The organism is Actinomadura sp. 1N219 (assembly GCF_044326405.1).
Lineage (GTDB): Bacteria > Actinomycetota > Actinomycetes > Streptosporangiales > Streptosporangiaceae > Spirillospora.
Genome location: NZ_JBIRAY010000008.1, coordinates 282,957 through 337,295 on the forward strand (window position 1 = coordinate 282,957; position 54,339 = coordinate 337,295).

At 71.9% G+C, this 54,339-nt stretch carries 56 protein-coding genes, 4 tRNA genes and 1 pseudogene (2 of these 61 running past the window's edge); 30 read left to right on the forward strand and 31 right to left on the reverse strand.

Annotation, left to right across the window (positions count from 1 at the left end):
- From ACH35V_RS24950 to ACH35V_RS24995, 10 genes are all read left to right on the forward strand, one after another.
- Positions 1 to 142, forward strand: the 3' portion of a protein-coding gene (locus ACH35V_RS24950) for a hypothetical protein (protein ID WP_395975432.1). It extends 707 nt beyond the left edge of the window; only the last 142 of its 849 coding nucleotides appear in the window; its start codon lies beyond the left edge, outside the window; the stop codon is at positions 140 to 142.
- Between the two features lie 214 nt (positions 143 to 356).
- The gene (locus tag ACH35V_RS24955) at positions 357 to 500 is read left to right on the forward strand and encodes a hypothetical protein (RefSeq protein ID WP_395975434.1); all 144 of its coding nucleotides are present in this window, start codon (positions 357 to 359) and stop codon (positions 498 to 500) included.
- 182 nt (positions 501 to 682) lie between these two features.
- Positions 683 to 769, forward strand: a tRNA-Ser gene (locus ACH35V_RS24960).
- 1 nt (position 770) lies between these two features.
- Positions 771 to 843: transfer RNA gene (locus ACH35V_RS24965), tRNA-Met, on the forward strand.
- 11 nt (positions 844 to 854) lie between these two features.
- Positions 855 to 928, forward strand: a tRNA-Arg gene (locus ACH35V_RS24970).
- A 2-nt stretch (positions 929 to 930) separates the two neighbouring features.
- A tRNA-His gene (locus ACH35V_RS24975) sits at positions 931 to 1,002 on the forward strand.
- A gap of 74 nt (positions 1,003 to 1,076) precedes the next feature.
- On the forward strand, positions 1,077 to 2,912 hold the full coding sequence (locus tag ACH35V_RS24980; protein WP_395975436.1) for a glycoside hydrolase family 3 protein: 1,836 nt from the start codon (positions 1,077 to 1,079) through the stop codon (positions 2,910 to 2,912).
- A gap of 124 nt (positions 2,913 to 3,036) precedes the next feature.
- Positions 3,037 to 4,278 carry an ROK family protein gene (locus ACH35V_RS24985; RefSeq protein WP_395975438.1) on the forward strand — a complete coding sequence of 414 codons (1,242 nt, stop codon included), beginning with the start codon at positions 3,037 to 3,039 and terminating at the stop codon, positions 4,276 to 4,278.
- A gap of 213 nt (positions 4,279 to 4,491) precedes the next feature.
- Complete coding sequence (locus ACH35V_RS24990; RefSeq protein WP_395975440.1) at positions 4,492 to 4,794, forward strand: hypothetical protein; 303 nt, start codon at positions 4,492 to 4,494, stop codon at positions 4,792 to 4,794.
- Positions 4,791 to 5,078, forward strand: coding sequence for a hypothetical protein (locus ACH35V_RS24995; protein WP_395975441.1), 288 nt, complete (start codon positions 4,791 to 4,793; stop codon positions 5,076 to 5,078). The genes ACH35V_RS24990 and ACH35V_RS24995 overlap by 4 nt, the downstream gene beginning before the upstream one ends.
- 15 nt (positions 5,079 to 5,093) lie before the next feature.
- Here the strand turns inward: ACH35V_RS24995 and ACH35V_RS25000 are convergent, their stop codons facing one another.
- The 14 genes from ACH35V_RS25000 to pdhA all read right to left on the reverse strand — a co-directional run bounded on the left by ACH35V_RS25000 (position 5,094) and on the right by pdhA (position 23,609).
- Positions 5,094 to 6,203, reverse strand: a complete 1,110-nt coding sequence (locus tag ACH35V_RS25000) for an AAA family ATPase (protein ID WP_395975443.1) — start codon at positions 6,201 to 6,203, stop codon at positions 5,094 to 5,096.
- The gene (gene pnuC, locus ACH35V_RS25005; protein WP_395975445.1) at positions 6,200 to 6,865 is read right to left on the reverse strand and encodes a nicotinamide riboside transporter PnuC; all 666 of its coding nucleotides are present in this window, start codon (positions 6,863 to 6,865) and stop codon (positions 6,200 to 6,202) included. Before pnuC ends, ACH35V_RS25000 begins: the two co-directional genes overlap by 4 nt.
- An 83-nt stretch (positions 6,866 to 6,948) precedes the next feature.
- The gene (locus tag ACH35V_RS25010; protein WP_395975447.1) at positions 6,949 to 7,782 is read right to left on the reverse strand and encodes an anti-sigma factor domain-containing protein; all 834 of its coding nucleotides are present in this window, start codon (positions 7,780 to 7,782) and stop codon (positions 6,949 to 6,951) included.
- Complete coding sequence (gene sigK / locus ACH35V_RS25015) at positions 7,779 to 8,366, reverse strand: ECF RNA polymerase sigma factor SigK (RefSeq protein ID WP_395975449.1); 588 nt, start codon at positions 8,364 to 8,366, stop codon at positions 7,779 to 7,781. The genes ACH35V_RS25010 and sigK overlap by 4 nt, the downstream gene beginning before the upstream one ends.
- A 65-nt stretch (positions 8,367 to 8,431) precedes the next feature.
- Positions 8,432 to 9,913: a High-affinity nickel-transporter gene (locus tag ACH35V_RS25020; RefSeq protein WP_395975451.1), complete on the reverse strand. Its 1,482-nt coding sequence runs from the start codon at positions 9,911 to 9,913 to the stop codon at positions 8,432 to 8,434.
- Complete coding sequence (locus ACH35V_RS25025; RefSeq protein WP_395975453.1) at positions 9,910 to 11,178, reverse strand: tetratricopeptide repeat protein; 1,269 nt, start codon at positions 11,176 to 11,178, stop codon at positions 9,910 to 9,912. Before ACH35V_RS25025 ends, ACH35V_RS25020 begins: the two co-directional genes overlap by 4 nt.
- Complete coding sequence (locus ACH35V_RS25030) at positions 11,178 to 12,734, reverse strand: DUF4331 domain-containing protein (protein WP_395975455.1); 1,557 nt, start codon at positions 12,732 to 12,734, stop codon at positions 11,178 to 11,180. The genes ACH35V_RS25025 and ACH35V_RS25030 overlap by 1 nt, the downstream gene beginning before the upstream one ends.
- Positions 12,735 to 12,974: 240 nt before the next feature.
- Complete coding sequence (locus tag ACH35V_RS25035) at positions 12,975 to 14,060, reverse strand: NAD(P)/FAD-dependent oxidoreductase (RefSeq protein ID WP_395975457.1); 1,086 nt, start codon at positions 14,058 to 14,060, stop codon at positions 12,975 to 12,977.
- Positions 14,057 to 15,268 carry a pyridoxal-phosphate dependent enzyme gene (locus tag ACH35V_RS25040; RefSeq protein ID WP_395975459.1) on the reverse strand — a complete coding sequence of 404 codons (1,212 nt, stop codon included), beginning with the start codon at positions 15,266 to 15,268 and terminating at the stop codon, positions 14,057 to 14,059. Before ACH35V_RS25040 ends, ACH35V_RS25035 begins: the two co-directional genes overlap by 4 nt.
- A complete protein-coding gene (locus ACH35V_RS25045; protein ID WP_395975461.1) occupies positions 15,256 to 18,603 on the reverse strand; it encodes an AMP-binding protein in 3,348 nt (1,115 codons plus the stop codon). The genes ACH35V_RS25040 and ACH35V_RS25045 overlap by 13 nt, the downstream gene beginning before the upstream one ends.
- Positions 18,604 to 18,616: 13 nt before the next feature.
- Positions 18,617 to 19,723, reverse strand: a complete 1,107-nt coding sequence (locus ACH35V_RS25050) for an SDR family oxidoreductase (protein ID WP_395975463.1) — start codon at positions 19,721 to 19,723, stop codon at positions 18,617 to 18,619.
- Between the two features lie 505 nt (positions 19,724 to 20,228).
- Positions 20,229 to 21,482 (reverse strand): dihydrolipoamide acetyltransferase family protein, encoded by a 1,254-nt coding sequence (locus tag ACH35V_RS25055; RefSeq protein WP_395975465.1) that lies wholly within the window; start codon positions 21,480 to 21,482, stop codon positions 20,229 to 20,231.
- The gene (locus ACH35V_RS25060) at positions 21,479 to 22,495 is read right to left on the reverse strand and encodes an alpha-ketoacid dehydrogenase subunit beta (protein WP_395975467.1); all 1,017 of its coding nucleotides are present in this window, start codon (positions 22,493 to 22,495) and stop codon (positions 21,479 to 21,481) included. Before ACH35V_RS25060 ends, ACH35V_RS25055 begins: the two co-directional genes overlap by 4 nt.
- A 10-nt stretch (positions 22,496 to 22,505) precedes the next feature.
- Positions 22,506 to 23,609, reverse strand: a complete 1,104-nt coding sequence (gene pdhA / locus ACH35V_RS25065) for a pyruvate dehydrogenase (acetyl-transferring) E1 component subunit alpha (protein WP_395975469.1) — start codon at positions 23,607 to 23,609, stop codon at positions 22,506 to 22,508.
- A gap of 131 nt (positions 23,610 to 23,740) precedes the next feature.
- On the opposite strand from pdhA, the gene ACH35V_RS25070 reads away from it, so the two are divergent.
- Positions 23,741 to 24,373, forward strand: a complete 633-nt coding sequence (locus ACH35V_RS25070) for a GntR family transcriptional regulator (protein WP_395975471.1) — start codon at positions 23,741 to 23,743, stop codon at positions 24,371 to 24,373.
- A gap of 95 nt (positions 24,374 to 24,468) precedes the next feature.
- Here the strand turns inward: ACH35V_RS25070 and ACH35V_RS25075 are convergent, their stop codons facing one another.
- Positions 24,469 to 25,164 (reverse strand): GntR family transcriptional regulator, encoded by a 696-nt coding sequence (locus ACH35V_RS25075; RefSeq protein ID WP_395975473.1) that lies wholly within the window; start codon positions 25,162 to 25,164, stop codon positions 24,469 to 24,471.
- Positions 25,165 to 25,403: 239 nt separating this feature from the next.
- On the opposite strand from ACH35V_RS25075, the gene ACH35V_RS25080 reads away from it, so the two are divergent.
- The 3 genes from ACH35V_RS25080 to ACH35V_RS25090 all read left to right on the forward strand — a co-directional run bounded on the left by ACH35V_RS25080 (position 25,404) and on the right by ACH35V_RS25090 (position 29,138).
- Positions 25,404 to 26,630 (forward strand): NRAMP family divalent metal transporter, encoded by a 1,227-nt coding sequence (locus ACH35V_RS25080; RefSeq protein WP_395975475.1) that lies wholly within the window; start codon positions 25,404 to 25,406, stop codon positions 26,628 to 26,630.
- Positions 26,631 to 26,903: 273 nt separating this feature from the next.
- A complete protein-coding gene (locus tag ACH35V_RS25085; protein ID WP_395975477.1) occupies positions 26,904 to 27,695 on the forward strand; it encodes a putative hydro-lyase in 792 nt (263 codons plus the stop codon).
- A 21-nt stretch (positions 27,696 to 27,716) separates the two neighbouring features.
- Entirely contained in the window at positions 27,717 to 29,138 is a 1,422-nt protein-coding gene (locus tag ACH35V_RS25090; RefSeq protein ID WP_395975479.1) for a cellulose binding domain-containing protein, read from the forward strand.
- Between the two features lie 18 nt (positions 29,139 to 29,156).
- Here the strand turns inward: ACH35V_RS25090 and ACH35V_RS25095 are convergent, their stop codons facing one another.
- The 3 genes from ACH35V_RS25095 to ACH35V_RS25105 form a co-directional block, all read right to left on the reverse strand.
- Positions 29,157 to 29,639, reverse strand: coding sequence for a nuclear transport factor 2 family protein (locus ACH35V_RS25095; protein WP_395975481.1), 483 nt, complete (start codon positions 29,637 to 29,639; stop codon positions 29,157 to 29,159).
- A gap of 97 nt (positions 29,640 to 29,736) precedes the next feature.
- Positions 29,737 to 30,351, reverse strand: a complete 615-nt coding sequence (locus tag ACH35V_RS25100) for a hypothetical protein (protein ID WP_395975483.1) — start codon at positions 30,349 to 30,351, stop codon at positions 29,737 to 29,739.
- Between the two features lies 1 nt (position 30,352).
- A complete protein-coding gene (locus ACH35V_RS25105) occupies positions 30,353 to 30,991 on the reverse strand; it encodes a hypothetical protein (RefSeq protein ID WP_395975485.1) in 639 nt (212 codons plus the stop codon).
- Between the two features lie 253 nt (positions 30,992 to 31,244).
- Between ACH35V_RS25105 and ACH35V_RS25110 the strand changes: the two genes are divergently transcribed.
- Entirely contained in the window at positions 31,245 to 31,664 is a 420-nt protein-coding gene (locus ACH35V_RS25110) for an SSI family serine proteinase inhibitor (RefSeq protein ID WP_395975487.1), read from the forward strand.
- Positions 31,665 to 31,816: 152 nt separating this feature from the next.
- Positions 31,817 to 32,119, forward strand: coding sequence for a hypothetical protein (locus tag ACH35V_RS25115; protein WP_395975489.1), 303 nt, complete (start codon positions 31,817 to 31,819; stop codon positions 32,117 to 32,119).
- Here ACH35V_RS25115 and ACH35V_RS25120 read toward each other — a convergent pair.
- The 6 genes from ACH35V_RS25120 to ACH35V_RS25145 are packed head-to-tail and all read right to left on the reverse strand — an operon-like array spanning position 32,106 to position 38,299.
- Positions 32,106 to 32,594 carry a nucleoside deaminase gene (locus ACH35V_RS25120; RefSeq protein WP_395975491.1) on the reverse strand — a complete coding sequence of 163 codons (489 nt, stop codon included), beginning with the start codon at positions 32,592 to 32,594 and terminating at the stop codon, positions 32,106 to 32,108. The genes ACH35V_RS25115 and ACH35V_RS25120 overlap by 14 nt on opposite strands.
- Before the next feature lie 12 nt (positions 32,595 to 32,606).
- Positions 32,607 to 33,617: a LacI family DNA-binding transcriptional regulator gene (locus ACH35V_RS25125; RefSeq protein WP_131969104.1), complete on the reverse strand. Its 1,011-nt coding sequence runs from the start codon at positions 33,615 to 33,617 to the stop codon at positions 32,607 to 32,609.
- 53 nt (positions 33,618 to 33,670) lie between these two features.
- Positions 33,671 to 35,119, reverse strand: a complete 1,449-nt coding sequence (locus ACH35V_RS25130; RefSeq protein ID WP_395975493.1) for a GH1 family beta-glucosidase — start codon at positions 35,117 to 35,119, stop codon at positions 33,671 to 33,673.
- Positions 35,116 to 36,006: a carbohydrate ABC transporter permease gene (locus ACH35V_RS25135; RefSeq protein WP_395975495.1), complete on the reverse strand. Its 891-nt coding sequence runs from the start codon at positions 36,004 to 36,006 to the stop codon at positions 35,116 to 35,118. The genes ACH35V_RS25130 and ACH35V_RS25135 overlap by 4 nt, the downstream gene beginning before the upstream one ends.
- Entirely contained in the window at positions 36,003 to 36,989 is a 987-nt protein-coding gene (locus tag ACH35V_RS25140) for a carbohydrate ABC transporter permease (protein ID WP_395975497.1), read from the reverse strand. The genes ACH35V_RS25135 and ACH35V_RS25140 overlap by 4 nt, the downstream gene beginning before the upstream one ends.
- 2 nt (positions 36,990 to 36,991) lie before the next feature.
- On the reverse strand, positions 36,992 to 38,299 hold the full coding sequence (locus ACH35V_RS25145) for an ABC transporter substrate-binding protein (RefSeq protein ID WP_395975499.1): 1,308 nt from the start codon (positions 38,297 to 38,299) through the stop codon (positions 36,992 to 36,994).
- A 145-nt stretch (positions 38,300 to 38,444) separates the two neighbouring features.
- Here ACH35V_RS25145 and ACH35V_RS25150 point away from each other — a divergent pair, with 145 nt between their 5' ends.
- The 9 genes and pseudogenes from ACH35V_RS25150 to ACH35V_RS25190 form a co-directional block, all read left to right on the forward strand.
- Positions 38,445 to 39,161 (forward strand): DNA polymerase beta superfamily protein, encoded by a 717-nt coding sequence (locus ACH35V_RS25150; RefSeq protein WP_395975501.1) that lies wholly within the window; start codon positions 38,445 to 38,447, stop codon positions 39,159 to 39,161.
- On the forward strand, positions 39,158 to 39,928 hold the full coding sequence (locus tag ACH35V_RS25155) for a DNA polymerase beta superfamily protein (protein ID WP_395975503.1): 771 nt from the start codon (positions 39,158 to 39,160) through the stop codon (positions 39,926 to 39,928). The genes ACH35V_RS25150 and ACH35V_RS25155 overlap by 4 nt, the downstream gene beginning before the upstream one ends.
- Before the next feature lie 113 nt (positions 39,929 to 40,041).
- Entirely contained in the window at positions 40,042 to 40,731 is a 690-nt protein-coding gene (gene ribA, locus ACH35V_RS25160; protein WP_395975505.1) for a GTP cyclohydrolase II, read from the forward strand.
- An 8-nt stretch (positions 40,732 to 40,739) separates the two neighbouring features.
- Positions 40,740 to 41,567, forward strand: coding sequence for a CDP-alcohol phosphatidyltransferase family protein (locus ACH35V_RS25165; RefSeq protein WP_395975507.1), 828 nt, complete (start codon positions 40,740 to 40,742; stop codon positions 41,565 to 41,567).
- Positions 41,524 to 42,495, forward strand: coding sequence for a zinc-binding alcohol dehydrogenase (locus tag ACH35V_RS25170; protein ID WP_395975509.1), 972 nt, complete (start codon positions 41,524 to 41,526; stop codon positions 42,493 to 42,495). Before ACH35V_RS25165 ends, ACH35V_RS25170 begins: the two co-directional genes overlap by 44 nt.
- Before the next feature lie 56 nt (positions 42,496 to 42,551).
- Positions 42,552 to 42,950, forward strand: a complete 399-nt coding sequence (locus ACH35V_RS25175; RefSeq protein ID WP_395975511.1) for a 6-pyruvoyl trahydropterin synthase family protein — start codon at positions 42,552 to 42,554, stop codon at positions 42,948 to 42,950.
- Positions 42,947 to 44,056, forward strand: a complete 1,110-nt coding sequence (locus tag ACH35V_RS25180) for a glycosyltransferase family 4 protein (protein ID WP_395975513.1) — start codon at positions 42,947 to 42,949, stop codon at positions 44,054 to 44,056. The genes ACH35V_RS25175 and ACH35V_RS25180 overlap by 4 nt, the downstream gene beginning before the upstream one ends.
- Complete coding sequence (locus tag ACH35V_RS25185) at positions 44,053 to 44,847, forward strand: SAM-dependent methyltransferase (RefSeq protein WP_395975515.1); 795 nt, start codon at positions 44,053 to 44,055, stop codon at positions 44,845 to 44,847. The genes ACH35V_RS25180 and ACH35V_RS25185 overlap by 4 nt, the downstream gene beginning before the upstream one ends.
- Positions 44,775 to 45,602: pseudogene (locus ACH35V_RS25190) on the forward strand (lysylphosphatidylglycerol synthase transmembrane domain-containing protein); the annotation flags it as partial. The gene ACH35V_RS25185 and the pseudogene ACH35V_RS25190, both read left to right, overlap by 73 nt.
- A gap of 3 nt (positions 45,603 to 45,605) precedes the next feature.
- Here the strand turns inward: ACH35V_RS25190 and ACH35V_RS25195 are convergent.
- The 5 genes from ACH35V_RS25195 to ACH35V_RS25215 all read right to left on the reverse strand — a co-directional run bounded on the left by ACH35V_RS25195 (position 45,606) and on the right by ACH35V_RS25215 (position 49,285).
- On the reverse strand, positions 45,606 to 46,280 hold the full coding sequence (locus ACH35V_RS25195; protein ID WP_395975517.1) for a creatininase family protein: 675 nt from the start codon (positions 46,278 to 46,280) through the stop codon (positions 45,606 to 45,608).
- Positions 46,180 to 47,088, reverse strand: coding sequence for a phosphatase PAP2 family protein (locus tag ACH35V_RS25200; protein WP_395975519.1), 909 nt, complete (start codon positions 47,086 to 47,088; stop codon positions 46,180 to 46,182). Before ACH35V_RS25200 ends, ACH35V_RS25195 begins: the two co-directional genes overlap by 101 nt.
- A gap of 284 nt (positions 47,089 to 47,372) precedes the next feature.
- Complete coding sequence (locus ACH35V_RS25205) at positions 47,373 to 48,326, reverse strand: zinc-binding dehydrogenase (protein ID WP_395975521.1); 954 nt, start codon at positions 48,324 to 48,326, stop codon at positions 47,373 to 47,375.
- Between the two features lie 39 nt (positions 48,327 to 48,365).
- Positions 48,366 to 48,902 carry an HAD family hydrolase gene (locus ACH35V_RS25210; protein ID WP_395975523.1) on the reverse strand — a complete coding sequence of 179 codons (537 nt, stop codon included), beginning with the start codon at positions 48,900 to 48,902 and terminating at the stop codon, positions 48,366 to 48,368.
- On the reverse strand, positions 48,899 to 49,285 hold the full coding sequence (locus ACH35V_RS25215) for an ATP-binding protein (protein WP_395975525.1): 387 nt from the start codon (positions 49,283 to 49,285) through the stop codon (positions 48,899 to 48,901). The genes ACH35V_RS25210 and ACH35V_RS25215 overlap by 4 nt, the downstream gene beginning before the upstream one ends.
- Positions 49,286 to 49,357: 72 nt before the next feature.
- Between ACH35V_RS25215 and ACH35V_RS25220 the strand changes: the two genes are divergently transcribed.
- From ACH35V_RS25220 to ACH35V_RS25235, 4 genes are all read left to right on the forward strand, one after another.
- Entirely contained in the window at positions 49,358 to 50,248 is an 891-nt protein-coding gene (locus ACH35V_RS25220; RefSeq protein ID WP_395975527.1) for a helix-turn-helix domain-containing protein, read from the forward strand.
- On the forward strand, positions 50,245 to 50,445 hold the full coding sequence (locus ACH35V_RS25225) for a DUF397 domain-containing protein (protein ID WP_395975529.1): 201 nt from the start codon (positions 50,245 to 50,247) through the stop codon (positions 50,443 to 50,445). Before ACH35V_RS25220 ends, ACH35V_RS25225 begins: the two co-directional genes overlap by 4 nt.
- Before the next feature lie 27 nt (positions 50,446 to 50,472).
- Positions 50,473 to 50,661: a DUF397 domain-containing protein gene (locus tag ACH35V_RS25230; protein ID WP_395975531.1), complete on the forward strand. Its 189-nt coding sequence runs from the start codon at positions 50,473 to 50,475 to the stop codon at positions 50,659 to 50,661.
- Positions 50,662 to 50,728: 67 nt separating this feature from the next.
- On the forward strand, positions 50,729 to 51,325 hold the full coding sequence (locus ACH35V_RS25235) for a hypothetical protein (RefSeq protein WP_395975533.1): 597 nt from the start codon (positions 50,729 to 50,731) through the stop codon (positions 51,323 to 51,325).
- 8 nt (positions 51,326 to 51,333) lie between these two features.
- Here the strand turns inward: ACH35V_RS25235 and ACH35V_RS25240 are convergent, their stop codons facing one another.
- Positions 51,334 to 52,233 carry a J domain-containing protein gene (locus ACH35V_RS25240; protein ID WP_395975535.1) on the reverse strand — a complete coding sequence of 300 codons (900 nt, stop codon included), beginning with the start codon at positions 52,231 to 52,233 and terminating at the stop codon, positions 51,334 to 51,336.
- 4 nt (positions 52,234 to 52,237) lie between these two features.
- The gene (locus tag ACH35V_RS25245; RefSeq protein ID WP_395975537.1) at positions 52,238 to 52,966 is read right to left on the reverse strand and encodes a hypothetical protein; all 729 of its coding nucleotides are present in this window, start codon (positions 52,964 to 52,966) and stop codon (positions 52,238 to 52,240) included.
- A 175-nt stretch (positions 52,967 to 53,141) separates the two neighbouring features.
- Here ACH35V_RS25245 and ACH35V_RS25250 point away from each other — a divergent pair, with 175 nt between their 5' ends.
- Positions 53,142 to 54,339, forward strand: the 5' portion of a protein-coding gene (locus ACH35V_RS25250) for a tetratricopeptide repeat protein (RefSeq protein ID WP_395975539.1). It continues 458 nt past the right edge of the window; the window shows 1,198 of its 1,656 coding nt (coding positions 1-1,198); it begins with the start codon at positions 53,142 to 53,144; the stop codon falls past the right edge of the window.

Genomic DNA, 54,339 nt, shown 5'->3' on the forward strand with positions numbered 1-54,339 from the left:
CGGCCTGCCGGGCATCGAGGACCTGATCAGCGACGGCACCCCCTGCTACGCCCTACCGGCCCGCCATTCAGACTGGCACGGCACCAGCGCCCGCCGCCTATCAACCCGCCTAGCCGCCTACGCGATAAGACTCCGCGCCTGACACCCACCCCCCACCCCGAATCAGAGCCTCAACACTTCCTTAACGCGGGCATAAGGACGGGGCCAGGTGGGGGTTGGGGTGCGAGGTTCGTGGCGTGGCACTGCGAATGGGTAGGAGCAGCGGTTCGTTCGCTCCCGGGTCGGCGGGGGAGCGGACGGGCCCCGCGGTGGTCGCCCGGGCCTTCCAGGCGTTGCCGTCCGCGCATCGTGAGATCTTGGCCGAGACTGTCTTCAGGGACCGGTCGGTCAACGAGGCCGCGGCCTCGCTGGGGGTGCCGGTGGACGTGGTCAAGCTCCGCGTCTACCACGCGCTCCGCGCACTGAACTCCGCATTGGACGCGCCCGGAGTCAGCCGATAAATGGCTTGCCGGGACGGGAACCGTCCCGGCATCATGGGCGTCGTAGGGGAACGAGACCGGAAGGGGAGGGGCCATGCGTCGCCGAATGCATAGCAGTCTTTTCGGTCTCGGGAGTCGTTCGAGGACGTGAATCGTACGTTCTGACGCCGCCCGTGTATCGCGGGCGGTTTTTTTCTTTTCCCGGAGGGTTGGCCGAGCGGGAAGGCAGCGGTTTGCTACGCCGTCGTCAGGGTCATCCCCCTGCGCGAGTTCGAATCTCGCACCCTCCGCACCGGGTGGGGACGCTGGTGTGTCCAGCGGTTTCATAAGCCGCGGCAGGCAGGTTCGATTCCTGCACCCGGTACGCGATATCGAGTCTCCGTGGCGCAGTTGGAGAGCGCGCCGGGTTGCGGACCCGGAGGTCGCAGGTTCGAGTCCTGCCGGAGATGCGGCTTCCGTGGTGTAGTGGTCTGCACGCCAGGTTGTGGTCCTGGAGGTGTCGGTTCGATCCCGATCGGGGGCCCTGTGGGGATTTGGCGATGAGAAATTGCCGAGACGGTGTGGTTGCATTGGAGTAATGCTGGAAAAGCTTTCCGCATGCTCAACTCCTCCATGAAGTCGCGCCTGCTTGTGTCCGGCATGGTGTGCGCGCTCGTCGCCTGCGGCGGTCCCGTCGGGGCGGAGCCTGCGCCCGCGCCCTATCTCGACCCGCGGTCGTCCGTCGAGGACCGGGTGGACGACCTCCTGGGCCGGATGAGCCTGGACGACAAGCTCGGCCAGATGACGCAGCCCGAACGCAGATTCGTCACGCCGGAGGAGATCACCCGGTACGGGATCGGGTCGGTGCTGTCGAGCGGCGGGTCGGCGCCCAGCCCGAACACGGCGGCGAAATGGGCGGACATGTACGACGGGCTGCAGCGGGCCGCGCTCGCCGGGCGGCTGCGCGTCCCGATCATGTACGGGGTGGACGCGGTGCACGGCCACAACACGGTCGTGGGCGCGACGATCTTCCCGCACAACATCGGGCTCGGGGCGTCCCGCGACCCGGGTCTCGTCCGCGAGATCGGCGCCGCGACCGCGGCGGAAATGGCGGGGACGGGCGTCGACTGGAACTTCGCGCCTTGTGTTTGCGTCGTTCGCAACGATCGGTGGGGGCGGACGTACGAGTCGTTCGGCGAGGTGCCCGAGTTGCCGTCGATGATGACGACGATGGTCGAAGGGCTGCAGGGGGAAGAACTGGGCGGGCCCGCGTCGGTGCTGGCGACGGCCAAGCATTTCGTGGGGGACGGGGGAACGGCGGGCGGCGACGACCGGGGTGATGCCCGGATCTCGGAGAAGGAACTGCGAGCTGTCCATCTGCCGCCATTCCAGGCGGCGGTGGAGCGGGGCGTCGGGTCGGTGATGATCTCGTACAGCTCGTGGAACGGTGTGAAGATGCACCGGAACCGGTATCTGATCAATGATGTGCTGAAGGGCGAGCTGGGTTTCACCGGGTTCGTCGTATCTGATTACAAGGGCATCGATGAGATCGACGGCCGGGCCGGATTCACCCGGGAAGAGGTCGCCGCCGCGATCAATGCCGGGATCGACATGGTGATGGTGCCGACGGAATGGCGCCGGTTCATCGAGTACCTGCGGGAGATGGTCAAGGGCGGAAACGTTCCGATGTCCCGTATCGATGACGCGAACCGCCGGATCCTCACGAAGAAATTCGAGCTGGGGCTCTTCGAGCGTCCCCTGGCGGACCGGTCGTACCTGAAGACGGTCGGCGGCGCGGCGCATCGCGAGCTGGCGCGGCGGGCCGTGGCCGGGTCGCAGGTGCTGCTGAAGAACGACGGTGACGTGCTCCCGCTGGACGACGACGACAAGATCTTCGTTGCCGGCGGCAGCGCGGACGACGTCGGCATGCAGTCCGGCGGGTGGACGATCACCTGGCAGGGCGGGCCGGGGCCGATCACGCCGGGCACGACGATCCTGGACGGCATCCGCAAGGCCGCGGACCCGTCCGCCACCGTCGCCTACAGCAAGGACGGCTCGGGCATCGACCGGTCCTACGACGCCGCGATCGCCGTGGTGGGGGAGAAGCCGTACGCCGAGTACCACGGTGACAGGACGGGCGATCTCGGCCTTGGCGGCGAGGACCTCAAGACCATCGACCGGCTGCGCGCCGCGGGCGTCCCGGTGATCGTGGTGCTGGTGTCGGGCCGTCCGATGGACATCGCCGCACAGCTCCCCGGGTGGGACGCGCTCGTCGCGGCATGGCTCCCCGGCACGGAGGGCGCGGGCGTGGCCGACGTCCTGTACGGGGAGGCCGAGCCCACCGGACGGCTTCCGGTCACGTGGATGCGTGACAGCGCCCAGCAGCCCGTCAACCGGGGCGACGGCAAGAAGCCTTTGTTTCCGTTCGGCTTCGGTCTCGGTTACGACGACTGATACGTCCGAAATGTGCCTCTGACCTCGGTATTCTTGGATGCGTCCGGATACGGCCGCGCCATTTTGTACGTATCTGCCCCAAGTGAATGCCGTTCGTCCGCCCATCGCCGCCAAGGGGTGCCCCGTGACGCGACCCTCCCTGCACGGGGGCGACCCCTCGGTGCTCCGCCGCCTCAACTCCGCCGCGACCCTGCGGGCGCTGCGGGACGGCGGCGAGTCCACGCTGACGGAGCTGGCCCGACGGGTCGGGCTGTCCAGGCCCACCACCGAAGGCGTGCTGGCCGAGCTGATCGGCCGGGGGCTCGCCGCCGAGAGCGCACCGCGTCCGGGCTCGGGGCTCGGACGTCCCGCCCGCCGCTACCGCTTCCGCGCCGACGCCGGGCACGCGCTCGGCATCGACATCGACGCGCACCGGGTGGGGCTGATCGTCGCCGACCTCGCCGGCGACGTCGTCGGCGGGCACCGCGCCGGGCTCGACGTGCAGGGGCCGCCTGGCGAGCGGCTCGCGGCGGTCCGGGCGGCGGTGAAGAAGTGCCTCGCGGTCGCGGCCGTCGACCGCCGGTCGGTGCTGGCCGTCGCCGCCGGGACGCCGGGCGTCGTCGCGCCGGACGGGACCGTCACGTCCTGCACGGCCGTGCCCGGCTGGGAGGGCCTGCGCCTGGCCCGCGAGCTGGGCCGATCGTTCTCCTGCCCCGTCCTCGTCGAGAACGACGCCAACCTCGCCGCGGTGGCCGAACGGTGGCGCGGCGCCGCCCGCGACGCCGACGACGTCGTCTGCGTCCACGCGGGCCTGCACACCGGCATGGGCGCGCTCATCGGCGGACGCCTGCACCGCGGCCGGTGGGGCGCGGCCGGCGAGGTCGGCATGCTGCCGGAGCTGGGCCTGCGCGACACCACCGCCGCACTCATCACCGGGACGGACGCCGGCCCGGCGGCGGCCGCCGCGGCGCTGGCCGCCTTCGCGTCGGCGGACGTCGATCCGCCGGGCTCCGCCTCGCGGGGCGCGGGGGTCGATCACGCCGACCGAGTCCTGGACGCCGCCGGATGGGGCGCGGCGGAGGCGAAGGAGGTCGTGGAGCGGCTCGCGGCCCGGATGGCGCGCGGCGTCGCGGCGATGGCGCTCGCCCTCGACCCCGAGATGATCGTGGTCGGCGGGCCGCTGGTCAGGGCCGGCGACCTGCTGGTCTCCGAGCTGCGCCGGCGGATCGCGCCGCTGTGCCTGAGCCCCGTCCGGATCGAGGCGTCAGAGCTGGCGGACGAGGCGGTGGGCCTCGGCGCGGTCCGGCTCGCCCTCGACCGGATCGACGAGGACCTCTTCCGCCTCGACCCCCGCCCGCCCGTCCCGTCCACCCCGTCCGACGTCTGACGGCGGCGGCGATGGTTAATGGCTGCTTTTCGGGGTTTGGCCCATCCACGAATACTAAACCTGCGCCTATTCGTACTAAGCGCTTTTGTATCTCTTAACGCTCAAAGGGGGTAATGCTCGCGCTTATCGAAATGATCCGCCGTCCTGTCGGTGGGGCGCTGTAGTGTCTCCGTGTACGGGTGAGCGGGGACCGACGAGAGACACGGGAGCGACATGAGCGCACAGCCGGTAGAGCCCCTCCTGCCAGGTCAGGTCCAGCGGGTCCCGCGGACGATCAAGGGCATCAGCGACTGGCTGACGGAGGAGAAGCGCGTCAGGTTCCTCGAGCAGGTCATGGCCGCCAAGGAGGAGGACGACTACAACCAGGTCATGGACAACTGGTGGGCCGAGGCGCACCTCGACCAGGACCCCTACCGCGAGGAGCGCCGGCGCTGGGCGATGACCGCGGACAGGAGCGAACTGGTTTCGTTGGACGAGCTCAAGCGCCGGTGGTTCCCGGAAGAAAACGGGACGTGACGGCAGGCAGGCTCGGTTGGACGGTCTTCTGCGTAAGGGAGGCGTCCGACGTCATCGAGTCCATGCCGGCCTCGCTGAAGAACGACATGATCAAGTTCTTCTGCGACTTCGCGTTCGCGGGGGGAACGGCGATCAGTGCGGGGGACCCTCCGCCGGGCGATTCCCTGGACGATTCCGGTGTCGCCTACACCATGGCGGTCGAGGGCGCCTCGGTGTTCTTCGACTACGTGGTGCTCGCCGACATCCAGGAGTTCCGCATCACGAGAATGGTGTGGCTGGGATAAGAGAGCGGCCAAGGGCTAGGGGGTCAGCGGGGTGCTGAAGGTCCAGCTCTTGGCCAGCAGGTCCTCGGTCGCCGCGACGGCCGCGGCCAGACGATTCTCGTGCGGGCCCGTGACGGTGATGTGCGGCAGGGCCCGTTCTTCCAGTTCTTCCTCGAAGCGTCCCGACATCCATGACCTGATCGACGCGCCGTCGCGCCAGCCGTCCTGCTCGAACGGGACGCCCTCCGGGTCGGTCAGGATCCACAGCTGGTGCGGGGTGCGCTCATGGACGGCCTCCACCTCGGGCGCCGGCGAGCCGAGATAGCGCTCGTGCCAGATCGCGGTGGCGAACGCGTCGGTGTCGCAGACCAGCAGCGGTGAACCCGACCGGGCGGCGGCGTCCTCCAGGGCGGCGTGGTGCTCGGCGATCCGGGTGAAGTCGGCGGACTCCCAGGCCAGGTCGTCCAGCCACAGCGAAGGGTCGCCCGCGGCGCGGCGCGCGGCGGCCAGCTTCTCCTCGGTGAAGGTGCGGCCGTACTCCGGCACCCATCGCGTCGCCGCCCACGCCCCGCCCCGGTCCGCGTAGTGCGCGGCGAGGGCGCGGGCCAGCGTCGTCGTCCCGGTCGACTCCGCGCCGACGACCACGACGCGCCGCGCCAGATGACCCCGGACGGCCGGTGCGAGAAACTCCCAGTTCCCCACGGGATCGTCGCGGACGGCGGTGCTGCTCACCGGGAAGCGCTCGCGTGACGGATCGACCGGGACGTGGACGGCGGAGAAACGCCTCGCCAGCTCGGGCCCGTACGCCTCCGAGCTGAACACCGCGTCCACCGGCGGCACGGACACGCCGAGCCCCGACGCCGTCGCCACGCCCGCCCGGAACGCCGCGACATGCGCCGACCAGATCTCGTCCGACCCGTAGTCGATCTCGACGTCGTCCACGACCGGGATGATCTCCACGTGCGGCTGCGGGTGCGTCTCGCGCAGCCAGGCCGTCCGCAGCGGGAGCGGGATGCTCTCGACGCTGGACGCGGCGACGACCACGCTCACCCGGTCGCACGCCGCCGCCGCGACGTCGATCAGATGGTGGTGGCCTGCGTGCGGCGGGTAGAACTTGCCGATCACGAGCCCGTGCGCGTGCGTCACGCGGCGACCGGGGCCGGGCCGGGGCCGGGGCCGGGGACGGCGCGGGCACGGAAGTCGCGGCGCCAGGCGAGCAGCCCGAAGACGCACAGCGTCAGGAAGATGACGTACAGCGCGCTCGTCAGCTTCAGATCCTTGTAGAAGTACAGCGGGATGTAGACGAGGTCCGCGGTGATCCAGAGCCACCACGACTCCAGCAGCTTCCGCGACTGCCCGTAGATCGCCATGAGCGAGATCGCGGTGGTGAGGGCGTCCCAGAACGGCACGGTCGAGTCCGTCCAGGCGGACAGGGCCCAGGTCAGGACGGCGGTGCCGGTCGCGCCCGCCGTGATGAGCGCCGCCCATTCGGTTCCCCGGGTGCACCGGACGGGGAGCCGGTCGCGGCCGTCCCCGCCGTACAGCCACACCCACCACCCGTACGCCTGGAGCGCGATGTAGACGACCTGCAGCCCCGAGTCGGCGTAGAGGCCGCCGTCCAGGAAGACGAGGCCGAGCAGGATCACGTTCGCGATTCCGATCGGCCAGTTCAGGATGTTCTGCCGGACGACGAGGAACACGTTGACCGCGCCGGTCGCGAAGCCGAGCAGCTCCGCCCACGTCGTGGGGACGGAACCGAGGTGGAAGGCGGGTTCGAGCAGCGGGCCCAGCGGGACGTTCACCGACATGCCCGCCATCGTCACATATCGTCAGAGCGACGACAAGGGGTTGGACGCCACTGATCAGCGCCACCACGGGTCACAACGGGGGGTCAGGTCGTGCTGAGCAGGACGAGCGGGTCCGTGGTCGGGCGTGTGGAGCCGCCCGCCGGCTCGACCGTGACGCCCACCTTGTCCGACGGACGCCACGCCCCCGCCACGACCGGCCGGGTCCGGTCGCCGGGGAGCAGGCCCGCCGAGCGGGCGCCGTCCGCGTCGATCAGCCACAGCTGGTACGCCCGCGAGGACGGCAGCGCCCGCAACCCCGAGGACGCGACGACGACCCGGCCGCGGGAGGCGGACGCGACGATCGTCACCGTCCCGCCGCCCCTGGCCCGGCCGGTCGCCGAACGCGCGTCCGGCGCGGACAGGACGGACGCCACATCCCGGGAGGCGTCCTCGGCCTGCTCCACGCGCTGCCGTTCCCGGACCACCCCGGCGACGGACACGGCCGTCACCAGGCACGCGGCGGCCGCGAGCCCGGCGACGACGGCACGCCGCCGCCGCTTCGGCCGCTTCGGCCGTATCGGCTCGACGCGCGCCTGCGCATGGGACGGTGTGCCGGGCGGCTGGGGCGGCGTGGCCTGTATCTGGGTGGGTGCGTCCGGTGGCAGGCCCGGCAGGCCCGGCAGGCCCGGCAGGCTCGGCGTGATGGGCGGGAGCTGGCGGACGTGCCGGATGTCCGCCAGCACCCGGGCGCGCAGGTGCGGCGGCGGCGCCTCGGCGACCGCCGTGCCGAGCCGCGCCGTCGTCGCCCGGAACTCGCGGAGCTCGGCCGCGCAGGGCTCGCACGCGGCGAGATGCGACTCGAACAGGCGCCGCTCCTCGGCGTCGTCGATCGCGTCCAGCGCGTACGCGCCGGCGAGGGCGTGCACGTCGTCCGTCATCGCTCCACCCCCAGGCAGTCGCGCAGGCGGATGATGCCGTCGCGCATCCGGGTCCGCACCGTGTTCAGCGGCGCCCCGATCTGTTCGGCGACTTCACGATACGTATGCCCGCCGTAGTAGGCGAGCGTCACCGTCTCGCGTTGCAGCCGCGTCAGCGTCCCGAGGCAGCGGCGCACCCGCTCGTGCTCCATCCGCGTCTCGACCCGCTCGCCCACCGGATCGTGGGCGGCGCCCGGCCCGTACCGCGCGGCCCGCGCCTCCCGCTCGCCGGCGGACTGCTCGCGCCGCACCCGGTCCACGGCCCGGCGGTGCGCGATCGTCATGATCCAGGCCATCGCGGAGCCGCGCCCGGGGTCGTAGCGGGTCGCGGACCGCCACACCTCGATCATCACCTCCTGCGTCACCTCCTCGGCCATCGCCGGATCGCGGACGATCCGCCGCGCGAGGCCGTGCACGGGCGCCGACACCACGTCGTACAGCAGCTCGAACGCGCGCTCGTCGCCGCGCGCCGTCCGGCCGAGGAGCGCGTCGGCGTCATGACCGGGCACCGTGCCGTTCTCCGGAGGTCTCGTCCCTGTCGGCATGCCGCGCTCCTCTCGCTGGACCGTCCCTCCGGTACTTCGCGGTCGGAGCCGTCCTGGATCGGCGTTCACAGGACGAGACTGCGCAGCGTGAGCCCGACACCGAGGACGACGACCGTCGCGGACGTCCCGATAGGCATCATTCCGGAGGGGAGCCGCGCCCGCTTGGCCAGAATGCGCCGCCGTCCGGTCAGCATTCGGCGCGCGAGGACGCGGCCCGAGCCGGCGACGAGAAGGCCGACCGTCACGAGCGCGGCGGCCAGGCCGAGCCCGTACGCGAGGACGAGGACGATCCCGAACCACATCCGTCCGATCGCCGCGCCGCCGACCAGCACCACCACCGCGGACGGGCTCGGGACCATGCCGCCCGCCAGCCCCAGCAGCACCACCCCGCCGCGCCGCGAGCCACGATGATCATGCCCGTGCTCGTCCGAATTCCCATGCCCGTGGCCATGCCCGTGGCCGTGCCCATGTCCGTGGCCGTGGGCGTGGTGGTGGCGGTTTTGCAGGGCGCGGCGGAGCAGTAGGGCTCCGGCTGCCGTGACGAGGACGCCGCCGGCCGCGCCGAGCCAGGGGAACAGCGCGTCGGGTGCGAGGAGCGTCCCCGTCGTCACGAGCAGGCCGAGGACGAGCACGCCCGCGGTATGCGTCGCGGTGACGGTCAGGCCGAGGGTGAGGATGTCCCGGGTCCGGTTCCGGCTCTCGCCGATCGCGTGCGCCGCCATGATCGTCTTGCCGTGCCCGGGGGCCAGCGCGTGCAGCGCGCCGAGCGCCAGCGCGACCAGGAACGCGAGGACGGCGAAGCCGGGCGTGAGGTCGTGCCGCGCGACCAGGGACGTGAACCGCTGCGTGAGCCCGTCCGCGCCGCGCGGCAGCAGCCGCTCGGCCCCGCCGCCCGACCCGACCCCGGACGCGGGCCCGGACCCCGCCCCGGACGCCGGCCCGGACGCCGGCCCGGACGCCGCGAGCGGCGGGCCGCCCGGGCGCACCGTGAGGGTCGCCGAACGCTGGTCGAGCGGCGAGGCGAGCATGTCCTCCGGGTAGGCGGTGAGCCGCCCGCTGCGGGACGAGCGCGGCACATCGGACGCGGACAGCGTCATCCGGTCGCCCCGCGCCGTGATCTCCCGCCAGCCGACCCGCCCGTCCGCCGCCGCGCCGTCCCGGAACGAGATCGTTCCGGGTCCGGTGGGCGCGGTGATCCGGCATTCGGTGCGGAGCGTCGGCAGCCCCGCCTGGCCGGGCGGGGCGGTCGCGGACGCCGCTGCGACGGTCGCGGTCACGGCCCGCCCGTCCACCGTGATGCGGAACGACATGGCCGCGCGCCCGCAGACGCCGTCCGCCCACGCGCCGAGTTCGGCGGCGGACGGACGGCCGTCCCCGTCGGCGTCCACGTCCGGCAGGGCCTGCGCGGCGGGGATCTCCGCGAGGTCCTCGACGTGGTCGATCCGCAGTTCGTGCGGCGCCGCGACGAGCCCGTCGTAGTGGTTCACGCTGAAGTTGCCCAGCGGGTGCGCGGCGACCAGCCCCGCCGCGAGCGCGTAGGCGATCATGATGCGTCCTCCAGGTCACGTCCCCCGCCCGGACGCTCGCCGAGCACCTTCTCGATCGCGCGCAGGTGGGCGCGGAACTGCGGGCGGCGATATCCCGTCGCCACAGCCTGGCGGGCGTAGGGGAGCGCCTCCTCGTCCCGTCCGTTGACGTGCAAGGCCCAGGCCAGCGCGTCGGCCGCGTGGACGCCGCACTGCCGCGCCTTGCCTGAACGCGGGCCCGGGCAGCGCCGGTCGTATTCGGCGCGCGCCGCGCGCAGCGCGGCCTTCGGATCGCCGTGGTCGGACTCGAACAGCGCCGTCTCCAGATCCGCGTCGACGCCGTTGGCCTTGGCGATCCGGGACCATGCGGCCGCGACCGCGTACTGCCGTCTCGCCTCGTCCGGACGTCCCGCCGACTCCAGCAGCTCCCCGTATTCGGCGAGGTACTCCGGCAGCGGCAGCCGCCGGACGATCTCCGCCCGGTCGGCGAGCGCCCCCTTCACGTCGCCCCGCGCCGCACGGGCGCGGGCCTGCCCGTCCAGGGCGGGCAGGTGTCCGGGCGACACCCGCAGCGCTTCCGCGTATTCGCGCCCGGCCCGGTCGAGGTCGCCGTCGTTCCAGGCGAGCTCGCCGAGCTGTGTCGCGATGAAGGCGCGGTCGCCCGGCTCGGTGGCGGAGGCGAGGGCCAGGTCCAGCACCCGCCGCGCCTCCCGGACCTCCCCGCGCAGCTCCCGCACGTACGCGAGCCGCGTGAAGATCGGAATGCCGGGGCGTTTGAGGTCCGCGTTCTCCGCCGCCTCGAGCGCGTCGTCGTAGCGGCCGAGCTCGACCAGCGCGTCCACCCGGACGGCCGCCGCACGCTCCCCGTACGGGTTCGCCTTCAGCGCGCCGTCGGCGTACCGCAGCGCGGCGTGGAAGTCGTGCCGGGCCGCCGCCAGCGCGCCCTGCCCGGCCAGCGCCGTGTCGTTGCCCGGGGACTCCCGCAGCGAGCGCCGCAGGACGCCCTCGGCCTTCGGGTAGTACGTGGTGTCGCCGGTCACCCGGGCCTTCTCCACGTACGCGAACCCGAGCGCCGCCCACCGGGCCGCGTCGCGCGGCTGCCGGCGGAGGTGCTGCTGCAGCCCCTCGATGCTCGCGGGCGTGAACCCCGAGGCCGGGGCCCCGGCCACCGAGGACCCGGTCGTGGCCGACGTGCCGGATGAGCGGACGGGGGCGACCGCTGCTCCGAACGTCAGTACCGCGACCAGGCCGGCGGCCGAGACCCCGGCGATAAGCGGACGGCGCATCAGACCTCGAGCCGCCCGGTGACGGGACGCCTGCGCCGCCACCACAGCAGCCCGCCCGTCAGCATGAACGCCGCACCGCCGGCCAGCGCCGCCGCGGGCAGCGCACCGGTCAGCGCGGACCCGTCGTCCTCGTCCGCGATGCCCTCGGAGGCGCCCGCGTTGAGGAAGCTCATCGGCTTCCCGTCCGCGCCCTTGCGGGCGGCCCCGCCGGATGCCTTGGCGGGGGTGCGGCCGCGGGCGTCGGTCCCGGACCTGGGCTGCGCCACGTACGGGAACGCCTTCTCGAACGGGAGGTCGTTGGCGTTGACGGCGTCGCCCAGGTCGTTCTTGCTGCCGAGCAGCTCGCCCTCGGCGACCTGGAGGATGATGTCGGTGACGTCGTCGGTGAGCCGCCGCCCGTTCGGGAAGCCCTGGTTGTCGCCGTTCAGCACGGCGAGCCGGTCCGGCTTCGGAGTCGGCTTGATCGAGGTGTTGAGCCGCAGCAGCTCGGCCGGCCGCACGTTCTTCGGCTGGTTCAGCCCCGGCACGCCGGTCAGGAACGCCTGGACGAGGTCCTTGCGCGGCGTCGCCGGCGCCGGGATCTTGTAGAGCTGCTCGATCAGCTTCGGCACCTCGGGCTCGAGGACGAACTGCGCGAACTGCGCGTCCGCCCACGGGTTGGACGCGTTGAACGTGTCCTTCTTCCCGCGCGGGATGACGACCTCGTTCACCAGCGACGCGCCGAGCCGGGAGACCTGCGTGTAGTCGCCCGAGGCGGTCTGCCGCTGCACGGTCGAGTACACGCCGATCACCGGATCCTGGGCCGTGACCAGGTCCTTCGTCGGCACCTGGACGGCCAGGGTGTTCACGTTGTAGCCGCTGACGGTGTCGTCGCCGACCTCGGAGAGGTCCCCCCCGAACAGCAGGTTGAAGATCTGCAGGTCGATGAAGAAGGAGTCGTCGGCCTGGCCGGCGAACGCGGTGGACCCGCTGCCGAGCTGCTTGATCGCCTGCTGGCGCAGCACCGGGTAGTTCGGCATGGACGCCTTGCCCACGTTGGACGGCGCCACGGGCGCGTTGTCGGCGAGCTTGCTGACGCGGGTCACCTTGCCGCCGGTCTGCCGGATCAGCGTCAGGTCGTAGGTCTGGGTGAAGTTGAGGTCGGGGTCGTCCAGGCTCGTCACCGGCCCGGTGTTGTAGAGGAAGGTGTTCCCGTTCTTCAGGAAGTCGTTGAACTCGAACCGGTAGATCAGGTCCGGCTGCGCGTCGCCGTTGTTGTCGACGTTGAAGTCGTAGCGGGCGTCCCGCGCGAACTTGTAGAAGTTGGGCCCGCCGGCCGGGTCCTCGAAGGGGATGAAGTTGGCGACCAGTGTCGTCGTGTCCGGCTTGTCCGGACTGACGAACGCGTACACGTCGGTGTTGTCGTATTGCGGCTGCCCCGAGATGAGCGGGGCCTCGCGGTGGCTGGACGCCTCGCCCGGCTTCGGCGCCAGCCCGAGGAGCCCGCTGGTGACCAGCAGCCCTCCGGCGGCGACCAGCGCGGCGACGCGTGTCCTGAGCGGATGGATTGTCGGCATTCTGCATTCCCCTACCGGTGTCCGGATGCCGTCGCGGCGGCGCCGTTCCGTGGCGCTGGGCTTGGAGTGCCGCGGCGCCGGATCGACCGGTTCCTTCGCCATGCCCGCCACTACTTCGCGGCCGTCCGGCGATCTGATTGCCGCTGTCCGCATACGGCCACGCCCGAACCTCGCCGCCATGCCGCCGCCGGTGCCGCCACCTGGCGCACGTCTCCAGCGGACGCAGGCGGGGGTCGGGCGTCAGTGGGATTTGGCCGCTGGACGGTGGGGTTTCAGTTGGGGCGGAACCCGGCCGGTGGTGATCTCTTCGGCCAGCAGGCGGCCGACGAGGGGCGCGAGGATGATCCCGCTGTGGGTGACGGCCTCGTAGTAGCCGGGGAGTTCGGGGACGCCGCCGATGCTCGGGTAGCCGCCCTGCGGGAGGACGCGGTGCCCCGTGCCGAAGCCGATGCCGGTGGCCGCGGCCAGGCCGGGAAGGATCCCGGCGGCCCGGGACACGAGGTCGCCGGTGAGGTCGCGGGCGTCCCGGCCGCCGGCGAGGGCCCGGTCGACCTGGTCGGAGCGGATCATCACGCGGCCGGGGCCGTCCGGGCGGATCGAGACCTCCGGGGTGTGGACGATGCGGCGCAGATGGGAGCCGGGGGTCGTGGCGGTGAGGAGGAGCCCCGGGCTCCGCGTCAAGGTCAGGGACGACCCGGCGGACGCCGCGAGGGCTGCGGCGCCCTGGCCCGCGGCGTTGACCACGATGTCGGCGGGGACGTCCTCGCCGCCGGCTGTGGTGACGACCCAGTGGGAGGACGTGCGGGCGAGGCGGGCGACGGAGGTCCCGGGACGGATCTCGGCGCCGTGCCGCACCGCCCGGTCGAGCAGGTGCAGGGTCAGCGCGACCGCGTCCACCCAGACCTCCGCGGGTGCGTGCAGGACGCGGCCGGGGAGCCGGGCCGCCATGCCCACGTCGGGGGCGGCCTCCCAGGCGAGGGGGTATCCCCAGGCCCGGAACCGGTCGGCGCGGCGAGCCAGGTCGGCCTCGGCCGCGCCGTCGTCCTCGGCCCCGCCGCCGGCCAGGAGGACGGACCCGCACGCGTGATGCCAGACCGGCAGCTCGGCCTCGGCCGCGAGCGCGGCGTGCTCGGCCATGCCCTCGGCGTTGAGGCGGAAGTAGTCGCGCGGCTCCTTGTCGAAGGCGCTGAGCCGGGCGAACGTGACGGCGGTCGTCCCGCCGGCCGGCCTGGCGGCCTCCAGGACGCGGACGTCCAGCCCCGCGCGCGCCAGGTGGCGGCCGGCGGACGCGCCCATGATCCCGCCGCCGATCACCACCGCCCTCATCGCGCGCTCTCCACGCGCCGCGGCGTCGGGGCGTGCGGCCGGTCCGCGCCGGTGACGACGACCAGGACCGGCGTTTCGGGGGCGATCTCGCCGCGTCCGCGTGCGGCGATCATCCCGGCGAGCGCGGTGGCGCTGCTGTAGCAGGCGTCCAGCCCTTCGAGGTCTTTCAGGAGCCGCCGGGCGGCCTTGATCTCCTCGACGCCGACGGAGGTGATGCGCCCGCCCGTGCCGCGGCACACCGTGTTGACGTACGGATACGACTGGGCGGGATCGCCGCGGAGAATGGCCTCGGCGATCCCGGTCGGGGCCGGTATCCGGTAACGCGAGTCGAACGTGGCGTCGCCGCTGTCGAAGGCGTGGGCCATGGGATTGCAGGTGTCCTGCTGGACGCCGGTGAAGGCGGGAATCTTCGGCAGTCTGCCGAGCATGCGGTATTCCATCGCGCCCTTGTAGGCGCCGAGCAGGCCCATTCCGCTGCTGACGGCTTGGAAGACGTGGTCGGGGGCCACCGGCATGTCGTCGAAGGCCTCCAGATAGGCGAGCTTCAGCCCTTCCCGGCGGCTGGGATTGAAGAAACCGCCTTCGACCCCGATTCCGGCCTCGCGGGCGAAACGGCGGGCGGAGATGTCGGCGGACACGAAGTCCGAGTCGATGACATAGGTCCGGCTGGACGGGTGGTCCTGGTAGTTCAGCCGGTGCAGGAACTGCCGTCCGACGAAGATGTGCAGGGTGAAGCCGCCGAGCAGCCGGGCCGCGCGGGCGAAGGACGTCGAGGTGTTCCCCGTCGAGGCCAGGGCGATCTCCGTGACGCCCAGCTCCGCGAACCGGGCGAGCGCGACGGACGCGACCCGGTCCTTGGTGGACCGGGTCGGGTTGGACGTCTCGTCCTTGAGGAAAAGGGCGTCCATGCCGAGCCGGCGGCCGAGTTCCTGCGCGTGGATGCAGGGCGTGTTGCCCTCGCCGAGCCATCGCAGAACGTCCGGGTCGCGCACGGGGAGAAGGGCCGAATAGCGGCGCAGCGGGTCGTGGGATTCGGAGAACGACGCGATGGACAGATCGTAGATCGCGTCCACGGCGCCCTCGCAGTGCGCGCAGCGGTTGCGGAGCAGATCGTCCTGTTCGGTGCCGCAGATGATGCAGCACCACCGGTAGCCGGGCCCGGTGCCGCAGGACTTGTCGAGCAGTTCCTGGTATTTCAGCTCCAGCATTTGTCCGTCCCTTCGGGGGCCTCGTCCAGCCAGCGGTCCATGGACGATTCGGGATGGCGGCAGCCGGCGGTCACCAGCCGCCGAAAACGGTCGAGCAGGCTGTCGATGCGGGCTTGCGGAAAGACCTCCGGGTCGTATTTGGCGGCTAGCCTGAGCGCGTCCCCGGCGTCGCCTTCGGGCCTCGCGGTCAGCAGGAGGTCGACCGGGAAGCGCTGGCGGACGCGCCCGCCACCGTCCGGGTTGCTGCCGTCCGGGTGGCCGCCGTCCGGGTGGTCGCCGTCCGGGTCGAGGCGCTGGGCCGCGCATCCGTCCAGGTCGAGCGGCGGGACGGCGGGGAGCGTCTCGAAGACGACGAACTGGGACTCCACCATCACGGTCAGCAGGTCGGGGATCTCCTCGCACAGCGCCAGCACGGGAACCTGGCCGTGCGTCAGCGCGTCCCGGACGACGCCCGCCGTGGAGGCGACCGCGTCGGTGAACGTCCGTCCGGGCGGCGCGTCCACGCGGAGGAGCACGGGGTTGAGCAGGAGCCCGACCATCCGGTCCGCTTCGGGTGTCTCGCGCGCCGCGTTCAGCGTGAGCAGCCGGACGTCCCGGTCGCCGGTGTCGAGGGCGAGCAGCCGGGCGAGCGCCGCCAGCAATACGGCGAATACAGAGGCCCGGTTCCGTCGCGCGAGACCGGTCAGGGCGGCGGTCTCCTCGGCCGTCAGCAGCACGGTGGCCGACATCGTCGGACGGCTCCCGGGTGCGGGGCGCCGGTCGGTCAGGCGGATGGGGGAGGCGTGCGCCGCCTGCCTCGTCCAGTAGCGCAGCGCCGAACGGTGGGGCTCGGCGCGCCGCCAGCCGGTGCCGGCGAAGAACGTCTCGTCGGTGCGCCGCATGAGGTCGCCGTAGCCGGACGGCGGCCCGAGCGCGGCGGCCCGGCCGCCGACGGCAGCGTTGTACAGCTCGGCCAGCTCGCCGGCGATCACGGTCATGGACGAGGCGTCCGCCACCAGGTGATGGGCGCGGATCACCAGCAGATGCTCGATGGGCGAGGCGCTGGTCAGCTCGACGGCGAGGACCCGTCCCGCCTCCGGATCGAGCGGCCGCGCCGGGCTGCCGGCGGAGCCGCCGGCGGAGTGGTGGACGAAGGCGTCCGCGACGCGGTCGAGCACGATCTGATGCCCGTCGGACGCGCCCAGCAGCACCCGCGTCCGCAGTGCCTCGTTCCGTTCGATCAGCCGGTCGACGGCCGTCGCCAGGGCGGCGGTGTCGAGCCGTCCGGTGATCCGGTACTGGAGGGACAGGGCGAAGTCGGGATGCCGCGCGCCGCCCGGACGCCGGTAATGGTCGATGTACCAGAACACCGTCTGGGCCGGAGCCAGCGGCAAGGGCCGGGAATGGTCGGGAGGCCGTACCGGCGCCGCAGGAGTGGGGGCGGCGGACGGGCGTCCCGCGTCGATGAGGGCCGCGACCTTCCGCACGGTGGGGGCGGCGTACATGGTCCCGGACGGCGGCGCGGAGCCGAACAACCCGGCCAGCTTCGCCGTGCAGCGGGCCGCGAGCAGCGAGTTCCCGCCGAGTTCGAGGAAGTCGTCGGTGACGCCCACCCGGTCGACGCCGAGCAGACCGGCCCAGAGCGCGGCGATCGACTTCTCGGTCTCCGATTCCGGCGGGACGTACGGGGTGCTCAGATCGGGGCGTGTCCGGCGGGCGGACGGCGGCGCGGCGGACCCGCCATGGCCGGGGCTCACCGCCAGAAGCGGGGCGGGGGAGTCGAGCAGCGCCTTCCGCTCGATCTTGCCGAAGTCGCTGCGCGGGATCTCCTCGACCCGGTACAGCGCGTCGGGGACCTTGAAGTAGGACAGCCGGTCGCGGCACGCGGCGAAGATCCGTGCCGCGTCCAGGCCGCCCGGGTCGGGGACGAGGAACGCCACCGGAACCTCGCCGAGGATCTCGTGCGGTTGCGCGGCGACGGCGGCGTCCGCGACGCCCGGCACCGTCCGCAGCACCTCCTCGACCTCGGCCGGCGCGATGCTCTCCCCGCCTCTGCGGATCAGGTCGCCGATCCGGCCGCCGATGGTGAGGAAGCCGTGCTCGTCCGTCCGGCCGAGGTCGCCGGTGCGGTACCAGCCGTCGCGCAGCCGCCGCTCCGTCTCCGCCGGGCGGTCGTGGTAGCCGGTCATGACGCCCGGACCGCGGACCCAGACCTCGCCCTCGCCGCCGCCGACGCCCGCGTCGCGTCCCGTCGCCGGGTCGACGAGGCGTACCGCGACGCCGGGCACGGGCGGGCCCGCGGACCCGGGCGCGCGGCGGCCGGACAGCCGGTTCATCGCGACCGGCCCGGACGTCTCCGTGCAGCCGTAGCCGCCGATGAGCGGCATGCCGAACGTCCCCTCGAAGGCCGCGCACAGCGCCTCCGTCGCCACGCCGCCGGCGCACAGGCACAGCCGCGGCCGGGCCGGGTCGGGCCCGAACCCGTCCGGGCCCGCCGCACGGACGAGCTGGTGGTACATGGCGGGCACGCCCGCGAGCACGGTGAACGGCTCGTCGCGGAGGGCGGCGAGCACGTCGCAGGGGTCGAATCCGCCGAGGATCCTGGCCGACGCCCCCGTCGCCACCACCCCGTGAAGGCACAGGACGTGGGAGAAGCTGTGCGACAGCGGCAGCGGCCAGAGCAGGCGGTCGCGCTCGTCCAGCCCGAGGATGCCGGTGAAGCAGGCCGCGACCGACCACAGCCTGTTCCGCTGCGTGGACAGCACGCCCTTCGGGCGGCCGCTGGTGCCCGACGTGTAGAGCATCCAGGCGGGGTCGTCCAGGGGGAGGTCGTCGGGGGCGGGGCAGGCGGGCTCCGTCGTGGCGAGGGCCTCGAAGGACATCGATGGGGATGGCGGAGCCTCGTCCCCGATGACGAGCACGGACGGCCCGCCCGCGCCCGGCGCGACCCGCAGCACCTGCTCCAGGTGGGCCGGGTCGGTGACCACCACGGCGGCGGCGCTGTCGCGGAGGAGGTGATCGAGCTCGGTGTCGCTCGCGCGCGGGTTGAGCGGGACGGCGATCGCGCCGGCGCGGACGGCGGCGAGGCAGCTCTCCATCACCTCGACGCAGTCGTCCAGGTAGACGGCGACGCGGCCGCCGCGCCGCAACCCGCATCCGGCACCGGGTTCGGCCCCAGGCGCGGCGCCGGGCCCTACGGGTGTGACGAGATGGCCGGCGAGCCTGCCGGTGCGCCGTTCGAGGTCGGCGTACGTGACGCCCCGCCGGGCGTCGCAGAAGGCGGTCTTGTCGCCGATCCGATGGGCGTGCCCGCGCAGCAGCTCGGGCAAGGGCCGGAGGACGTCGCTCTGCTGCATTTCCGCCCCCTGTTTATGCGCTGGTCTTCGCGACGGGCGCGTGGACGCCGAAACAGAAGCGCAAATACGTCCGGTCTATGGGAGGCGGTGGAGCGAGCCCGGGAGTGCGCTTCTTCAATGTCGAGTCGTCGAAATGGCGGCGGTGGTGGAGATATGGCAGGAATCCGGCTATCCGGCGGTAGAAGACGCGCTCGGCGGCCGTCGGTTCACCCGGCATCGCCGGCGTGATGCGGATCCGCACCGGGCACACGTCCTCCAGCGCCGCCGCGATCGTCCGGATGGGCGCGTCGGCGGGATGCACGACATGGACGGTGGAAACGCCCGCCGCCCCCTCGCCGGACGCTCCGTCGCCGGACGCGATGCACGCCATCGCGTCCGCCGCCCAGTCGACGGGCAGGAGGTTCAGCCGGGCACGGGGATCGCCGCCGAGCCTCAGCACCGTCCGGCCGGCCTTTCCCGGCAGCCTGCTCGCCCCCCGGTAGAAGGTGCTCAGGGTGTGGGAGGGGAGTTCCGGGACGGACCGCGGACCGGGCGGGACGAGCACGCCCGGCCGGAAAATCAGCGCCCGCCTGCCGAGCCGCCCCGCCCAGTCACGGACCAGATTCTCCGCCTCGTGTTTCGACCGCTCGTAGGTGTTCTCGAACCCGTCTCCCGAGCCGTTTCCGTTGACGGGGACGTCGTCCTCGCTGATGTGGCCCTGCCGGGTTCCGGCGACGAACGCCGTGCTGATGTGGCGGAACGGCGTCTCTCGCGGGGCGAGGCTCGCCAGCCGCAGGACGTTCTGGGTTCCGAGGACGTTCGTCCGCCAGACGTGGTCGTCCCGGCCGTGGAGCTCGACGGCCGCCGCGACGTGCCACACCTCGTCGGCGATCCGGGCGAGCCTGCGGTGTTCGAGCCGCGGCAGGCCGAGCAGGGGCTGCCCGATGTCGACCGGGACCACGGTCAGCAGCTCGCCGAGCGGCGCGGGGAGGCGCCCGATCTCCCCGGTCGCGGCGAGGAAGCGTTCGATCCGCTCCCGCCCCGGCGCGCCGCCGGCGTGGGCCAGGACGGTGACGTGCCGTCCCCGGACGAGTCGTTCCCTGACCAGGTGCAGGCCCAGGAAGCCGGCACCGCCCGTCATCACGCATGTCATCGAAGGCGTCCCATCCTCTGGTGATCTTCCGGAGAGGTGTCCGGACCGTGGGCGAACGATGGCTTTAAGCGACGCTAATTTACTATCTGTATTGGGGTGACTACCATGCGTGACATCATAACCGGGCGATGATTTGACGCAAGGTGCGGCGAAAGCGTCCGGGACGGCCGGAGGGTCGCCACACCGCCACCACTGGCTGACGCTCGTCACGGCAGTCGCTGCCGCCGTGATCGCCGGGCTTCGTGGCGCGCGGGTGTCGGCGTCCTGGTCAGCGTCGGTTTCGCAACCGGGACAGGGAGAACCGGCGGGCCGCGCGGCCGGGCGAGGGCCGCCCGCGCCGCGCTCCCGCCGCCGTTCTGGTCGTGTATCGCCGCGACGACATGAATATGGACGGCCCGCGCGGCGACCGCACGCCCGACCGGCCTCACGACCGACGTGGCCGGAGGCCGGATCACACTCAGGCGCTCTGGGTGCTCTGGGCGTTCTGGGTGCTCTAGGCGACGATGAGCAGCGGGTTCTGGAGGAGGGCGGCGAGGCGGTCCAGGAACTTGGCGGCCGTCGCGCCGTCGGTGGCGCGGTGGTCGACCGACAGCGTCAGCGCCAGGCGCTTGCCCGGCACGACCTGGCCGTCGCGGACGACCGGCTCGTCCCGGACCGCGCCCACCGCGAGGATCGCCGCCTCCGGCGGGTTGATCACCGCGGCGAACGAGTCGACGCCGAACATGCCGAGGTTGCTGACGCTGAACGTCCCGCCGCTCATCTCCTGCGGCTTCAGCTTCCCGTCGCGGGCCTTGCCGGCCAGCTCGCGGGTCTCCCGGCCGATCTCCGAGACGCCCTTGCGGTCCGCGTCCTTGATGACGGGGACGAGCAGGCCGTCCTCGACCGCCACGGCGATGCCGACGTGGACGCGCTTGTGGAAGAGCAGGTTCTCCTCGGTGTAGGAGACGTTCACGGCCGGGTGCTCGCGCAGCGCGGTCGCCGACGCCTTCACGATCAGGTCGTTCACGCTGACCTTGACCGGGGCGCGCGCCTCGTTGAGCCGGGCGCGGAAGGCCAGCAGCGGCTCGGCGTCCACCTCGCGGTTGAGATAGAAGTGCGGCGCCTCGCGCTTGCTCTCGGTCAGCCGCCGCGCCGCCACCTTGCGGAAGCGGTTCAGCGGGACGGCCTCGACGTCCGGATCCTCGACGGCCTGCGCCGTGGCAGGGGAGGCCGCGGGCGCGGGCGCCGGGGCGGCGGCCGGGGCCGGGGCCGGGGCGCCGGAACGGATGGCGGACTCGATGTCGGCGCGGACGATGCGTCCACCCGGGCCGGAGCCGTTCAGCGCCGTGAGGTCGATGCCGTGATCGCGCGCCAGCCGCCGCGCCAGCGGCGACGACGGCGGGCGGGACCCGTTGCCCGAACGCGCCACGGCGGCGACCGGAGCCGGAGCAGCCGGCGCCTCCGCGACCGGCTTCGGTTCCGGAGCGGACGCCGGTTCCGAAGCGGCGGCGGCGGGGGCGGGGCTCGCGCCGGCGGCCGTGGCGAGCACGGCGATCGGGGCGCCGATCGCGGCGGTCTCGCCCTCGGCGACCAGGATCTTCTCCAGGACGCCGGCCTCGTACGCCTCGTACTCCATGACCGCCTTGTCGGTCTCGATGTCGACGATCACGTCGCCGACCGCGACCTCGTCCCCCGGCTGCTTCTGCCAGGAGCTGATGACGCCCTCCTCCATCGTGTCGGAGAGGCGCGGCATGAGGATGTCGGTCATCGCGTGGGCTCCAAGGCGAGACGGCCGGTCGCGCGGAGCGTGTCGCGGACGGCGGTGAGCAGCGAGTCGGCGGACGGCAGCGCCGCCGTCTCCAGGGACTTGGCGTAGGGGAGGGGCACCTCGGCCATCGCGACGCGCCGGACGGGGGCGTCCAGCCAGTCGAACGCGCCCTCCTGGATCGTCGCGGCGATCTCGGCGCCGATGCCGTAGGTGAGCCAGTCGTCCTCGGCGACCACGGCGCAGCCCGTCCTGCGGACGGAGTCCACGATGGTCTGCCGGTCGAGGGGGCGGAGGCTGCGCAGGTCGACGACCTCGGCGGAGATCCCGTCGGCGGCGAGCGTCTCGGCGACCTCGGCGGCGACCCGCGCCATCCGCGAGTACCCGATGATCGTGATGTCTGTGCCGGGACGGGTCACGCCGGCGCGCCCGATCTCGGCGGGCTCGATGTCCTCGACAGCCGCGGGCAGCTCGCCCTTGGTGTTGTAGAGGGCGAGGTTCTCCAGGAACAGCACCGGGTCGTCGTCGCGGATCGCGGCCTTCAGCATCGCGGACGCCTCCGCCGGCGTGCTCGGCGCGACGACCTTCAGCCCGGGGATGAACGAGTAGAACAGCTCGACGTTCTGCGAGTGCGTCGCGCCGAGCTGCTGCCCGCCGCCGCCCGGGGTGCGGATCACCATCGGGACGCTGGCCTGCCCGCCGAACATGCCGTAGATCTTCGCGGCGTGGTTGACGATCTGGTCCAGCGCCAGCAGCGAGAAGTTGATCGTCATGATCTCCACGACGGGGCGCAGGCCGAGCATCGCGGCGCCGATCGCGGCGCCGACGAAGCCCTCCTCGGCGATCGGGGTGTCGCGGACGCGGCGCGGCCCGAACTCCTTCAGCAGCCCCTCGGTGATCTTGTAGGAGCCCTCGAAGAGCCCGATCTCCTCGCCCATCAGGAAGACGTTCTCGTCCCGGAGCATCTCGGCGCGGAGCGTGTCCCGGAGGGCCTGGCGGTAGGTCACGGTTGCCATGGGGTGCCTCTCAGGAGCTGAATACCGGGTCGGCGGGCAGGCGGCGGAGCTCGCCCGGGACGGGGGTGGCGTAGGTGTAGTCGAACAGCGTCGAGACCTCGGGGGCGGGGCTCTCGTCGGCGAACGCGGCGGCGGCGTCGACCTCGGCCGTGACCTCGGCGTCGAGCTTGTCGCGGTCGTCGTGGGACAGGACGCCCGCCTCCTCCAGCTCCAGCGCCATCCGGGCGAGGGGGTCGGCGGCCTTGAGGGCCTCCTTCTCCTCCTTGGACCGGTAGCGGGCCGGGTCGACGACCGAGTGGCCCTTCAGCCGGGGGCTCATGGTCTCCAGCAGGTACGGCTTGCGCTCCGACCGGGCACGTTCCACGGCGAGGCGCGCGGCGTCCCGGACGGCGGTCACGTCGGTGCCGTCCACCCGGGCGCTCTCCATCCGGTACGCGGCGCCGCGCCGGTACAGCTCGGGCTCGGCGGCGGAGTTCTCCACGGTCGTGCCCATCCCGAGCCCGTTGTTGATCACGACGAAGACGGCGGGGAGGTCCCAGAGGGCGGCGATGTTCAGCGACTCGTGGAACGCGCCGATCGCGGCCGTCCCGTCGCCCATGTGGCACATGACGACCTCGTCGCCGCCCTTGTAGGACACGGCGAGCGCCGCGCCGGTGGCCAGCGGGACCTGGCCGCCGACGATGCCGTACCCGCCGAGCAGGCGGGCGTCGGCGTCGAACAGGTGCATCGACCCGCCCCAGCCCTTCGACACGCCCGTCGACCGCCCGTACAGCTCGGCCATGACCCGGTCGGCGCCGATGCCTTTGGCGAGGGCGTATCCGTGTTCGCGGTAGTTGGTGAACAGGTAGTCGGACGGGCGCAGCGCGGCCATCAGCCCGACGACCGTGGCCTCCTCGCCGAGGTTCAGATGGCAGTAGCCGCCGATCTTGGCCTCGGTGTAGGCGCGGGCGGCCCGCTCCTCGAACCGTCTGATCAGCAGCATCTGCCGGTAGTAGCCGACGAGCGTCTCGGCGTCGGGGGACGTCGGCGGCGGCACGGGGGTGCTCACCCGGGGGGTCTTGGTGCCGCGCGTTCTCCGGGCGCGGGCCGGAGCGGCCTTCGCGGTCTCAGCCATCGGCGATCTTCCTCTGTCCGGGGCAACGCCGTAGGATCGCCACGACGCTCACCGATCATCATTGATCTATGATCGATCATATTGTATCCGTCAAGAGTCACTTACCGACGCTCCGTCTAACATGTGATGTCGTGAACGCGCCGATCCCCGCACCGCTGCTCCGCACCGGACTCGCCGACCAGATCCGCGAGTTCATCGTGGACGGCATCAGCTCCGGACGCTGGCAACCCGGCGAACGCCTCGTCGAACGCCGCATCGCCGCCGAGCTCGGCGTCAGCCAGGGCCCCGTCCGCGAGGCGCTCCGCCAGCTGGAGGCGCAGCGGCTGATCGAGTCGCTGCCGAACCGCGGCGCCCGCGTCCGCGACTTCACCGAACGCGACCTCGCCGAGATCTTCCCCGTCCGCGCCGGCCTGGAGCGGACGGCCGTGGAGCTGGCCCTGCCGAGTCTCTCCGGCTGCCTGGACGCGCTGGAGGAGCACAACCGGCGACTCGGCGAGGCCGCGCGGGACGGCGACCTCGCCGAGCAGATGCGCCTCAGCATCGCCTTCCACCGCGCGATCGTGGAGTCGGCCGGGAACCGCCTGCTGGTGTCGGTCTGGGAGGGCCTCGGCATCGAGCTGTGGACGACGCTGTCCCTCCGCCTGCACCACACGGAGATCTACTCCAAGTCGGCCGAGCATGCGGAGCTGATCGAGGCGTTCCGCCGCCGCGACCCCCAGGCGCCGCAGCTGCTCCACGACCACGTCATGAACTACGCGCCCTAGCCGTGTAGCTCCGAGGCGCCGTAGCCCCCCGTAGCCCCGAAGCCCTCGTAGCCCGAAGCGCCGTGACCCGGGGGTCGTGACCCGGAGCCGGGGGATTACTCCTTCTCGCGGTAGGCCATCGTGAGTTGTGCTTCCGCGTCGTCCAGGTAGGAGCGGAGTTCTCCTTCGGCCCTCGTGAAGTCGCCCTGCGCCATCAGGTCGTAGAGGCGGCGATTGCGGGCAAGGTACGGCTCGTGGAACTCGCGCGGCGAGCCCATCTCGTGGAAGACGAGGCGCATCTCGACGAGCAGGTGGCCGATCATCTCGTCCACCCGCGGGCTGCCCATCAGGGCGGCGACGGCCTTGTGGAACTTGATGTCGGCGGTGCCGACGTCCGGCCAGCGCCCCAGCGCCGCGGCGTACTCGCCTTCCCGCACGGCGGCCTCGACCCGGCCGAGCGCGGCCTCGGGGGCGTCGCGCGCGCCGCGGACCGCCTCGCACTCCAGGATGCGACGGACGCGGTAGAGGTCGGCCAGCGCGTCCGCGGGCACGCGGCTCACGAAGATGCCGCGGTTGAACTCGTGCACGAGCAGCCGTTCCTTGACGAGCATCTGGAACGCCTCGCGCATCGTGTTGCGCGACACCCCCATGACGGCGGCGAGCTTGTCGTCGGACAGCCGCGTCCCGGGGACGAGCCGCCCGTCGGCGATCTTCTCGCGGAACACGTCCGCGACCCGGGTCGCGGTGCTCGACCGGTCCATGCCGTGCCGCGCCGCCGCGATCTCGTCGAGCCACGGCTCCTGCACGGTCATCGGCCCCGCCCCCTGGGGGACGACCCCCAGACCCCCGCGGGCGGCGCGCCCGATGATCCTCGCTGCGCTGCCGTCATCGGCCGTCCTTCCCTTGGGCGCGGCGGAGCGCCGCCGCCTCGGTACGCGGGTGAAACGCCAGCGTATCCCAAGGACCCCGGAATATCTCAACAAGGGGATTGCTCGATTGTTGAACAATCTCTACGCTGGCGGAAAGGCGCATCCCTGGAAGGGCCAGCCCCATGACGGATCGGACCCTGGACAAGCCCCCGGCACCATCCGCACCCTCCCGCCGCGGCGCGCTCCTCGGCGCCATGTTCCTGATGGCCACCAGCGCCATCGGCCCCGGCTTCATCACCCAGACCACCGTGTTCACCGCCAAGCTCGGCGCCGCGTTCGCGTTCGCGATCCTCGTGTCCGTGCTGGTGGACATCGCGATCCAGCTCAACGTGTGGCGCATCGTCGGCGTGTCCGGCATGCGCGCCCAGGAGCTCGGCAACCGCGTCCTGCCGGGCGCCGGCTACGCGCTCGCCGCGCTGGACGTCTTCGGCGGCCTCGTCTTCAACATCGGCAACATCGCCGGCACCGCCCTCGGCCTGAACGCGCTGCTCGGCCTGGACGTCAAGATCGGCGGCGGGATCTCCGCGCTCGTCGCGATCGCGATCTTCCTCAGCCGCCGCGCCGGCGTCGCGATGGACCGCATCGTGGTCCTCCTCGGCGCCGTGATGATCCTCCTGACGCTGTACGTGGCGTTCGTGTCCGACCCGCCCCTCGGCGACGCGCTCAGGCAGAGCGTCGCGCCCGAGACCGTCGACTTCCTCGTCATCACCACCCTGATCGGCGGGACGGTCGGCGGCTACATCACCTACGCGGGCGCGCACCGCATGATCGAGTCCGGGCTGACCGGGCCGGAGCACGTCCGGCAGATCAACCGCAGCGCCGTCACCGGCATCCTCGTCACCGCCGTCATGCGCGTGCTGCTGTTCCTCGCCGTCCTCGGCGTCGTGGCGGGCGGCGTGACGCTCGCCAAGGACAACCCGCCGTCCTCGGCGTTCGAGCACGCGGCGGGCGAGGCCGGGGTGCGCCTGTTCGGGCTGATCATGTGGTCGGCCGCGATCACGTCGGTGATCGGCGCGTCCTACACCTCGGTGTCGTTCCTCGTCTCGTTCTCGTCCTTCGTCGAGAAGTACCGCAACCGCCTGGTCGTGGCGTTCATCCTCGTGTCCGCCGTCATCTACCTCATCATCGGGACGACCCCGGCCAAGTTGCTCGTCCTCGCGGGCGCGCTGAACGGGATGATCCTGCCGTTCGGGCTCGGCGTGCTCATGTGGGCGGCCGCCCGCCGCCGCGACCTGCTCGGCGGCTACCGGTATCCGGCCTGGATGCTCGTCCTCGGCGGCGTGGCCTGGGTGATGTCGCTGTATTTGAGCTGGGATCTGCTCACCGAGCTCGACCAATTGTGGAGGTGAGGACGAAATTCCAGATTTATCTCAGCAAGCGGGAACCATGGGACCGGGGCCGCGCGTTCAACCAGACAAGGCCGCTGGCGACAGTCAGGATTGGGGCCGTCCGGGTCATGCGGCGCTCGGCGTGGGGGTGTCGGGCGTCGCAGACCCGGACTCATTTCCCCCTCTGATCGCGCGGCCTTCATCGAATCCCCTTTCGCGATCCTCCGCATCGGTCTCGCCCTTCCACGGGTCCCGCTCCTTGCCCGACCGTTCCACGGTTCCGAAGGAGAGACCATGACCGGACCCCTCGACCCGCGGGCGCTGTCGCCGGAGCAGGCCAGGGCCCTGTTCCGCGAGGGCCTCCGCGTCCCCACCGCCGGCTGGTGCGCGGGCTGGACGCAGGCGAACCTGATCTCCGTCCCCCGCGAGCAGGCGTACGACCTGCTGCTGTTCGCGCAGCGCAACCCCAAGCCGTGCCCCGTCCTGGACGTCACCGAACCCGGCGGGACGTCCGCGTCCCTGTTCGCCGGCGACCTGCGCACCGACCTGCCCGGCTACATCGTCTACGAGCACGGCGAACCCGTCGCCGAGGTGCCCGACGTGACCGGGTACTGGCGGGACGACATGGTGTCGTTCCTCATCGGCTGCAGCTTCACCTTCGAGGACGCGCTCCGCGACGCGGGCGTCCCCGTCCGGCACATCGAGCAGAACCGGAACGTCCCCATGTACCGGACGAACCGGATGTGCCGCCGCGCGGGCGAGTTCGGCGGGCCGCTCGTCGTCTCGATGCGTCCGGTGCCCGCCGCGCAGGTGGCCGACGCCGTCCGGGTCACGGCCCGGTACCCGTCCGTGCACGGCGCGCCCGTCCACGTCGGCGACCCCGTCGAGCTCGGCATCGACGACCTCGGCCGTCCCGACTTCGGCGACCCCGTCGAGATCCGGGTGGACGAGATCCCCGTGTTCTGGGCGTGCGGCGTGACCCCGCAGGCGGCGGTGACGGCGTCCCGGCCGAAGCTCGCCATCGGGCACGCCCCCGGCCACATGGCGATCACCGACGCCCGCGACACCCGGTACGTGGTGCCCTGAGCACGGCATTAGGCTGCCCCCATGCCCGAGATCGTCGCCCCGGGCGACCGCCTCGGGGACCGCTACCGCCTGGACAGGCCCCTCGGCGCCGGCGGGATGGCGACCGTCTGGCGCGCGGACGACCTCGTCCTCGACCGTCCCGTCGCGGTGAAGGTGCCCAAGGAGGGCTGGCCCGAGGAGTTCACGCGGCGGCTCCGCCAGGAGGCGAAGGCCGCCGCCGGCCTCACTCACCCGAGCATCACCGGCGTCTACGACTACGGCGAGCACACGACGACGTCCGGGGGGTCGTCGCCCCAGCGGCAACACGTCCCGTACGTGGTCATGGAGCTGCTGGACGGCGAAAGCCTGTCGGCCCGCCTTTCCAGGGGGCCGCTGCCCTGGCGGGAGGCCGCCGGGATCTGCGCGCGCGTCGCCGACGCCTTGGCCGCCGCCCACGCCGCCGGGATCGTCCACCGCGACGTCAAGCCGGCGAACATCTTCCTCACGCCGGTCGGCGTGAAGGTCCTGGACTTCGGCATCGCCTTCACCGGCCTGTCCGCGTCCGGCGGGCCCGTGCTCGGCACCCCCGCCTACGTGGCCCCTGAGCTGTTGTCGGGGTCGGCGCCCACTCCGGCCGCGGACATCTTCTCGCTGGGCGTCGTCCTGCACGAGTCGGTGACCGGGCTGCCCGTGTCCACCGCGGCCCTCCCGAAGGGCGTCCCGGACGAGGTCGCCGCCCTCTGCCGCCGCTGCCTCAGCGAAGACCCCGCCTCCCGCCCGGCCGCCGCCGAGACGGCCCGCCTCCTGGCCGGCGCGTCCGGCGTCCAGCTCGCCCGGTTCGCGCCGCCGCACGCGCAGGCCGACGACGCGCCGCCCGAGCCGCCGCCGGAAGAGACCTCGATCCTGGACGCCCCGGCCCCGCCCGCCGAGCCGAAGCACGACCCGAACCCCACGCGGGTCCTGGACGAGCCGCCTCCCCTGGACGAGCCGCCGCCCCCGTCGGCGCGGAAACCGCTGATCATCGCGGGGATCGCGGTCGGGGCGATCGCGCTGGTGGCGGTGCTGCTGGCGGCGCTGTCCCCGGACCCGTCCGAGCCGACCGCCGCGCCGCCGCCCACCGCGAGCCCGTCGCAGACCGCGCCGGCCGCCGCCTGCTCCGTCTCGTACCGGATCGTCGGGACGTGGGAGCAGGGATTCCAGGCGGCGGTGCGGATCACGAACCACGGCGGCGGCGCCATCGACGGCTGGACGCTCGGCTTCGAGTTCCCGGACGGGCAGGCGATCGTCCAGCTGTGGAACGGCAGCCAGGTGCAGAGCGGCTCGTCGGTCACCGTGACGTCGGCCGACTGGAACAGCGCGATCCCGCCCGCCGGAACGGCCGAGTTCGGCTTCCTCGGACGCCAGGACGGCGCGAACTCCGCCCCGTCCCGCTTCACCCTGAACGGCGCCCCCTGCGGCCCCTGACGGCCGCCGTCCGCGTCGCTACCGGGGGCGGACGTGGGGCGGGAGCCTCTCGGGATGGCGCAGGTGGTGGACGACGTCGCCGGCGAGGTCGAGGGCGATCCGGCGTTCGGCGAAGCGCCAGGCGCCGTCGCGGCGCTCGAAGGTGTCGCGGTAGGTGCCGCACGCGATCGGCTGCAGGGGCATGGCGGGCACGGCCTGGAGGACCGTGTAGTACGCCTTCGACGTCGCGGTGCCGGCGTCCTCGTCCACCTCGATGGCGAGGTTGGTGGTCACGTGCCTGGTGCGCAGGGTGCCGTCGTCGTGGACGATCACCGTCTTCGCGAACATGTCCGCGATGGCGTCGCCGCCGTGCAGCGAGCCTCCGCTGTCGGTGAACACCGCGTCGGCGAACAGGTCGCGGATCCCGGCGAAGTCGGCGGCGTCCACGCATTCGGCGTAGCGGAAGATGAGGTTCGCGATCGCCTGGTGGCTCGGTTGATCGCTCGGGTGGCGGGTGGGCATCGGCGGTGGTCTCCGGGCCGGATCGGGTGGGTGCTGGCCGTCCGATCATCGGCCCGGTGCGGCGCGGGGCGTCCCGGCGTCCCGGTGAGCAGGACGGTCAGCCGGGCGGGATCATGAGTTCGACGCCGATCAGGGACGCGAGGACGAGGGTGCGCTGCGGCTCCGGGAGCGGGTGGAAGAGGCGGACGGTGTGGCTGCGGCGCCGCTCGGCGTAGGTGGAGTGGCCGGTCTGGTAGGTGGCGATCTGGGTGCCGCCGGGGTCGGCGATCGTGCCCGGCTCCTTCGCGTTCCGCAGGCCGGGGGTGGTCAGGAGCGCGGTCTCGTTCCCGTGCGCGTCCAGCAGGGCGTAGCGGCCGCCCTGCTGGCCGGACATCAGCTTGAAGATGCCCTTGACCCCGCCGGTGGACACGGCGATGGAGCCGATGCGGCCACCGTTCGGGGCCACCACGTGGGCCGGTTGCGGGCGCATGGGGTCGTCGGTGCGGTCGATGTAGAAGTACGGCGTCTGGTCGGGGCCCGCGACGCAGAGGACGACGCGGCTCTCGTCGTACTGGGCGTGCGGGTTGGCGTAGGGCATGGCGGCCTCGTCCGGGCGCCTGACCTGGACGCGGGTGACGTTGGCGAGCAGCTCGCCGCCGTCGTGGAAGACGTACTCGCGCGGCCGCTGCGGTTCGTCGATCGTCCAGGTGAGGGCCTCGTACAGGTTCGGCACGTCAGCTCCGGGTCAGGTCGAACGCGAGGGGCGAGGCGATGACGAGCGTGCGCAGCGGGTCGGGGAGCTGGTACATCAGCTGCAGGGAGTACCGGTCCTTGAACGTGGCCTCCTTGACGTCGGCGCGCGCGATGCGCTGGCCGTTCATGTCGGTGTAGTCGCACGCGACCGGGACCCACCGGACGTTCTCGGCCGCGCCCGTGCGCCGCATCTCCCACGCCAGCTCGCACAGGGGGCGGTCGGCGGCGTCGAGGAGGCGGTGCCGCATGGCCGCCGCCCCGGCGAGGACGTTCATCATGCCCCGGCCGACGCCGCCGCCCGCCATCTGCTGCGCCACGCCGACCAGGTCGTACTGGAACCGGCCGATGACGGTCCCGTCGGGCGCGACGATCGCGACGGGCGCGCCGTCCTGGCGGTCGACGTAGAACAGGGGCGCCCCGTCGAGGCCGGAGACCTGGACGACGACCCTCGCGTCCTTCAGGCCGGAGCTGAACATGCCGAGGAGCCCCTTGCGCGGCTTCGGGCCCGAGACCTGGGCTGCCTGGCCGAGGGGCCGGTCGTCCTGGCCCTCGATCCGGTACTCCAGTTGCGACGACTGCTGCTCGATCTTGAGGAAGGGCGAATTCAACAAGTCGGTCATGGCAGGCCAGCCTAGCGGCGGGCCGCCCGGCCCGTGCCCGCGATGCGGTACCACAGCCGTCCGCCGAATTGCCATTGCACATATGAGCAGACTTGGTTTAAGTGTGAACGGGTGGCCAGGTTGGGACGAAGAATGGCCTTGTCTGGGGGAGTTTGCCGCACTTAGTGTCGGGCGTGCGGCGGGACGTCCACCACAATTCGGCGCCCGGCCGGCCAATGCCGCGGACCGCGGCAGGCAATTCAGGGAGGAATTCATGCATATGTCACGTGCCCGTTTCCGATGGGCCGCCGCGCTGGCGGGAATGGCGGTCGCCGTGCAGGCCGGGCCCGCGCTGGCGGCGCCCGCGCCGGCCGCGTCCGGGCAGGCGCGGGAGCCTGTCGGCCGCTACCTGCTGATGGTGGCGCCCGAGCACGGCTCCGTCACCGCGGTCAACCTGTGGTGCCGCCCGGACGGAGGGACGCACCAGTCCCCGTCCGCGGCCTGTGACCAGCTTGAATCCGTCAACGGCGAGGTGCGGCGGATCGCGGAGAAGCGCGGGGCCTGCACGCTGGAGTACGCGCCCGTCCGGGTGATCGCCGAAGGCAGCTGGCGCGGAAAGGCACGCCATTTCGCTCAGACGTATCCGAACCGGTGCGCGGCCGTCCACCAGACCGGCGGAGTCCTTTTCCGGTAGAGCACCCATGGACGCGGGCCGCCGGGCGATCGGGTGGGGTCCGTCCGGCGGCCCGCATTTAACGGAGGCGTCACGCGATGTTCGTTTTCACCGGACCGGACGTTCTGGTCACATATGAGCGCTCCGGAGGATTCGCCGGAATTCGGGAAAGGGTGACGGTCGACGTTTCCGGGACGGCCGTCGTCAACGACAGGAAGATCACGCTCGACGACGCGGAAATGCGCGGCCTGCGCGCCGCGCTGAACGGCGTCGTGACCACATGGTCGTCGGCGGCGGGATGCGACGTGGCCGACCACTTCACCTACACGCTCGCCTACCGCGGCCACCGGGCGACGCGCTGCCGGCTGCCGTCCGACTGGCGGGCGGCGGTGGAGCGGCTGGAGGCGCTCACCCGGCGGGAGACGGTCCCTCAGCGGGAGGCGCTCACCGGGCGGGAGGCGCTTACCCGGCGCTGACGGCGCGGGTGTGGAGGTCCCGCATCGCGGCCTCCAGGGACGCGACCGGGCCGTCCACCGGCAGGCCCGGCACGACCTCCTGGACCGGGATCGCGGCGACCGGGCCGGGCTCGACGCCGAGCTCGGCCCGCCACGCCGCGAGCTGCGCGGACGAGAGGACGTAGACGATCCGGCCGAGGCCCACCCACCCGTGCGCGGCCGAGCACATCGGGCAGTGCTCCCCGGACGTGAACACCGTCGCCGCCGCGCGCTCCTCCGGCGTCAGGTGAGCGGCCGCCCACCGGGCGGCCTCGAACTCGGGGTGGCGGGTCTGGTCGCCGTCCGCGGTGCGGTTGCGGTCCTCGAAGAGCGTTTCGCCCGACTCGGCGGCCAGCACCGTCCCGAACGGCTCGTCACCCGCGTCGAGGGCCTCGGCGGCGAGTTCGACGCAGCGGTTCAGGTGGACGAGTTCCCCGGCGGTCGGTTCATAGGCCATGGAACGATCATGTCAGGCGGAGTCGCGGAGGACCAGGTGGGGCCGCAGGATGACCACCGGGTCGGCGACGGTCTCGCCGCGGATCCGCGACACCAGCAGCCGCGCCATCTCCCGGCCCATCTCCTCCGGCGACTGGTGGACGGTCGTCAGCGGCGGATCGGCCAGCGGCGCCGCGGCGGAGTCGTCGAACCCGATGACGGCGACGTCGCCGGGGACGCGGCGGCCGTGCCGGCGCAGGACGCGCAGCGCGCCGAGCGCCATCGGGTCGTCGGCGGCGAACACCGCGTCCACCGACGGCTCGGCGGCCAGCAGCCGCTCCGCCGCGGCGATCCCGCTGGCCTCGCCGAAGTCGCCGTACTCGACCAGCTCGGGCAGCCCCGCCGCGGCGAGCGCGTCCCGGTAGCCGGCCAGCCGGTCGATGCCCACGCCCATGTCCTGCGGGCCGGCGATGGTCGCGATCCGCCGCCGTCCAGCGGCGACCAGATGCGCGACGGCCTCGCGGGCGCCGCTGCGGTTGTCGACGTCGACGTAGCTGACCGGGGACAGCCCTGGCGGGCGGCCGCCGAGGACGGTCGGCACGCCGTTGGCCTCCAGCTTCGCGGGCAGCGGGTCCTCGGCGTGCAGGGACGTGAGCAGGACGCCGTCCACGTGCTGGGTGGTGAGGTAGTCCTCAAGCCGCCCGTACTCGGCGGGGGAGCGGGCGAGGGCGAGCAGGAGCTGCAGCCCGGTGTCGGCCAGGCCGTTGCCGATGCCGCGGATGATCCCGGCGAAGTACGGCTCGTCGAACAGCCGCTGGTCCGACTCGGCGACGACGAGCGCGACGGTGTCGGTGCGGCGGGTGACGAGGGTGCGGGCCGCGCGGTTCGGCACGTACCCGAGCTCCTCGATCGCCTTCAGCACCGCGTCCCGGGCGCGCGGGCTGACCCGCGGCGAGCCGTTGATCACCCGCGACACCGTGCCGCGGCCGACCCCGGCCCGCGTCGCGACCTCCTCCAGGGTCGGGCGCGTGCTCCTGCCCGCCATCTGGCCCCCTTCTCGTCCGTGCCGCCCGTCCTGCCCGGTCGGCCCCGCTCCGGTCAGTCCCGCCCGGGGAGCCCGCCGCGCTTGATCACACCGGCGTACCACCGCGCGCTGTCCTTGGGCGCGCGGCGTTGCGTGGCGTAGTCGACGTGGACGAGCCCGAAGCGCTTGGAGTAGCCCCAAGCCCACTCGAAATTATCCAGCAGCGACCACGTGAAGTACCCGCGAAGCGGTACACCGCCGGAGACGGCGTCGTGGCATGCCCGGAGATGCGCGTCGAGGTAGGCGATGCGGCCCGCGTCCTTCACCGTGCCGTCCTCGTCCGGGGTCTCGTCGTAGCCCGCGCCGTTCTCCGTGATGTACAGCGGGACGGACGGGTATTCGCCGTGCACCCGCGTCAGCACCTCGTGCAGCCCGCCCGCGTCGATGTCCCAGCCCATCCCCGTCACCGGCCGCCCGGATGGGACGAACCGGACATGGCCGCTGCCGACCCACGGCGAGTGCGTCGCGAACGGCGACGACGCGGCCTGCGCCGCCTCGCCCGGCGTGCCCGCGACGGTGTGCCGCGAGTAGTAGTTGATGCCGAGCTGGTCGATCGGCTGGTGGATCACGGCCAGGTCCTCGCTCGGCGGGTTGAACCCGTGGCCGGACGTGTCGGCGAGGACGTCCCACGGGTAGCGGCCGAGCAGCAGCGGGTCGAGGAACAGCCGGTTCTGCAGGCCGTCCACGCGGCGGGCCGCGTCGACGTCGGCGGGGTCGTCCGTCGCGGGGGACACCGCGTACAGGTTGACGGCCGCGCCGAACCGGTTGCGGGGGGCTTGCGCCCGCATCGCCTGGACGGCCAGGCCGTGGCCGAGCATCAGATGGTGCGCGGCGTGCAGCGAAGCGGACGGGTCGCGGCGTCCCGGCGCGTGCTCCCCGGACGCGTACCCGAGGAACGCCGCACACCACGGCTCGTTCACCGTCGTCCAATGCCGGACGCGGTCGCCGAGCGCCTCGTGGACGTGGGCGGCGTACTCGGCGAACCGGTGCGCCGTCTCCCGCTCGGGCCAGCCGCCCTTGTCCTCCAGCGGCTGCGGGAGGTCCCAGTGGTAGAGCGTCGGCCACGGCTCGATCCCGGCGTCCAGCAGCGCGTCCACCAGCCGCCCGTAGAAGTCGAGGCCCTCCTGGTTGAACGCGCCGGACCCGGCGGGCTGGACGCGCGGCCACGAGATCGAGAACCGGTACGAGGTGAGCCCGAGGTCCTCCATCAGCGCGACGTCGTCGCGGAACCGGTGGTAGTGGTCGACGGCGACGTCGCCGGTGTCGCCGCCGAGGACCTTGCCGGGGGTGCGGGCGAAGGTGTCCCAGATGGACGGCCCGCGCCCGCCCTCCTCGGCGGCGCCCTCGATCTGGTAGGCGGCGGTGGCGGCGCCCCAGCGGAACCCGGTCGGGAACAGCGCGGCGGAAGTCGCGGCGGAAGTCGCGCCGGTGTCGTCGCTGGTGTCGTCCTGTAGGGAGGTCACGCCTTCACAGCACCTTCCATGATTCCGCCGATGATCTGGCGGCCGAAAACGATGAAAACGATGAGGAGCGGCAGGATCGCCACGCTGGTCCCGGCGAACATGAGCGTGTAGTCCTTGAAGTACGCGTTCGCCAGGTTGTTGATGGACAGCTGCACCGTCGGGTTGTCGGGGCTCAGCACCGCGAGCGGCCACATGAACTCGTTCCAGGTCTGCATGAACGTGAACAGGCCGAGGACGCCCGCGGCGGGACGCAGCGCGGGCAGCACGACGCGCCAGTAGATGCCGAACGTGGTGCACCCGTCGACGCGGGCCGCCTCGATCAGCTCGTCCGGGACGGCCTGCTCGGCGTACTGCCGCATCATGAACACGCCGAACCCGGTGACCAGGAACGGGACGATGACCGCCTGCAGCTGGTTCTGCCACCCCAGCTCCACCATGATCATGTAGAGCGGGATGATGCCCATCTGCACCGGGATCATCATCGTCGCGACGATGACGAGCAGCAGCGCGTTCTTGCCGCGGAAGCGCAGCTTCGCGAACGCGAACCCGGCCAGCGAGGCGAAGAACACCGTCGAGACCGTCACCGCGGCGGACGCGATGGCCGAGTTCAGCAGGCCCTTGGCGAAGTAGGCCTCGGGGTTGTCGAACAGCCGCCCGACGTTGTCGCCGCCGTGCGCGCCGGGCAGCAGCGGCGGCGGGACGTCCGCGACCACGGTGTTCGTGCGCGTCGCCACGATGATCATCCAGTAGATCGGGAACAGCGACAGCGCCAGCGCGGCGATCAGCGTGAGGTAGGTCAGCGGGCTGGCGTTCCAGAGCCCGCGGAACCGTCCGGGATGCCGGGCCTCCCGCCCGGAGCGCCGCGGCCCGGCCAGGAGCGTGGTCATTTCGTGCCTCCCGTCCGGCGGACCGCCAGAAAGTTGATCAGGGAGAACACGATGATCAGCACGAACAGCGCCCAGGCGACGGTCGCGCCGTAGCCGTACCGGTCGTGCCCGAACGCGTTGTCGTACATGTACATCGTGATCGTCTGGAACTGGTGCGCCGGGCCGCCGTCCATCTTGTTGGGCGTCCCGACGCTGAACAGCACGGGCTCGGTGAACAGCTGCAGCCCGCCGATCGTCGAGATGATCACCGTGAAGATGATCGTGGGACGCAGCATCGGCACCGTGATCTGCCAGAACTGCCGGAACCTGGACGCGCCGTCGATCGCGGCCGCCTCGTACAGGTCCTTCGGGATCGCCTGCATGGCGGCCAGGTAGATCAGCGCGTTGTAGCCCGTCCAGCGCCAGTCGACCATCACCGCGATCGCGAGCCAGGACCAGCCGCGGCTGCTCGCCCAGGCGATCGGGTCGACCCCGACCAGCCCGAGCGCCCAGTTGATCATGCCCCAGTCCTTGTCGAACATCTGGGTGAACACGATCGCCACGGCGGCGGTCGAGGTGACCAGCGGCGCGACCATCCCGATCCGGAACAGGGTCGGCACCCGCATCCGCCGGTTCAGCGCGTTCGCGATCATCAGCGCGATCAGCAGCTGCGGGACGGTCGCGACGACGAAGATCCCGAGGGTGTTGACCGTCGCGTGCCAGAAGTCGGCGTCCGACAGCAGGTAGTCGTAGTTGTCGAGCCCGACGAACTCCCGCGTCCCCGACGCCAGCTCCCACTCGTGCAGCGACACCCAGAGCGTGAAGCCGAGCGGGAACGCGCCGAACACCAGGAAGACCAGGTAGAACGGCGAGATGAAGGCGTAGGGCGCGCCCTTCAGGTCGAGCCGGGCCGCCCGGGACCGCCACGTTCGGCGCGGTCCCGGGCCGGCCTTCGCCGAAGCGGGCGGCGGCCCGTTCCGGCTCGGGCGCAGATCGGTGGCCATCGTTACCTGGCGGCCTTCTCGGCCTCGCCGACGGACTTCGACCAGGCGTCCGCGGGCTTCTGCTCACCCTGCCCCACGGAGATCAGGACGTTCTCGACCGCGGCCCGCACGTCCTCGTTCTTCGGCCCGAGGTACACGGGCTTCACCGCGGCGACGAGCTGCCCGAAGATCTGGCCGATCGGGGCGTCGCTGAAGTACGCGCTCTTCGCGCCCGCGACCGCCGGGTCCTGCGCGGCCTGCGGCGACGACGGGAAGACGTTCTTCTCCTTGAACGCGCCGACCTGCCCCTGCGGCGAGGTCAGGAACTTGGCCAGCTCGGCGGCGGCCTTCTCGTGCTTGGTCTGCTTCGGCACGGCCAGCCACGACCCGCCCCAGTAGCCGGAGCCGCCCGGGGTCGTCGCGACGTCCCACTTGCCCTTGCCCGCGGCGCCGGAGAACTCCTCGATGCCCCCGAGCATCCAGGACGGGCACGGCACCGTCGCGAACGTGTCGCGCTTGAGCGCGGTCTGCCACGGCGGCGTGAAGATCGACATGTCGGCGGTGAGCCTGCCCTGCGCGAACTTCAGCGACGTGTCGAACGCCTGCCGCACGGCCGGGTTGGAGTCGAAGACGAGCTTGTCGTCCTTGTCGAAGAAGCTGTGGCCGGGCCCGCTGCCCGCGTTCTGCAGGACGGTCGCGCGGAACACGGCGGTGGGGCCGTCCAGCCACTTGCTGCCGGGCACCTCCTGCTGGAACTTCTGCCCGGTGGTCAGGAACGCGTCCCATGTCGGCCACAGCTTGCCGACCTCGCCGCGCTCGGTCGGCAGCCCGGCCTTCTTGAAGAGGTCCTTGCGGTAGCACATGGCGAGCGGCCCGACGTCGGTGCCGAGCCCGACGAGCTGCTTGCCGTCCGGGCTGGTGCCCATCTGCCACTTCCACGGCAGGAAGTTCTGCTCCAGCGCCTTGCCGCCGTGGTCGAAGAGGTTGACGAACTTGGTCCGCTGCTGCATGTAGAGCGGCAGGATGCCCTCCTCCAGCATGACGACGTCGCCGGCGCCGCTGGCGGTGGCCATCCACTGCTGGATGCGGGGCTTGTACTCGTCCAGGCTGGACACCTTGCGCTGCTTGATCGTGACGTTCGGGTGCGACTGCTCGTACTGCTTGTAGAGCTCGTCGTAGCCCGGCTCGCCGAAGACGTCGACGGTGAGCTCGACGGGCCCGCTATCCGAGCCGCCCTCCTCGTCGCCGTCGCCCCCGCAGGCGACGGCGAGACCGCCGGCGAGCACCGCCGCCATCGCCGTGCTCAGGCCGCGCCGCATGATGGCCCTCATCGCGGACCCCTCTCAGGTCGTGACTGCCGTTCCGTGTGTGGGAGCGCTCCCACGAAGGAAAGACCGAACACGGCTCAGTGTCAATGCGCTGAAACACAACCGTTACAAGTCGACACCTGGCGGCGGGCTGCGCCAGGCTGCGTCCGTGACGACCTCCGACCACCCTTCCGACCGGCAGGGCGCCGGGCTCGACCTCGTCCGCGACCACACGATCCTGTCGGTCGTGACGGGGTCGCGCGCCTACGGTCTGGCGACGGACGGCAGCGACGTCGACCGGCGCGGCGTCTACGCGGCGCCGGCCCCGCTGTTCTGGCGTTTCACCAAGCCGCCCACCCATCTGGACGGCCCGCTGCCCGAGCAGTTCTCCTGGGAACTCGAACGGTTCTGCGAGCTGGCGCTGGACGCGAACCCGACCGTCCTGGAGTGCCTGTGGTCGCCGCTCGTCGAGAAGGTCACGCCGGACGGCGAGGAGCTGCTGGCCGTCCGTCCGGCGTTCCTGTCCCGGCACGTGCACCGCACGTTCCTCCGGTACGCCGAGGCCCAGTTCCGCAAGCTGGAGGGCGACCTGCGCAACGGCGGCGCGCCGCGCTGGAAGCACGTCATGCACATGCTGCGGCTGCTGGTCAGCGGGGCGCATCTCGTCCGGCACGGCGAGCCGCTCGTGGACGTCGGCGACCTGCGCGACCGGCTCCTCGCCGTCCGCCGCGGCGAGGTCGGCTGGGACGAGATCGAGACCTGGCGCGCCGCCCTCACCGCCGACCTGGACGAGGCCGCCGCCCGCAGCCCGCTGCCCCCCGAACCCGACCGCGCCGCGGTCGAGGACCTGCTGATCTCCATCCGGCGAAGGAGCGTGGACCGGTGACCTTCCCCGTGGACCCGCCCGCGGACCTGCCCGGCGGCATGCTCGACCGGCTCGCCGCCGTCCACCCGTACCCGCGAGCGTTCGTCACCGTCAGCGGCGCGCACCTGTACGGGTTCCCGTCGAAGGACTCCGACGTCGATCTGCGCGGCGTCCACCTGCTGCCGCTGGAGGAGATCGTCGGCCTGGAGAAGGGGGAGGAGACCGTCACGCTCATGTGGGACCACGCGGGCGTCGAGGCCGACGCCGTCACCCACGACCTCGCCAAGTTCTGCACGCTGCTGCTGCGGCGCAACGGGTACGTCCTGGAGCAGGTCATGTCGCCGCTTGTCGTCGCCACGTCGCGGGTGCACGACGAGCTGAGGTCGCTGGTCCCGGGGCTGGTCACGTCCAACCACGCGCACCACTACCTCGGCTTCGCGCGGACGCAGTGGAACCTGTTCGAGCGGACGAACGAGCTGAAACCGCTCCTCTACACGTTCCGGGTGCTGCTGACCGGAATCCACCTGATGCGGACGGGCGAAGTAGAAGCCGACCTGACGCGCCTCACCGCCGACGGCCCGCCGTACCTGCCCGACCTGATCGAGGCGAAGCGGGCCGCCGAGCACGGCGCGCTGCCCGGGGACGCGCCCGCCGTGCCACGCCTCCAGGACGACGTCGCCGCGCTCACCGCGCGCCTCGAAACCGAGCGCGACCGCAGTGACCTGCCGGAAGTCCCGGCGAATCGCCGTGCCGTCCACGACTTGGTGGTCCGGACGCGCATACGCTGAACCCTGAGGTGCCTCCCCTCCGTGCCACGGATCAGACGGACCGTTTCACAACGCAACCGCCGCGTGCGTCCGCCACGTACCACGGGTGATTGCGAAGCCGAGGAAGGGGAGCGATGCGCGACCAGGGCATCGAGCAGAACGACATCGCGGAGGCGGATCTGCGGACACGGCGGGGCGTGTTCCGCGCCGTCGCGTTCCGGGACCCGGTCGACGGGCACGAGCACATGGCGCTCGTCCGCGGCGACGTCAGGGGCCGGGAGGACGTGCTCGTCCGGACGCATTCGGAGTGCATGACCGGCGACATCTTCGCCGCCACGCGCTGCGAGTGCGGGGACCAGCTCGGCGCGGCGCTGGACGCGATCGTCCGCGAGGGCGCCGGTGTCCTGGTCTACCTGCGGGGGCACGAGGGACGCGGGATCGGGCTGGTGGCGAAGGTCCGGACCCACATCCTGCAAGACGACCAGGGCCTCGACACGGTCGACTCCGCCACCGCCATCGGGCTGCCGGTCGACGTCCGCGACTACGGCCCGGCCGCCCGCGTCCTGCGGTACCTGGAGGTCCGGTCGGTGCGGCTGATGTCGAACAACCCGGCCAAGGTCAGCGCGCTGGAGTCGTACGGCGTCGAGGTCGCGGCGCGGGTGCCGCTGCTCGTCCCGGTCAGCGACGACAACGTCCGGTATCTGACGGCCAAGCGCGACCGCCTCGGCCACGACCTCCCCCAGCTCGACGCGCCGGACGCCCTCGGCGAGCTCGACTCACTCGACTCGCTCGACGGGACGACGGTCGGCGAGGCCCGCCGATGACGCGCCCGATGACCGCGCCCCGGCCGGTCGGGGTCGTCTGGCGCGCCGCCGCGCCGCCCCGGCGGAAGGGGCTGCGGCTGACCAGGGGCGCCGAGCTGGCCGGCGCGGCGGGCGTGCAGGTCGCGCTGGTGGCGGCGCTGCGGCCGGGGATCGCGGGCCTGGCGGTGGGCGTCGTGTACGCGCTGTCGGCGTGGGCGATCCTCAGCGCGGCGTTCCGCGGGCGGCGGGCGCTCGGCCCCGCCGATCACGTGACGCTGACCCGGGTCATCCTCACCGGCGGTGTTTCCGCCCTGGTCACGGGGCATCTCCTCGGTGGCGGGCACACGTGGACGCTCGTCGCGGTCGCGTCGGTCGCGCTCGTCCTGGACGGGGTGGACGGGCAGGTCGCCCGCCGCACCGGGACTGCGTCGCCGCTCGGCGCGCGGTTCGACATGGAGGTCGACGCCTTCCTCGTGCTGGTGCTGAGCGTGCACGTCGCGTGGACCGCCGGGGCATGGGTGCTGGCGATCGGCGTCATGCGGTACGCGTTCGGCGCGGCGGCCTGGGCGGCGCCGTGGCTGCGCGCCGACCTGCGGCCGAGCATGGCGCGGAAGGCGGTCGCGGTGGTGCAGGGCGTGACGCTGGCCGCGGCGGCGTCGGGCGTCGTCCCGTACGCGGGCGCGCTGGCGGGGGCGGCGCTCGCCCTGCTGGTGTGGTCGTTCGGACGGGACGTGGTGTGGCTGTTCACGCGCCGTGAACGCCGCGCCGCGCGGCGCGTCCCGGTGAGCCGAGGGAGTCGGGGGAGGAGCACGGATGGTGCGCGAAGCCCGCGCGTTCTGGATCCGGTCGCCCGGTAGCGGGGAGATCCGCGACGAGGCGCTGCCGGAGCCGGGACCCGGCGAGGTGCTGGTCCGGACGCTCTGCACCGGCGTGAGCCGGGGCACGGAGGCGATCGTGTTCCGCGGCGGCGTCCCGCCGAACCAGCACGCGGTCATGCGGGCGCCGTTCCAGGACGGGACGTTCCCCGGCCCGGTCAAATACGGCTACCTGAACGTCGGCGTGGTCGAGGACGGCCCGTCCGGCCTCCTCGGGCGCCCAGTGTTCTGCCTGTATCCGCACCAGACCCGGTATGTCGTCCCGGCGAGCGCGGTGTGTCCCGTCCCGGACGACGTGCCGCCGGAGCGGGCCGTCCTCGCCGGGACCGTCGAGACCGCGGTGAACGCGCTGTGGGACGCCGCGCCGCTGATCGGCGACCGCATCGCCGTCGTCGGCGCCGGGATGGTGGGCTGCTCGGTCGCCGGAGTCCTCGCCGGGTTCCCGGGGTGCCGCGTGCAGCTCGTCGACACCGACCCGTCCCGGGAGGGCGTCGCGCGGGCGTTCGGCGTCGAGTTCGTCCTGCCCGAGCAGGCGGACGGCGGCTGCGACCTGGTGATCCACGCCAGCGCCACCGAGGCCGGGCTGGCGCGGTCGCTGGAACTGCTCGCGCCGGACGGCGAGGTCGTGGAGCTGAGCTGGTACGGGGACCGGCGGGTCGCCGTCCCGCTCGGCGAGTTCTTCCACTCGCGGCGGCTGACCGTCCGGGCCAGCCAGGTCGGCGCGGTGCCACCCGCCCGCCGGTCGCGCCGCGGCTTCGCCGACCGGCTGGCGCTGGCGCTGAGCCTCCTCGCCGACCCCGCGTTCGACGTCCTGATCACCGGCGAGAGCGCCTTCGCCGAGCTGCCGACGATCATGCCGCTTCTCGCGAGCGGTGAACTTCCCGCGCTCTGCCACCGAATCACCTACTGAGACCCCGCCGAGCCCCGACCGACCCGACCGACCCCGACCGACCGACTGGAGAGCACGTGTTCGCGATCACCGTCCGCGACCATGTCATGATCGCGCACAGCTTCCGCGGCGAGGTCTTCGGACCGGCCCAGCGGCTGCACGGCGCCACCTACGTGGTGGACGCGACGTTCCGCCGCCCCGCCCTCGATCCGGACGGCATCGTCGTCGACATCGGCCTCGCCACCCGCGAACTGGGCGAGGTCCTGGCGGCCCTCAACTACCGCAACCTGGACGACGAGCCCGACTTCGCCGGAGTCAACACCTCGACGGAGTTCCTCGCCAAGGTCATCGCCGACCGCCTCGCCGACCGGGTCCACGCGGGCGCGCTCGGCGAGCACGCGCGCGGCCTCGCCGGAATCACCGTGGCGCTGCACGAGTCGCACGTCGCCTGGGCGAGTTACGAGCGCGAGCTATGACCGCGACGACCGCTTCGGCGGCGACGACCTCGCAGGCCGCGCACGAGATCTGCTTCGTCGTCCCCGGCGACATCGACGACGCCGACGTGCCGAGCGGCGGGAACCACTACGACCGGATGCTGTGCGTGGAACTGGCGGGGTCGGGACGTCCCGTCCGGGAGCTGGCGGTGCCGGGAGCGTGGCCGCGCCCCGATTCCGCCGCCCGCGCCGGTCTCACGCGCGCGCTCGCCGGGCTGCCCGACGGCTCCGTCGTCCTGCTGGACGGGCTGGTGGCGTGCGGTGTCCCCGAGATCGTCGTCCCGGAGGCGGGACGGCTGCGGCTCGCCGTCCTCGTCCACCTCCCGCTGGCGGACGAGCCCGGGCAGTCCGACCTGAACGCCGCCGAACGCAAAACGCTGGAAACGGTCGGCGCGGTCGTGGCGACCAGCCCGTGGGCGCGTGATCACCTCATCGCGCATCACGGCCTCGAAGCGTCCCGCGTCCACGCCGTCACCCCCGGAACGGAGCCCGCGCCGCTCGCGACCGGCACCGACGGCGCGACCCGCCTCCTGTGCGTCGCGTCCGTGACCCCCCGCAAGGGCCACGACATCCTGGTCGAGGCCCTCGCCGCCGTCGCGCATCTGCCCTGGCAGTGCGACTGCGTCGGGCCGCTGCGCCGCGACCCCGAGCACGTGACGCGCCTGCAGCGGCTGATCGCCCGGCACCGCCTCGGCGACCGCGTCCGCCTGGAGGGGCCGCTGACCGGCGGACGCCTCGACGACGCCTACGCGTCCGCCGACCTCGTCGTCCTCGCGTCCCGCGCCGAGACGTACGGGATGGTCGTGACGGAGGCGCTCGCGCGCGGCGTCCCCGTCGTCGCGACCGCCGTGGACGGCGTGCCCGGCACCCTCGGCTGGGACGCGTCCGGGGCCGTCCCCGGACTCCTCGTCCCGCCCGACGACCCCGGCGCGCTGGCCGCCGCGCTGCGCCGCTGGCTCGTCGAACCCGACCTGCGGAGCCGCCTGCGCGCCTCCGCCCGACTGCGCCGTGACACCCTCCCCGGCTGGGACGACACCGCCCGCCGCATGGCCACCGTCCTGTCCCGGCTCCGGAGGGAAACGCGATGAACTTCGATCCGTCTTGGCTGGCGCTTCGCGAGAGCGCCGACGCCGCCGCACGCGCCACCGAGCTGCTCGTCCCGCTCCGCGCCGCCCTTCCGCCGGACGAGCCGCTGGTCATCTGGGACCTCGGCTGCGGTACCGGCTCGCTCGGACGCTGGCTGTCCGGGCGGCTGCGCGGCCCGCAGCACTGGATTCTGCACGACAACGACCCCGCCCTGCTCGACCAGGCCGCCGCAAACATCTACACCACCGCCGACGGGCGCCGCGCGTCGATCGAGACCCGGAAGGGCGACGTCGGCTCGCTCCAGGCGTCCGACCTGGTCGGCGCGTCGCTGGTCACGGCGTCCGCGCTGCTGGACGTCCTCACCGCCGCCGAGATCGAGACGATCGCCGCCGCGGCGGCCTGCCCGGCGCTGCTGACGCTGTCGGTGGTCGGACGCGTCCGGCTGTCCCCGCCCGACCCGCTCGACGCCGAGCTCGCGGCCGCCTTCGACGCGCACCAGCGCCGCGCGGGCCTCCTCGGACCGGACGCCGTGACCACCGCGACCGAGGCGTTCGGACGGCGCGGCGCCACCGTCCAGACGCGGTCGAGCCCGTGGCGGCTCGGCCCCGGCCAGTCAGCGCTGACTTCCGCCTGGTTGCGCGGCTGGGTGGCCGCCGCCACCGAGCAGCGCCCCGAGTTGGCCCCGGCCGCAGACGCCTACCTGCGCCGCCGCCTGGACGAATGCGCCACAGGAGCGCTCACCGTCGAGGTCCATCACATCGACCTGCTGGCCCTCCCCGGGAGGACGTCGTGACGCGACTCTGGCCCTGGCTGCGCCTGCTCACCGGGCTCGGCATCCTCGCCGCGCTCCTCTGGTGGCACAGCACGGACGCGTTCGTCGACGCCCTCCACGCAATCGACGCCCGCTCCATCATCATCGCCCTGGCCATCGGCCTCCTGACGACCATCCTGAGTGCGGCCCGCTGGCGCCTGGTGGCCGCCCGGCTCGGCCTGAACCTGCCCCTGACCAGCGCCGTCACCGACTACTACAAGGCGCAATTCCTGAACGCCGTCCTGCCCGCCGGGATCCTCGGGGACGTCCACCGCGCCGTGAGCCACGGCCACCGCTCGGGCGCCAGCGGCGTCCGGGCCGTGTTCCTCGAACGGATCACCGGCCAGGTCGTGCCCATCACGGTGGGCGCGATCGTCCTGTTCACCCAGCCCGCCGTGCTGTCGGCCATGACACCGGCGCTGATCACGCTGGCGGTCGTCCTGAGCGTCCTGCTCATCATCGCCCGGTGGCGCCACCGCGCCCTGGCGGCGACGTTCGCGGACGCCCGCGCCGTCCTGGACGCCTGGCCCGCCATCACATTCCTGTCGGTCGCCGCACTCGCCGGGCACCTGACACTGTTCGTGGTCGCCGCCCGTCTAGCGGGTTCTACGGCCCCACTCCTAGACCTCCTGCCCCTGCTTCTCCTGGCGCTCCTCGTGATGGTGCTGCCGGTGAACGTCGGCGGCTGGGGCCCCCGCGAGGCCGTCCTGGCCCTGGCGTTCGGCGCGGCCGGGCTCGGCTCAGCGCGGGGCCTGACCGTCTCCGTCGTGTACGGGGTGCTCACCTTCGTCGCGTGCCTGCCGGGCGCCGCGGCCCTGCTGCTGAAGCGCCGCGAGGCAGTCCCCGAACGACGCGACGAGGTTCGCCAGCACGTCCCGGCCCTTGCCGGCGCGGGCCAGTGACGGCCGCCCGATGACGCCGGACGCGGTGTAGGCGGCCATCCCCGCCGTCAGCAGATGCCGCCGGTCATCGGCCAGATGATCGGCGGTCTCGTACCCGTCCTTGACCAGCTCCGGATGGGCGTGCAGCAGGATCGACGTCTCCAGCTCCCCGGCATGCATGTCGCTGTCACCGGACGTCTCGATCCCCGCCGCCCTCCGCGCGTCCTCCCACTCGGCCAACCCCGGGAAGAGCGCCATGTCCCCGTGCGCCTCCTGAACCACGTTCCCCAGCACGTAGTTGCCCCCGTGCCCGTTCACCAGGACGAGCTTCGGCACCCCGGCGCGGGCGAGCGACTCGGCGACGTCCCGCACCACCGCGTGCAGGGTCGCCGCCGAGATGCTCACCGTCCCGGGCCAGGCCGCGCCCTCGTGCTCATGCGAGCACGAGATCGTCACGGGCGGGAGCGTCCGCACCGGGTACGCCTTCGCGATCTCCCGGACGATCGTGCAGGCGATCACCGTGTCCGTCGCCAACGGCAGGAACGGGCCGTGCTGCTCGTGGCTCCCGATCGGCAAGACCGCCACGGGAACGTCCGGTACCTCGGAACTGGTGTGCGTCGGCAGCATGCACCCCACCCTGCCGCACCCGCTCCACCAGCGAAACCAGCGCCATCGCCCCGGCCAGCAGCGCGGCGGCGACGATCCCGTCCGTCCAGTAGTGGTTGGCCGTCACGACCACCACGAACACCGTGATGGGCGCGTGCATCGCGATGACCCACCGCCACCGGCTCCGCGACACCCGCACCACCGCGACCGCCACCAGGATCGCCCACCCGATGTGCAGCGACGGCATCGCCGCGTACTGGTTCGCGATCCCCTCGGCCGCCCCCGCCGGATAGGCGGACGGCCCCACCGTCAGCATCGTGTCGATGGCCCCGATCTGCGCCAGCCGCGGCGGCGCCAGCGGAAACAGCATGTGCACGAGCAGCCCCGCCGCCGTCAGCGCGACCAGCTCGTTCCGGACCCTGCCGTAGGACGACCGGTGCCGCACGTACAGCCAGACCAGCAGCAGCGCCGTCCCCGGAAAGTGCACGCCCACGTAGTACACGTTCGCGAGGAGCGCGGTGTGGTCCCACCCGAGCGCCCACTGCTGGAAGTCGACCTCGTTGGGCAGCCACGACCGCTCGAAATGCCACAGCCATGCGGCGTTCGCCATCGCCTCGCCGGGCCCGTGCTCGAACAGCGTCCGCCCCCACTTGTAGAAGGCGAACAGCACCGCCAGCAGCCCGACCTCGCTGACCAGCGGCCGCACCACCCCGCGCCGCATCGCCACGCTCGCCATGTGTCCTCCCCGTGCCCGGTCGTCGTCGTCCAATGACAACCTTCGCGTCCGACATTCCAGGAGGCACTGGCCCCAGCCACCCGAACCGGGAAGGGAAAGCCCCCACACCGGGGTGGAGCTAACCCCACCCCGCCGCGCCCTGCCGAACCCCCGGCCAGAGCGTCAACCCAGGCCGGACGTGATCTCTTCCCCACCTGGCCAAATCCGGCCGTCGCCGACCGGCCGACGATCAATGTCTCGCGCGAACCCACGGCTCGCGGGGGCCGCGCGTCCAGAACGCGGTCCTAGAGGAGCAGCAGGGTTTTGGCTAGGACGGTTCGGTTCTCGATGGCCGCGTGGGCTTCGGCAGCGTTTTCCAGCGGGAATGTCTGGCCGATGACGGGTCTGATTACGCCCTCGGCGGCCTTCTCTAGGGCACTGCCCAGGAGGCGCATCCGTTCGTTCTTGCTGATCTGCACATCCCGGATGCCGCGCAATGTGACACCCCGGCGTTCGGCTTCCTGCGGGTCGGCGGCAGTGAATCCGCCCAGGGTGGCGCCGTGGGCAGAGAAAGTGCCGCCGTTTTTCGTGGCGGCGAAGGCCGCGAGGCCGATCTCATCGCCGACGCCGTCGAAGACCACGTCCACCTTTCCGAGGATCTCGTCCGTCCAGCCGGGCTTCGAGTAGTCGAGCACGACGTCCGCACCCAGTGCGCGGGCCAGCTCCAGCTTCCGCGCACCGCGAGCCGCCGCGACGACCCGCGCGCCCTGCGCGTGCGCGAGCTGGACGAGAAGGACGCCCATCCCACCGGTAGCGCCCACCAAAAGGACGGTGTCCCCGGCCTTGACCTCGGTGCCCTCGAACACACAAAGCGCGGTCACACCGTCATGCAAGAGCGCCGCGGCCTCGTCGAGGCCCAGGCCGTCGGGTATGGGCAGAACATTCTCCAGGGGTGCCACGACCTGTTCGGCGTAGCCGCCGTTCTCGACGGACACGACGACGCGGCGCCCGATCCAGGCCGGGTCGACGCCCGTCCCGACGCCGACCACCTCGCCCGCCCCGCCGCCGCCCGGCACGTACGGCGGCGACGTGTCGAAGAACTCCCTGGCCCTGCCCGCGCGGATCCGGGTCTCCACGAACATGGTGTCCGCGGCGGCCAAGGCGATCACGACCTCACCGGGACCGGCCACAGGGGCCGGCGTCTCCCGTACCTCCAGGACCTCCGGCCCGCCGAACTCCTTCACTTCGATCACTCGCATGCTCGGCCTCTCTCTTCGCCAGGAGGCCAGTCTCGATCCTCAACTTTGCTTGAGGTCAAGGCGCTCGGCGCGCTCCACGATCACGCAATGGTGGAGTGGACGGGCGAGCATCCGGGCCGCGGCGAGATACCGCGCCGCGCCCGGCCTCCCCTCGGGGACGGTCTCGGCGGTCACGATCGCATCGAACGCGTCGTCCAGGCGCAGGACGCGAAGCGTCGCGGCCACCTCCCGGCTCGTTGACCTGGTGACCAGCGCCAGCCGGTGCCGGGCCCTGGCCAGCGCCAAGACCAGGTCGGCGGCCCCCGGACAGGGGTTGAGTTCGGTTCCGGCCAGAGAGCAGTAGATGTGGGTCTTGGCGGCGAGAAGATCGTCGCGGTCTCCCCGCCACCCGGGCGCGCGCTGGGTGAGGAACGTGCGGACGCCTTCGCGGTCGGTTCGTCCGGCGATGAAGGTTCGATGGTCGTCGGCGTGGACGCGAAGGCCCGCACCGGTCGCGGCCTCGTGGAACGCGCGCCGGTGCAGGTCCTCGTCGTCCACGAGGACGCCGGTCAGGCCGAGCAGGATCGCCGGGGTCACTGGACGGGGGCGTCGTCGCCGATGGGCATCAGCGCCCAGACGATCTTGCCGACGCCGTTGGCGGACGGCCGGATGCCGGTGTCCTTGGCGTACGCGGCGATGATCGCGAGGCCGCGCCCGCTCAGCGCGTCCAGCCCGGCGGCGCAGGCGCGGGGGAGTTCGGACGACTGGTCCCAGCACTCCAGGATCGGAGCCCCCTCCTGCAGAGCGATCCGGATTCTGAGGGTGCGTCCGTGAGCCGCCTCGACCGCATTCGTCACGATTTCGCTCATGACGACCACCGAGTCATCGATCAGGGACCGGCCGCAGCCCCAATTGGTGAGCGCGTAGCGGACGAGTTCCCGCGCGAGCGAGACCGAAGAGCGCACTCCGAGCAGAGTCATCCGTATTTCGTCCGTTTTGGGCATTTGAAGCAATGGCACTTGATCGTTCATAACCGCCGTCCTGGAATTCTCGTGATCCTCTTCACAGGATCGGCGGAATGTGTTTACGCTGTGATGGATTGGAATTCAGAAAATACACTGGAGGTCAGCGTGAGTGTTCGCGAGACCATTGACCCGGACTCGTCGCTCTGGGCTTGGCTGGCCTTTGACCTGTGGTTTTATCGAACCCAGCGGGGTCTTTCGCTGGCGCAAACCGCCCAAATCGTTCATGTGGCACGCGGCACTGTTTCCAACTGGGAGGCCGGTCGCCTTCGCCCCGGAGACCAGTACATGGCCATCCTGGACAAGGCCTGGAACACCGGCGGCCACTTCCAGCGGCTGCACCACTACGCCACCACCGGACACGACCCCGACTGGTTCAAGCAGTACATCCAGTACGAAAGGGGCGCCGTGATCCTCAAGGCGTACCACGGAAAGACCGTGCCTGCCCTTGTGCAGACTGAAGGCTACGCACAGGCGGTTCTGCGTGCTGCCGGGCGTATGCGAGCGGTCGAGTCCGAGACCAAGGCGAGGATGAAGCGTCAGGAGATCTTCGCTCGCCCGGAGCCGCCATTCCTTTGGGTCCTGGTGGACCAGGAGGTCCTTGAAAGCCAGGTCGGTGGTCGCGAGGTCATGCGGGATCAGCTCGCGCATCTTCTCAAGCTGGGTGAGAGTCCGCGCAACATGATCCGTGTCGTGGCTAGATCCGTGGGGTGGCATCCGGGGCACGATGGCTCGTTCCAGATCTTCAAGGTTGACTCAAGGGAGCTTGCATACGCGGGAGCTCAGATCGGAGGACGCTTGATCGAGGCTGCTGACGAAGTCGCTACCCTCGCGATACGGTTCGAACAGATCGGGGCACTTGCCCTTTCTAGGGATGCTTCGACAGAACTGATCGAGCAGACGATGAGGACCTATCAGTGATCAAGTGGCGCAAGAGTACTCACAGTGGTGGTGGGAACGACGACGCGTGTGTCGAGCTGGCTCGGCTTGGTGGCGGTATCGGAGTGCGTGATTCGAAGAACCCAGAGGGCGAACGTCTCGGGTTCAGCTCTCAGGAGTTCTCCGGGCTGGTGGCGCGCATCAAGCGTGGTGAGTTCGTCCTCCCCGCTGACACCTGATGACCAGTAGAGGATCGGAGCCCGCTAATGGTCACGTGGCGTAAGAGTTCTCGCAGTGGTGGCATGAGTGATAACGCCTGTGTGGAGCTGGCCAGGCTTGGCGACGGTGTCGGCGTACGGGACTCCAAGGATCCCCATGGTCCCCGGCTCGGGTTCGGTTCGCGGGAGTTCGGCGGGTTGGTGGCGCGCATCAGGCGCGGCGAGTTCGACCACTGACCGATCGGAATCGTGGTCGGTTCGCTGCGGGGCCCATCCCTACATTCGGTGATATTGCGAGGCGGGCATGGCGTGGGGGCCGGTTGAGCATCAGCAGGGGTTGCAGGCCGGTGGTGATCTGTTCCGGCATTTGGCCACCGGCGGAGACTTGGAGCCGATGCCGTCCGTTCCGACGGGATTGGGGCTGGACGAGCACCCTTACGCGGACCTGCCGCTCGAATACTCGCGTTTCTACGCCATGGACGTGCCTTATGACCACCGATCGGTTTTCGCGTTCGGTTCGGCGGGATTCGTGCTCGGGGCGCTCGCCGTCAACGCGGCCGGGAACGCGATCGCGCGCAACCGGGCCCGCGCGCTCGCGGCGCCGCAATGGCGCGAATACCAGGTGGCGCGGGTCCTGCTGACGAGCGAGCGGTTACTGATCTTCACCCGGATCGGGCCGCTGTCGTTCTGGCATGGCGGGCTGAGCGAGTTCTTGCCCGCCCCCGAAGCCTTCCGGCTGCTGCTGACGTATCCGGACTGCGAACCCGTCCAGTTGAGGGGGCCGGGGGTGCCGTGGCTCGCGGTCGCGATGGCGCGGGTGATCTACCGGCCCGAGCAATTGATGATGATCCGCGGGTTCTCCGGGCTGGCCGCCTGGCATTTGTCGGAAGGCCCGGATTAGCGGGTGTGTCAGTCGCGGGTGAGGGTCCCCGCTGCGCTTTTCTCGCCGGACGGCGAGTAGACGGTGAGCTCGACCTTTCCCCGCCCTTCCGGCGTGAGGCTGATGTCGCCCACGTCGCAGCCCGCGTCGGTTTCCGGGAACCGGGTGTCGATGGTCAGGGTCCAGCCGTTCAGCGCGATCGGCACGGCTGTGCCGCTGCACTGCCCGTCCAGGTAGCGGACATCGCCGTTGCGCTTTCCCGCGCGCAGCGTCAGCCCCGCTCGCCAGCCCTTGTCGCCCTTCTCCACCGGCCGGTCCTTGATCGTGCCGTGCCAGGTGCCGGCGAGTTCGCGGGGCACCTCCGCCCGGGGTTCGGACGCGTCCGGCCGGAGCTCCGACACGACCGCGGAGGCCACGAACAGCATGGTGTACACGGCCAGGACGATCCCGACGGCGATCCCGACCTTCGGCAGCACCCGCACCCGGGGGGCGGGCCGGAAAGGCGCGGGAGGCGGCGGCCACGTCGGCGACATGCCGTACCGGGGCGGCGGGGGCATGCGCCGGTACGGCACGTCCTGCCGCGGCGGGGGAGGCGCGGACGGCGTGGACGGCGCGCGCGGACGGCCCTCGGACGCCGATTCCCAGGGGTCGTCGACGAGACCAGGATCCTCTTCGAGGGCGTCCCCGGCAGGTGCCCGATAGGCGTCGTAGCTCGCCCGCTCCTTGAGCAGGACATCCCGCGCGGCGTTCAGGAGCCGGGTGAGGTCGGCGCCCTCCGCCTTGGTCCGCGCCTCCTGGAACCGGTCAGGGTGGTTCATGCGGACGAGGGTGATGTGGGCGCGTCTGATCTCCTCCGGGGTCGCGTCCAGGCCGACGCCCAGCAGATCGTAGGCGTCGTGCCCGTCCAGTTCGGCGAACTTCCTCGGCACCCCGCTACCTGCCGATCCGCCGCTCCACCGTGGCCCGGTAGCAGGTGAGCGACCAGTGGGCGGACGCGGCGTCGTGGCCCACGGGCACGTCCTTGGTCCCGGTCGCGAACGTCACGTCCCGCGCTCCGGCGAGGAAGACGACGAACACGTTCAGGCGGTGCTCGGAACCGTGGTACCACCAGTCGTGGCGCAGCGGCCGCCGTTGAGCGGTGAAGGGCGCCTGCAGGAGTTCCTGCGCGCGGGGCGGAAGGTTCCCGAGCAGCCCCTTCGCCCCGGCGGAAAGGCCGATATCGGGAGCTGCGGGGGCGGCGTTCCCCGCGTCGGAGGGCGCGGCGCGGGGCGGCGGCCTATGGTCGATCGCGACATGGCGGAGCGACCCGGGCGCGAAGAGGAAGGCGGAGATCGCGTAGACCGGACGGTGATCGGTGTTGATCCGCGGTTCGGCCACGGCGAGGCCGTCGTCGCCGACGGCCACGGCGTAGGACCGCCCGTCGGGGCTGGACGGGTCTTCGCAGGCGAACCACTCGATGGTGTCGCCGGTCAGCTCGTTGATCCGGGCCCGGCTCTGGGGCCCGACGGACCTCCAGCACTCTTCGCGCGGCTTCCCGCCGAACGGCATCTCACCGGCCTCGTGGAGCGGCACGGAGGCGGCCCGCGGGCCGACGAGACCGCGGTCCCGCACCGCCTCTGGACGATCAGAGCCGGACGGCTTCATCGGATAGGACGAACTCACGGGCCGCTCCCTTGACCGCGCATTGACCGTTCATGTTCACGTTAGTGGTGGAGTGCGGCCGAGAAGGGCGGGTGTCACCGATCGTTATCGGGTGGTGTCAGGCGCCGCACATGCTGTGGAGACCAAGCCCTGGCCGCGTCGAACCGTGGCGCTGACGCTTCTCTATACTCGGTGAATGGACGATTATTATGAGCTCGGGTCGCATACGTTTCCGGTGACGACCGTCTCGCCGGAGGCGCAGATCTGGTTCGACCGGGGTTTGGTCTGGCGCTATGCGTTCAACCACGAAGAGGCGCTTTTGTGTTTTGAGAAGGCCGTGGAACACGATCCCGGTTGTGCCATGGCGCCCTGGGGGATCGCGTACGCGTTGGGGCCCTACTACAACAAGCCGTGGGACGATTTCACCGCGGAGGAAGCCGCCGAGAGCCTGGCGAACGCGCGTAAGGCGATCGGGGCCGCGCTTGCGCTGACCGGCTCGATCACGCCTCTCGAAAGTGCCCTGATCGAGGCGTTGCAGAGCCGCTACCCGTCGGCCAGGCTGCAGGACGGATGGAAGTCCTGGGAGGACGCCTACGCCGCGTCCATGCGGAAGGTCTACGCGCGGTTCCCGGACGATGCCGACGTCGCGGCCCTCTTCGCCGAGTCGATGATGAACCGGACGCCGTGGCAGCTCTGGGACATGGAGAGCGGCGAACCCGCGCCAGGCGCCGACACCGTTGAAGTGATAGAGGTGCTCGAACGCTCGCTGCGCTCATCGGAAAGCCACGGGGAGCGACCGCATCAGGGAATTCTGCATCTGCACATCCACGCCCTCGAAATGTCACCGAACCCCGGAGGCGCCCGCCGGTCGGCCGACGCTCTGGGCGAGGCGGTGACCGACGCGGGCCATTTCCTGCACATGCCTTCGCACATCTACGTCCAGCTCGGCGACTACGAAGCCGCGCTGCAAGCCAACGAACGGGCCATCGAGGTCGACCGCAAATACGTGGAGCGGGCGGGGCCGTTCAATTTCTACACCCTTTCGCGCTGCCACGATTTCCATTTCAAGATCTACGCGGCGATGTTCCTCGGCCGGTATCGTCCGGCGCTTGAGGCCGCGAACGAGATGGTCGACGCCATTCCCGAGGAGCTGCTGCGCCGGTCCGCGCCGCCGATGGCCGATTGGCTGGAGGGGTTCGTCCCCATGAAGGCGCACGTGCTCGTCAGGTTCGGCAGGTGGCGGGAGATCCTCGACGAGCTCCTCCCCGACGACCCCGATCTCTACACCGTGACGACCGCGACCCTCCACTACGCGAAGGGCGTGGCCCACGCCGTCCTCGGTGAACTGCCCGAGGCCGACGCCGAACGGGCTTTGTTCGACGACGCGTTCTCGC

What these genes read in the sequence shown, in the direction of transcription:
- ACH35V_RS24980 (WP_395975436.1), top strand. Translation starts at nt 1,077, where the DNA reads ATGCTCAACTCCTCCATGAAGTCGCGCCTGCTTGTGTCCGGCATGGTG.
- ACH35V_RS24990 (WP_395975440.1), top strand. Translation starts at nt 4,492, where the DNA reads ATGAGCGCACAGCCGGTAGAGCCCCTCCTGCCAGGTCAGGTCCAGCGG.
- pnuC (WP_395975445.1), bottom strand. Translation starts at nt 6,865, where the DNA reads ATGTCGGTGAACGTCCCGCTGGGCCCGCTGCTCGAACCCGCCTTCCAC.
- ACH35V_RS25010 (WP_395975447.1), bottom strand. Translation starts at nt 7,782, where the DNA reads ATGACGGACGACGTGCACGCCCTCGCCGGCGCGTACGCGCTGGACGCG.
- sigK (WP_395975449.1), bottom strand. Translation starts at nt 8,366, where the DNA reads ATGCCGACAGGGACGAGACCTCCGGAGAACGGCACGGTGCCCGGTCAT.
- ACH35V_RS25020 (WP_395975451.1), bottom strand. Translation starts at nt 9,913, where the DNA reads ATGATCGCCTACGCGCTCGCGGCGGGGCTGGTCGCCGCGCACCCGCTG.
- ACH35V_RS25025 (WP_395975453.1), bottom strand. Translation starts at nt 11,178, where the DNA reads ATGCGCCGTCCGCTTATCGCCGGGGTCTCGGCCGCCGGCCTGGTCGCG.
- ACH35V_RS25030 (WP_395975455.1), bottom strand. Translation starts at nt 12,734, where the DNA reads ATGCCGACAATCCATCCGCTCAGGACACGCGTCGCCGCGCTGGTCGCC.
- ACH35V_RS25035 (WP_395975457.1), bottom strand. Translation starts at nt 14,060, where the DNA reads ATGAGGGCGGTGGTGATCGGCGGCGGGATCATGGGCGCGTCCGCCGGC.
- ACH35V_RS25040 (WP_395975459.1), bottom strand. Translation starts at nt 15,268, where the DNA reads ATGCTGGAGCTGAAATACCAGGAACTGCTCGACAAGTCCTGCGGCACC.
- ACH35V_RS25045 (WP_395975461.1), bottom strand. Translation starts at nt 18,603, where the DNA reads ATGCAGCAGAGCGACGTCCTCCGGCCCTTGCCCGAGCTGCTGCGCGGG.
- ACH35V_RS25050 (WP_395975463.1), bottom strand. Translation starts at nt 19,723, where the DNA reads ATGACGGGCGGTGCCGGCTTCCTGGGCCTGCACCTGGTCAGGGAACGA.
- ACH35V_RS25055 (WP_395975465.1), bottom strand. Translation starts at nt 21,482, where the DNA reads ATGACCGACATCCTCATGCCGCGCCTCTCCGACACGATGGAGGAGGGC.
- ACH35V_RS25060 (WP_395975467.1), bottom strand. Translation starts at nt 22,495, where the DNA reads ATGGCAACCGTGACCTACCGCCAGGCCCTCCGGGACACGCTCCGCGCC.
- pdhA (WP_395975469.1), bottom strand. Translation starts at nt 23,609, where the DNA reads ATGGCTGAGACCGCGAAGGCCGCTCCGGCCCGCGCCCGGAGAACGCGC.
- ACH35V_RS25075 (WP_395975473.1), bottom strand. Translation starts at nt 25,164, where the DNA reads ATGACCGTGCAGGAGCCGTGGCTCGACGAGATCGCGGCGGCGCGGCAC.
- ACH35V_RS25080 (WP_395975475.1), top strand. Translation starts at nt 25,404, where the DNA reads ATGACGGATCGGACCCTGGACAAGCCCCCGGCACCATCCGCACCCTCC.
- ACH35V_RS25085 (WP_395975477.1), top strand. Translation starts at nt 26,904, where the DNA reads ATGACCGGACCCCTCGACCCGCGGGCGCTGTCGCCGGAGCAGGCCAGG.
- ACH35V_RS25090 (WP_395975479.1), top strand. Translation starts at nt 27,717, where the DNA reads ATGCCCGAGATCGTCGCCCCGGGCGACCGCCTCGGGGACCGCTACCGC.
- ACH35V_RS25095 (WP_395975481.1), bottom strand. Translation starts at nt 29,639, where the DNA reads ATGCCCACCCGCCACCCGAGCGATCAACCGAGCCACCAGGCGATCGCG.
- ACH35V_RS25105 (WP_395975485.1), bottom strand. Translation starts at nt 30,991, where the DNA reads ATGACCGACTTGTTGAATTCGCCCTTCCTCAAGATCGAGCAGCAGTCG.
- ACH35V_RS25110 (WP_395975487.1), top strand. Translation starts at nt 31,245, where the DNA reads ATGCATATGTCACGTGCCCGTTTCCGATGGGCCGCCGCGCTGGCGGGA.
- ACH35V_RS25120 (WP_395975491.1), bottom strand. Translation starts at nt 32,594, where the DNA reads ATGGCCTATGAACCGACCGCCGGGGAACTCGTCCACCTGAACCGCTGC.
- ACH35V_RS25125 (WP_131969104.1), bottom strand. Translation starts at nt 33,617, where the DNA reads ATGGCGGGCAGGAGCACGCGCCCGACCCTGGAGGAGGTCGCGACGCGG.
- ACH35V_RS25135 (WP_395975495.1), bottom strand. Translation starts at nt 36,006, where the DNA reads ATGACCACGCTCCTGGCCGGGCCGCGGCGCTCCGGGCGGGAGGCCCGG.
- ACH35V_RS25140 (WP_395975497.1), bottom strand. Translation starts at nt 36,989, where the DNA reads ATGGCCACCGATCTGCGCCCGAGCCGGAACGGGCCGCCGCCCGCTTCG.
- ACH35V_RS25145 (WP_395975499.1), bottom strand. Translation starts at nt 38,299, where the DNA reads ATGAGGGCCATCATGCGGCGCGGCCTGAGCACGGCGATGGCGGCGGTG.
- ribA (WP_395975505.1), top strand. Translation starts at nt 40,042, where the DNA reads ATGCGCGACCAGGGCATCGAGCAGAACGACATCGCGGAGGCGGATCTG.
- ACH35V_RS25165 (WP_395975507.1), top strand. Translation starts at nt 40,740, where the DNA reads ATGACCGCGCCCCGGCCGGTCGGGGTCGTCTGGCGCGCCGCCGCGCCG.
- ACH35V_RS25170 (WP_395975509.1), top strand. Translation starts at nt 41,524, where the DNA reads ATGGTGCGCGAAGCCCGCGCGTTCTGGATCCGGTCGCCCGGTAGCGGG.
- ACH35V_RS25180 (WP_395975513.1), top strand. Translation starts at nt 42,947, where the DNA reads ATGACCGCGACGACCGCTTCGGCGGCGACGACCTCGCAGGCCGCGCAC.
- ACH35V_RS25185 (WP_395975515.1), top strand. Translation starts at nt 44,053, where the DNA reads ATGAACTTCGATCCGTCTTGGCTGGCGCTTCGCGAGAGCGCCGACGCC.
- ACH35V_RS25200 (WP_395975519.1), bottom strand. Translation starts at nt 47,088, where the DNA reads ATGGCGAGCGTGGCGATGCGGCGCGGGGTGGTGCGGCCGCTGGTCAGC.
- ACH35V_RS25205 (WP_395975521.1), bottom strand. Translation starts at nt 48,326, where the DNA reads ATGCGAGTGATCGAAGTGAAGGAGTTCGGCGGGCCGGAGGTCCTGGAG.
- ACH35V_RS25215 (WP_395975525.1), bottom strand. Translation starts at nt 49,285, where the DNA reads ATGACTCTGCTCGGAGTGCGCTCTTCGGTCTCGCTCGCGCGGGAACTC.
- ACH35V_RS25230 (WP_395975531.1), top strand. Translation starts at nt 50,473, where the DNA reads ATGGTCACGTGGCGTAAGAGTTCTCGCAGTGGTGGCATGAGTGATAAC.
- ACH35V_RS25235 (WP_395975533.1), top strand. Translation starts at nt 50,729, where the DNA reads ATGGCGTGGGGGCCGGTTGAGCATCAGCAGGGGTTGCAGGCCGGTGGT.